50 protein-coding genes (2 of these 50 cut by a window edge) are annotated in these 57,151 nt (G+C 66.4%); 38 read left to right on the top strand and 12 right to left on the bottom strand.

Features of this window, described 5'->3' with window-relative positions:
- The 3 genes from ACIPG5_RS19145 to ACIPG5_RS19135 all read left to right on the top strand — a co-directional run.
- On the top strand, positions 1-703 hold part of the coding region annotated (locus tag ACIPG5_RS19145) for a DUF2345 domain-containing protein (protein WP_401377159.1) (this coding region is incomplete at its 5' end). The annotated region extends 731 nt beyond the left edge of the window; 703 of 1,434 annotated nt are visible.
- On the top strand, positions 700-2,520 hold the full coding sequence (locus tag ACIPG5_RS19140; protein WP_401377156.1) for a phosphatidylserine/phosphatidylglycerophosphate/cardiolipin synthase family protein: 1,821 nt from the start codon (positions 700-702) through the stop codon (positions 2,518-2,520). The genes ACIPG5_RS19145 and ACIPG5_RS19140, both read left to right, overlap by 4 nt.
- Complete coding sequence (locus tag ACIPG5_RS19135) at positions 2,520-3,776, top strand: sel1 repeat family protein (protein ID WP_401377153.1); 1,257 nt, start codon at positions 2,520-2,522, stop codon at positions 3,774-3,776. Before ACIPG5_RS19140 ends, ACIPG5_RS19135 begins: the two co-directional genes overlap by 1 nt.
- A gap of 70 nt (positions 3,777-3,846) precedes the next feature.
- On the opposite strand, the gene ACIPG5_RS19130 is transcribed toward ACIPG5_RS19135, so the two are convergent.
- A complete protein-coding gene (locus ACIPG5_RS19130) occupies positions 3,847-4,326 on the bottom strand; it encodes a GNAT family N-acetyltransferase (RefSeq protein WP_401377151.1) in 480 nt (159 codons plus the stop codon).
- Between the two features lie 125 nt (positions 4,327-4,451).
- On the opposite strand from ACIPG5_RS19130, the gene ACIPG5_RS19125 reads away from it, so the two are divergent.
- The 4 genes from ACIPG5_RS19125 to ACIPG5_RS19110 all read left to right on the top strand — a co-directional run bounded on the left by ACIPG5_RS19125 (position 4,452) and on the right by ACIPG5_RS19110 (position 7,879).
- Positions 4,452-5,078 (top strand): LysE family translocator, encoded by a 627-nt coding sequence (locus ACIPG5_RS19125; protein ID WP_286914367.1) that lies wholly within the window; start codon positions 4,452-4,454, stop codon positions 5,076-5,078.
- A gap of 24 nt (positions 5,079-5,102) precedes the next feature.
- Positions 5,103-6,002 carry an alpha/beta fold hydrolase gene (locus tag ACIPG5_RS19120; RefSeq protein WP_401377148.1) on the top strand — a complete coding sequence of 300 codons (900 nt, stop codon included), beginning with the start codon at positions 5,103-5,105 and terminating at the stop codon, positions 6,000-6,002.
- A 73-nt stretch (positions 6,003-6,075) separates the two neighbouring features.
- The gene (locus ACIPG5_RS19115; RefSeq protein WP_401377145.1) at positions 6,076-6,939 is read left to right on the top strand and encodes a pirin family protein; all 864 of its coding nucleotides are present in this window, start codon (positions 6,076-6,078) and stop codon (positions 6,937-6,939) included.
- Positions 6,940-6,946: 7 nt separating this feature from the next.
- Entirely contained in the window at positions 6,947-7,879 is a 933-nt protein-coding gene (locus ACIPG5_RS19110; protein ID WP_401377142.1) for a DNA-3-methyladenine glycosylase family protein, read from the top strand.
- Here the strand turns inward: ACIPG5_RS19110 and ACIPG5_RS19105 are convergent.
- Complete coding sequence (locus ACIPG5_RS19105) at positions 7,848-8,075, bottom strand: DUF6555 family protein (RefSeq protein ID WP_176517616.1); 228 nt, start codon at positions 8,073-8,075, stop codon at positions 7,848-7,850. The genes ACIPG5_RS19110 and ACIPG5_RS19105 overlap by 32 nt on opposite strands.
- A 289-nt stretch (positions 8,076-8,364) precedes the next feature.
- Between ACIPG5_RS19105 and ACIPG5_RS19100 the strand changes: the two genes are divergently transcribed.
- Positions 8,365-8,625, top strand: coding sequence for a DUF1652 domain-containing protein (locus tag ACIPG5_RS19100; RefSeq protein WP_176517617.1), 261 nt, complete (start codon positions 8,365-8,367; stop codon positions 8,623-8,625).
- Positions 8,626-8,642: 17 nt separating this feature from the next.
- Here the strand turns inward: ACIPG5_RS19100 and ACIPG5_RS19095 are convergent, their stop codons facing one another.
- Both ACIPG5_RS19095 and ACIPG5_RS19090 read right to left on the bottom strand, forming a co-directional pair.
- Positions 8,643-9,257, bottom strand: coding sequence for a Yip1 family protein (locus ACIPG5_RS19095; RefSeq protein WP_236237531.1), 615 nt, complete (start codon positions 9,255-9,257; stop codon positions 8,643-8,645).
- A gap of 86 nt (positions 9,258-9,343) precedes the next feature.
- Positions 9,344-9,631, bottom strand: coding sequence for a hypothetical protein (locus ACIPG5_RS19090; RefSeq protein ID WP_008091393.1), 288 nt, complete (start codon positions 9,629-9,631; stop codon positions 9,344-9,346).
- Between the two features lie 296 nt (positions 9,632-9,927).
- On the opposite strand from ACIPG5_RS19090, the gene mnxG reads away from it, so the two are divergent.
- The 20 genes from mnxG (at position 9,928) to ACIPG5_RS18990 (ending at position 32,655) form a co-directional block, all read left to right on the top strand.
- Positions 9,928-15,777 (top strand): manganese-oxidizing multicopper oxidase MnxG, encoded by a 5,850-nt coding sequence (mnxG, locus tag ACIPG5_RS19085; RefSeq protein WP_401377137.1) that lies wholly within the window; start codon positions 9,928-9,930, stop codon positions 15,775-15,777.
- A 21-nt stretch (positions 15,778-15,798) separates the two neighbouring features.
- Complete coding sequence (locus ACIPG5_RS19080; protein ID WP_401377135.1) at positions 15,799-17,781, top strand: cytochrome D1 domain-containing protein; 1,983 nt, start codon at positions 15,799-15,801, stop codon at positions 17,779-17,781.
- On the top strand, positions 17,778-18,437 hold the full coding sequence (locus tag ACIPG5_RS19075; protein WP_401377132.1) for an SCO family protein: 660 nt from the start codon (positions 17,778-17,780) through the stop codon (positions 18,435-18,437). Before ACIPG5_RS19080 ends, ACIPG5_RS19075 begins: the two co-directional genes overlap by 4 nt.
- The gene (locus tag ACIPG5_RS19070; protein WP_401377129.1) at positions 18,434-19,090 is read left to right on the top strand and encodes an SCO family protein; all 657 of its coding nucleotides are present in this window, start codon (positions 18,434-18,436) and stop codon (positions 19,088-19,090) included. Before ACIPG5_RS19075 ends, ACIPG5_RS19070 begins: the two co-directional genes overlap by 4 nt.
- Before the next feature lie 133 nt (positions 19,091-19,223).
- Positions 19,224-20,726 carry an ABC transporter substrate-binding protein gene (locus ACIPG5_RS19065; RefSeq protein WP_176518100.1) on the top strand — a complete coding sequence of 501 codons (1,503 nt, stop codon included), beginning with the start codon at positions 19,224-19,226 and terminating at the stop codon, positions 20,724-20,726.
- A 12-nt stretch (positions 20,727-20,738) separates the two neighbouring features.
- Entirely contained in the window at positions 20,739-21,380 is a 642-nt protein-coding gene (locus tag ACIPG5_RS19060) for a SurA N-terminal domain-containing protein (RefSeq protein WP_401377126.1), read from the top strand.
- Between the two features lie 237 nt (positions 21,381-21,617).
- The gene (locus ACIPG5_RS19055) at positions 21,618-22,151 is read left to right on the top strand and encodes a response regulator (RefSeq protein ID WP_176518096.1); all 534 of its coding nucleotides are present in this window, start codon (positions 21,618-21,620) and stop codon (positions 22,149-22,151) included.
- Positions 22,152-22,212: 61 nt separating this feature from the next.
- Positions 22,213-23,898, top strand: coding sequence for a GspE/PulE family protein (locus ACIPG5_RS19050; RefSeq protein ID WP_401377123.1), 1,686 nt, complete (start codon positions 22,213-22,215; stop codon positions 23,896-23,898).
- Positions 23,879-24,661, top strand: a complete 783-nt coding sequence (locus ACIPG5_RS19045; RefSeq protein ID WP_401377120.1) for a hypothetical protein — start codon at positions 23,879-23,881, stop codon at positions 24,659-24,661. The genes ACIPG5_RS19050 and ACIPG5_RS19045 overlap by 20 nt, the downstream gene beginning before the upstream one ends.
- Positions 24,661-25,203: a PilN domain-containing protein gene (locus tag ACIPG5_RS19040; protein WP_401377117.1), complete on the top strand. Its 543-nt coding sequence runs from the start codon at positions 24,661-24,663 to the stop codon at positions 25,201-25,203. Before ACIPG5_RS19045 ends, ACIPG5_RS19040 begins: the two co-directional genes overlap by 1 nt.
- Complete coding sequence (gene pilO, locus ACIPG5_RS19035; RefSeq protein WP_176518092.1) at positions 25,190-25,753, top strand: type 4a pilus biogenesis protein PilO; 564 nt, start codon at positions 25,190-25,192, stop codon at positions 25,751-25,753. The genes ACIPG5_RS19040 and pilO overlap by 14 nt, the downstream gene beginning before the upstream one ends.
- Entirely contained in the window at positions 25,753-26,262 is a 510-nt protein-coding gene (locus ACIPG5_RS19030) for a hypothetical protein (RefSeq protein WP_401377114.1), read from the top strand. The genes pilO and ACIPG5_RS19030 overlap by 1 nt, the downstream gene beginning before the upstream one ends.
- On the top strand, positions 26,259-28,133 hold the full coding sequence (locus tag ACIPG5_RS19025) for a secretin N-terminal domain-containing protein (RefSeq protein ID WP_176518090.1): 1,875 nt from the start codon (positions 26,259-26,261) through the stop codon (positions 28,131-28,133). The genes ACIPG5_RS19030 and ACIPG5_RS19025 overlap by 4 nt, the downstream gene beginning before the upstream one ends.
- Positions 28,130-28,603 carry a type II secretion system protein gene (locus tag ACIPG5_RS19020; protein ID WP_176518089.1) on the top strand — a complete coding sequence of 158 codons (474 nt, stop codon included), beginning with the start codon at positions 28,130-28,132 and terminating at the stop codon, positions 28,601-28,603. Before ACIPG5_RS19025 ends, ACIPG5_RS19020 begins: the two co-directional genes overlap by 4 nt.
- Positions 28,604-28,608: 5 nt before the next feature.
- Entirely contained in the window at positions 28,609-28,983 is a 375-nt protein-coding gene (locus tag ACIPG5_RS19015; protein WP_401377110.1) for a type II secretion system protein, read from the top strand.
- Positions 28,958-29,485 (top strand): type II secretion system protein, encoded by a 528-nt coding sequence (locus ACIPG5_RS19010; RefSeq protein WP_176518087.1) that lies wholly within the window; start codon positions 28,958-28,960, stop codon positions 29,483-29,485. Before ACIPG5_RS19015 ends, ACIPG5_RS19010 begins: the two co-directional genes overlap by 26 nt.
- Entirely contained in the window at positions 29,482-29,874 is a 393-nt protein-coding gene (csgE, locus tag ACIPG5_RS19005; protein ID WP_401377106.1) for a curli production assembly/transport protein CsgE, read from the top strand. Before ACIPG5_RS19010 ends, csgE begins: the two co-directional genes overlap by 4 nt.
- The gene (locus ACIPG5_RS19000; protein WP_401377103.1) at positions 29,871-30,284 is read left to right on the top strand and encodes a curli assembly protein CsgF; all 414 of its coding nucleotides are present in this window, start codon (positions 29,871-29,873) and stop codon (positions 30,282-30,284) included. Before csgE ends, ACIPG5_RS19000 begins: the two co-directional genes overlap by 4 nt.
- A gap of 33 nt (positions 30,285-30,317) precedes the next feature.
- Positions 30,318-31,169 (top strand): CsgG/HfaB family protein, encoded by an 852-nt coding sequence (locus ACIPG5_RS18995; RefSeq protein ID WP_401377100.1) that lies wholly within the window; start codon positions 30,318-30,320, stop codon positions 31,167-31,169.
- Between the two features lie 169 nt (positions 31,170-31,338).
- The gene (locus ACIPG5_RS18990; protein WP_176518175.1) at positions 31,339-32,655 is read left to right on the top strand and encodes a hypothetical protein; all 1,317 of its coding nucleotides are present in this window, start codon (positions 31,339-31,341) and stop codon (positions 32,653-32,655) included.
- 8 nt (positions 32,656-32,663) lie between these two features.
- Here ACIPG5_RS18990 and alkB read toward each other — a convergent pair whose 3' ends face one another.
- The 5 genes from alkB to ACIPG5_RS18965 all read right to left on the bottom strand — a co-directional run bounded on the left by alkB (position 32,664) and on the right by ACIPG5_RS18965 (position 39,011).
- On the bottom strand, positions 32,664-33,308 hold the full coding sequence (gene alkB / locus ACIPG5_RS18985; protein WP_176518177.1) for a DNA oxidative demethylase AlkB: 645 nt from the start codon (positions 33,306-33,308) through the stop codon (positions 32,664-32,666).
- 166 nt (positions 33,309-33,474) lie between these two features.
- Positions 33,475-34,920 carry a curlin gene (locus ACIPG5_RS18980; RefSeq protein ID WP_401377097.1) on the bottom strand — a complete coding sequence of 482 codons (1,446 nt, stop codon included), beginning with the start codon at positions 34,918-34,920 and terminating at the stop codon, positions 33,475-33,477.
- Positions 34,921-34,936: 16 nt separating this feature from the next.
- On the bottom strand, positions 34,937-35,407 hold the full coding sequence (locus ACIPG5_RS18975) for a curlin (RefSeq protein WP_176518173.1): 471 nt from the start codon (positions 35,405-35,407) through the stop codon (positions 34,937-34,939).
- Between the two features lie 14 nt (positions 35,408-35,421).
- On the bottom strand, positions 35,422-37,650 hold the full coding sequence (locus ACIPG5_RS18970; protein WP_401377094.1) for an Ig-like domain-containing protein: 2,229 nt from the start codon (positions 37,648-37,650) through the stop codon (positions 35,422-35,424).
- 32 nt (positions 37,651-37,682) lie between these two features.
- The gene (locus ACIPG5_RS18965) at positions 37,683-39,011 is read right to left on the bottom strand and encodes a hypothetical protein (protein ID WP_236193951.1); all 1,329 of its coding nucleotides are present in this window, start codon (positions 39,009-39,011) and stop codon (positions 37,683-37,685) included.
- Between the two features lie 607 nt (positions 39,012-39,618).
- Between ACIPG5_RS18965 and ACIPG5_RS18960 the strand changes: the two genes are divergently transcribed.
- From ACIPG5_RS18960 to ACIPG5_RS18940, 5 genes are all read left to right on the top strand, one after another.
- Complete coding sequence (locus ACIPG5_RS18960; RefSeq protein WP_401377169.1) at positions 39,619-39,864, top strand: hypothetical protein; 246 nt, start codon at positions 39,619-39,621, stop codon at positions 39,862-39,864.
- Between the two features lie 239 nt (positions 39,865-40,103).
- On the top strand, positions 40,104-42,014 hold the full coding sequence (locus tag ACIPG5_RS18955; protein WP_176511817.1) for a sigma-54-dependent Fis family transcriptional regulator: 1,911 nt from the start codon (positions 40,104-40,106) through the stop codon (positions 42,012-42,014).
- A 1-nt stretch (position 42,015) separates the two neighbouring features.
- Positions 42,016-43,749, top strand: coding sequence for an ABC transporter ATP-binding protein (locus ACIPG5_RS18950; protein ID WP_401377090.1), 1,734 nt, complete (start codon positions 42,016-42,018; stop codon positions 43,747-43,749).
- Positions 43,739-44,416 carry a S8/S53 family peptidase gene (locus ACIPG5_RS18945; protein ID WP_401377088.1) on the top strand — a complete coding sequence of 226 codons (678 nt, stop codon included), beginning with the start codon at positions 43,739-43,741 and terminating at the stop codon, positions 44,414-44,416. The genes ACIPG5_RS18950 and ACIPG5_RS18945 overlap by 11 nt, the downstream gene beginning before the upstream one ends.
- Positions 44,409-45,701, top strand: a complete 1,293-nt coding sequence (locus ACIPG5_RS18940; RefSeq protein ID WP_401377085.1) for an NAD(P)/FAD-dependent oxidoreductase — start codon at positions 44,409-44,411, stop codon at positions 45,699-45,701. Before ACIPG5_RS18945 ends, ACIPG5_RS18940 begins: the two co-directional genes overlap by 8 nt.
- Positions 45,702-45,813: 112 nt before the next feature.
- On the opposite strand, the gene ACIPG5_RS18935 is transcribed toward ACIPG5_RS18940, so the two are convergent.
- Positions 45,814-47,307, bottom strand: coding sequence for an aldehyde dehydrogenase family protein (locus ACIPG5_RS18935; RefSeq protein WP_401377083.1), 1,494 nt, complete (start codon positions 47,305-47,307; stop codon positions 45,814-45,816).
- Between the two features lie 463 nt (positions 47,308-47,770).
- Here ACIPG5_RS18935 and peaA point away from each other — a divergent pair, with 463 nt between their 5' ends.
- The 5 genes from peaA to ACIPG5_RS18910 all read left to right on the top strand — a co-directional run bounded on the left by peaA (position 47,771) and on the right by ACIPG5_RS18910 (position 54,093).
- On the top strand, positions 47,771-49,336 hold the full coding sequence (gene peaA, locus ACIPG5_RS18930; protein WP_401377080.1) for a quinohemoprotein amine dehydrogenase subunit alpha: 1,566 nt from the start codon (positions 47,771-47,773) through the stop codon (positions 49,334-49,336).
- 48 nt (positions 49,337-49,384) lie between these two features.
- Positions 49,385-50,815, top strand: a complete 1,431-nt coding sequence (peaB, locus tag ACIPG5_RS18925) for a quinohemoprotein amine dehydrogenase maturation protein (RefSeq protein WP_401377077.1) — start codon at positions 49,385-49,387, stop codon at positions 50,813-50,815.
- A gap of 1 nt (position 50,816) precedes the next feature.
- Complete coding sequence (qhpC, locus tag ACIPG5_RS18920) at positions 50,817-51,140, top strand: quinohemoprotein amine dehydrogenase subunit gamma (protein WP_176517541.1); 324 nt, start codon at positions 50,817-50,819, stop codon at positions 51,138-51,140.
- Positions 51,141-51,172: 32 nt separating this feature from the next.
- Positions 51,173-52,294, top strand: a complete 1,122-nt coding sequence (gene peaD / locus ACIPG5_RS18915) for a quinohemoprotein amine dehydrogenase subunit beta (RefSeq protein ID WP_236236260.1) — start codon at positions 51,173-51,175, stop codon at positions 52,292-52,294.
- Positions 52,295-52,419: 125 nt separating this feature from the next.
- On the top strand, positions 52,420-54,093 hold the full coding sequence (locus tag ACIPG5_RS18910; RefSeq protein ID WP_401377073.1) for a fatty acid CoA ligase family protein: 1,674 nt from the start codon (positions 52,420-52,422) through the stop codon (positions 54,091-54,093).
- A 128-nt stretch (positions 54,094-54,221) separates the two neighbouring features.
- On the opposite strand, the gene mobA is transcribed toward ACIPG5_RS18910, so the two are convergent.
- On the bottom strand, positions 54,222-54,797 hold the full coding sequence (gene mobA / locus ACIPG5_RS18905) for a molybdenum cofactor guanylyltransferase MobA (RefSeq protein ID WP_401377070.1): 576 nt from the start codon (positions 54,795-54,797) through the stop codon (positions 54,222-54,224).
- A 60-nt stretch (positions 54,798-54,857) separates the two neighbouring features.
- Positions 54,858-57,151, bottom strand: partial view of a multidrug efflux RND transporter permease subunit gene (locus ACIPG5_RS18900; RefSeq protein WP_401377067.1) — the 3' portion only. The gene runs 829 nt beyond the window's last position; the window shows 2,294 of its 3,123 coding nt (coding positions 830-3,123); the start codon falls outside the window, past its right edge; the stop codon is at positions 54,858-54,860.

Genomic DNA, 57,151 nt, shown 5'->3' with positions numbered 1-57,151 from the left:
AGCGGACCTGAGCGTAGTCAAGCGTCTGTTCGTCGGTGTCGGTAGGGGGCTGAGCCTGTTCGTGCGCAAGCTGGGAATCAAGCTGATCGCCAATCAGGGCCCGATAACCGTCCAGGCGCAGAACGACACCCTGGAGCTGTTGGCCCGCAATGGGCTGTCGATCACCAGCACCGAAGACGCAATCAGCATCACCGCCAAGAAGAAGATCACCCTCAATGCTGGAGGCAGTTACATCACCCTCGATGCCTGTTGCATCGAAGCGGGGACCGAGGGTGATTACAACGTCAAGTCGGCGCACTTCTATTACAGCGGCCCGGCGAGCATGAAGGCTGCGCATGCGGAGTATCCCAAGCGCCAGTCGCCACAGCGGATGACATTGAAGCTGCCACAAGTCCCCAACGCACCCTCGGCAACCTGGGCCGGCATGCCCTACACGCTGTTTGCAGATGGAGTCGTGCTGCAGCAGGGCGTGGTGGACGAAAGCGGTGCGCTGAAGGTGGACCACCAGGTAGTGACCCGCCAGTACAAGGTGCAATTCGCCAATAACGTCAGCCTGCGGATTCCCATACCGGACCAATACAGCAATGTGGAGCAAGGCCACTTGGCCAATCGTGGCCTGCGTCGTCACACCTCCATTGCTGACCCTATCGCCAATGCACGCAATGAGTACATCAAGCTGTTTGATCAGGAAGGCCAAGCATGAGTCAGAGCGTAACTGTCGTACCCCTCGCATTTCAGTACACCGATGAATGCACCTTCACGCCACCCTGGTTCGTCGAGGAAACGGACTACGACCCCGTACTCGCTCGTTACACCCCCTTGGTCAACGGTGAAGAAACCTTCCGTACCGTGCACCTGGCCATAGCCGCCGCGCAGAAGTCGATCGACATCATCTGCTGGGGCTTCCAACCTTCGATGTACCTGATCCGTGACGGCAGCGCCCCTTGCCTGGGCGAGCTGCTGCTGGCCAAGGCCCGCGAAGGGGTGCAGGTGCGCATCCTGGGCTGGGAGATGCCGTTCAACACGGCGGGCTTTGCGGGCGAGGCGAACCTGCCGGGCAAGGGGCTGTTGCGCCTCAAGGACCGCGCCATGCAGAGTTCGACCGAAACGCAGTACGCCTTTGACCGGGACTGGTTCAAGCTCTGCGAGGCCGCTGACCGCCAGGCGGCCAAACGTGTTGGCGGTGGCTTTCCGGTGTTCGTCAGCCGTGGCTTCAGCTGGCGTGAGCGTGCCGAAATTGCCTACCAGGTAAAGCGCCACGGGCTTGATCCGCACATCAGCACCAGCATGCGCCAAACCCTGAAACTGACGGCCACCCATCACCAGAAGAGTGTGCTGGTCGACTTTGAACTGCCCGACAGCGCTGTCGGCTTCGTCATGGGCCACAACTTTCTCGACGAGTATTGGGACACCGACAAGCACTCGGCGCTCAACCGCAGCGAGCACAGCAAACCCGCTCCGGACCGCGGCCCGCGTGGTGTGCGGCCACGTCAGGACATTTCGAGCCAGGTCAGTGGCCCGGTGCTTGAACATCTGCACGCCAACTTCGCCACGGCCTGGCACAAGGAAACGGGTGAAGACCTGCTAGTCAATCGGCAAGCGCATGCCGTGGCCCAGGCGTTGAACCTCAAATCGGGCAGCGGCCAGCGGTTGATGTGCCAATTGCTGCGAACTCAACCGCAGATGAGCATGAAGCGTGAGATCGAGGCGTTGTACCTGCAGGCCGTGAACAACGCCACCCAGTTCATCTACATCGAGAACCAGTACTTTCGCTGGCCGCCGTTGGCCGAGGCAATCAAGAAAGCCGCGCTGGACCAGACCGGCGGCGGGCGCGATCCCGGTGTGCACGGCGCCTTGCACTTGTTTGTGGTCACCAACGCCACCGACGACGGCATTGGTGCCGGGACGGTGAACACGCAGCGGATGATCGAAAGCCTGGGGCGGGCCGAGACCATCCCGCAGGTGACCAAACTGCGCCGGATCGAACAGGTCAGGAAGGCCGCGCCACCGCGGCCACGGCCTGACGGTCCGAATGACCAGGTGGGCCGGCGTGCCCAGGCGAAATGGCAGGCGGAACTCGATGAGCAGATCAAAGAGATAGAAGAAAGCACGGTGGCGCCGGAAGACATACCGGGGTTGAAAGTGCATCTGTGCTCGTTGGTGGCGCCAGATTCACCGGCAAAGCAGCCGTGGATGCCGGTGTATATCCATTCGAAGTTGATGATTGTGAACGATGTGTTCACCACGCATGGCTCGGCGAATATCAATACGCGGAGCATGCAGGTGGACAGTGAACTGAACATTGCGCACGAGTGGGCGAGTGAGACACAGAAGTTGAGGCGGCGGTTGTGGAAACTGCATACGAATGGGGAGGGGGTGCAGGATAATCCCAAGGAGGCGTTTGATGCGTGGAGGGAGTTGATTGATGAGAATAGGCGCTTTCAGATTAAGAAGGCAGTTCCGAAATGCTCGCTTGTAGAGTTCTTCTACGATAAACCAGTCCTCAAGGATTTGGATTGATGCGATCATTTTTGTTTCCATTTTTCATGTTGCTTACGGCTTGTAGTGTGAGCGAAATTTCAGTGCGTCATAAGGTTAAGCAAATGGACTCTCTTCATGGTGTTAAAGTGAGCGCAACTTCCAGGTGTTTGCACGAAACGTTTCCGCCTGTATCAAGTGATGCTGATATTCTATTTGGCTATGCGCGCTGGTTGCAGAGAAATAATCAGCTAAGACGAGACGTTGGTGTCAATGTTCAAGTTGAGCGACTTTATCGGATCAGTGCTGAGCATGATCATTATAAAGCGAACATCAATTTGCAAAATGGCGCGGTGCGAGGGCACTTTAAGCTGCGCGGCTGGGAGCACTTGAGATTCAGTGAGAAATTGATTGAGGCTAAAGTTGCTACGGGTTATTTGTTTGTTGCCTATTTTCTTGAGCAGGGTTCGGCCGGTCTGCAGCAAGACTCAGAAATGGCACTTCGATACTATCGAAGGGCTGCTGACGAAGGGAGTGCGCTAGCTCAATATTATGTTGCAGAAAAGCTTGAGTCGATTGACGCTTTGTCTCAGGTCGCAAACGAAATGTATCGCTGTGCTGCTGAACAGGGGCACGGCAAGGCTTCCGTTGCGTTAGGGATAATACTTAGAGAGGGGGGTAAGTACCGTGAAGCACTTGAAGTGCTTCAAATGGGAGTCGCGGGTGGTTATGAACATTCTGCGGGACGATTGGGGAATGCTTTTCGAGTCCAACCTGCACACAGTACGCGTTACTTTGGCCTGGACGAAGATATAGAGCGTGCCGACAGGTACAAAGCAATATGGAGCATCCTCGCAAACTATTCTTATGCCGATCCAAAAGTTCCTGAAATCAACGAAATCGTACCCCTCCCACCCGCAAAATTGCCACCGTGGGACGGGAAGCTGCAATGGCTGGAAGCACGCCTGGCAAACGTTCCACCAGAGAAACCTAGCGAAGCCCTTATTCAAAAATTGGCCAAGGAAAAACTGCTCGACCCGGCCACCGGCAAACCCCTGCCAGGCTCTCCCGCATTGAGCAAGGCCGACTTCCCAATCATGGTATGCGCCAGTGGCCAAGCCTGCCCAGAAAGTGGCTACTGGAAAGTGATGTACAGAGGGGGAGACCACATTCGGTATTTTAATGAGGGCGAAGTCATGCCGACTCATTTGATGGTCTGGACGCACCCTCGACCATGGCCGTTGCGAGATAAGCCCATGCAGCGGGAAATACACGTGGAGTGGGGGCTGCTTGGGTGAAAAGCAGCCCGGATGGACATCGCCCGTGGGTTGGCAAGTTCAAGCCGCCAGAGAAGCGAACCGGCGCTGTTCACCCCTGCGCAAACTGCCGCAGCTTCTCGCCATCGAGCCGATAGCGAATCCACTCATCCTGCGGCTCGGCCCCCAGCGACTGGTAGAAGCCAATCGCTGGCTCATTCCAGTCCAGCACGCTCCACTCCAGCCGCCCGCAGCCGTTTGCGACCGCTTCGCGGGCGATGTGCCGCAGCAATTCACGCCCAGCACCGCCGCCACGTTGCTCGGGCGTGATGTACAGGTCTTCCAGGTAGATGCCGTTGCGCCCCAGCCAGGTCGAGTAGCTGTAGAAGTACACGGCAAAGCCGATCGCCTGCCCGTCGCGCTCGCAGATCAGGCTGTGCACCGTGCTGCCGTCATCGAACAGGGTGCGCTCGATATCGGCGACGCTGGCGATCACTTCGTGGCGGGCGCGCTCGTACTCGGCCAGCTCGGTGATGAAGCCCAGAATCTGCGCGGCATCACTACGCACCGCAGGGCGGATGGTCAGGCTCATGCTTGGGTTCCTTGTGCTGCAGAGGTGGCGGTACAGTGATGTGTATCTGCGTAATTAACCATAACTGTACCGGTCGCAGGGCAGGGCGACTGCGCTAGTGTGACAGCACTCATAACGATACTGGAATGCCTGCCATGCTTGCCTCTGCCGACCTGCTCACGGCCTTCATGCTGTTTGCCTTCGTGTCCTCGATCACCCCGGGGCCCAACAACACCATGCTGCTGGCCTCGGGGGTGAACTTTGGCGTGCGCCGCTCGATCCCCCATGCCATGGGCATCAGCCTGGGTTTCATGGTCATGGTGCTGGCGGTCGGCCTGGGGCTGGGCGAGGTGTTCAAGGCGTGGCCGGTGCTGTACACCGTGCTGCGCTACGTGGGGGCGGCCTACCTGCTGTACCTGGCGTGGAAGATCGCCACCGCCGGGCCGCTGAGCGCCGAGTCGCCCAATGCGCGCAAGCCGATGGGCTTTTTCGGCGCGGCGGCGTTCCAGTGGGTCAACCCCAAGGCCTGGGTCATGGCGGTGGGGGCCATCACCACTTACACGCCGGCCCAGGGCTATGTGATGAACGTGATCGTCATCGCCGCGCTGTTCGCCCTGGTCAACCTGCCCAGTGTGGGCATCTGGGTGATGTTCGGCAGCGCATTGCGCAAGCTGCTGCAGAACCCGCGTTGGCTGATGCTGTTCAATGTCCTGATGGCCTTGCTGCTGGTGATTTCGCTTTATCCGCTGCTGTTTGTAGAATCGGCACCCTGATAGACCGCCGAGTACAGTAAACCGATGCAATTGATTCCCTGGTCCCACGACTGCTCCGAAGGCTTCACCCTGCGCGGCTGGCGCTCGGAGCCCAGTGGCAAGCCGTTGCTGCACTTCGTGCACGGCAACGGCTTCTGCTGCCTGGCCTACCTGCCGCTGCTGATGGACCTGGCCGAGCATTTCGACCTGTGGCTGTGCGACGTGCAAGGCCACGGCGACAGTGACCACGGCGGCGAGTTTCGCGGCTGGAACCGCACGGCGGCGCTGGCGCTGGAAGCGTTCGAAGGTGGCCGCGGCGAGTACGGCGACGTGCCCCGCCATGCCTTGGGGCACAGCTTTGGTGGCGTGCTCACCGGGCTGATGCTGGCCAGTGCACCGGGCCTGTTCGCGCGTGCCGTGCTGCTCGACCCGGTGCTGTTCAGCCGGCGCATGATCGGCACCATGGGCATCGCTGCGCGCCTGGGCCTGCACCGCAGCCATGCCCTGGCGCGCAAGGCCGCCAGCCGGCGCACGCACTGGCCCGACCGCGAGGCGGCGCTGGCGTCGCTGCAGGGCCGGGGGATTTTCAAGGGCTGGAGCGATGCCGCGCTGCATGCCTATGTCGAGCACGCCCTGGGCGATTGTGGCGAAGGCGTGGTGCTCAAGTGCCGGCCCAGCCGCGAGGTGGATATCTTCAGCTCGTTCCCGGCGCGCATGTGGGCGCAACTGGCCGCCATCGAAGTGCCGACCTTGGTGCTGTATGGCGCGCGCACCTATCCCTTCGTGCCGCGTTCGGTGCAACGCCTGGCTCGCATCAACCCGCAGGTGAGCGCCCGTGAAGTGGCCGGTGGGCACTGTTTCATGCAGGAAGACCCGGCCACGGCGGCGCAACAGGTGGTGGATTTCCTGCAAAACGGCTCAACTGTTCCACTTGTGGGACGATGAGTGCCATTTCAGCTGTCTACTGACAGATTGTGCGCACTGGTAAGGTTAACCCAGCCAAGAGAGGAGACTTCTCATGAAAAAGATTCTGGGTATCCACCACAGCCCGCATGCCCATTGGGTAGGCGACGGCTTCCCGGTGCGCAGCCTGTTCACCTACGACAACCTGGCCAGCCAGATCAGCCCGTTCTTGCTGCTGGACTACGCCGGCCCCCACACCTTCACCCCGACCAGTGCCCGGCGCGGCGTTGGCCAGCACCCGCACCGGGGTTTCGAGACCGTGACCATCGTCTACCAGGGCGAGCTGGAGCACCGCGACTCCACCGGCGCCGGCGGCCTGATCGGCCCGGGTGACGTGCAGTGGATGACCGCCGCCAACGGCATCATCCATGAAGAGTTCCATGCCCCGTCCTTCGCCAAGAGCGGTGGCACCCTGGAAATGGTGCAGTTGTGGGTCAACCTGCCGGCTCGCGACAAGCGTGCGGCAGCGGGCTACCAGACGCTGCTCGATGCGGATATTCCGGTCATCTCGCTGCAGGACGACGCGGGCAGCCTGCGCGTCATCGCTGGCAGCTATGCCGGCCAGCCGGGGCCTGCGCGCACCTTCACCGCGATGGACGTCTGGGACATGCGCCTGCGCGCCGGTGCCCAGCTGCAATTGCCGGTCGCCGCGGGGCGCAATGCCGCACTGGTGGTGCTCAACGGCAAGCTGCGGGTCAATGGCGAGCGTGATGCCGGCCCGGCGAGCCTGGTGCTGCTGGACCGGGCGGGCGAGGGTGTGGCCCTGCAGGTGCTGGAAGACACCAGCGTGCTGCTGCTCAGCGGCGAGCCGATCGATGAGCCCATCGTCGGTTACGGCCCGTTCGTGATGAACAGCCAGGCGGAGATCGCCGAGTCGTTCGACGATTTCCATGCCGGGCGTTTCGGGCAAATGGCATGATCGGCCGATGAGCCCCTTGCACGCGGTACGACGCATCAGCCGCAGCCACCTGCAGCACACGCTGTGGCTGCGCTACCGTGCGCCGTACCACTGGCCGTCGACCCTGGCCTTTTTGGCCGCCCGCTGTATCCCTGGCATCGAAACCTTCAACGAAGGCGTGTACCGGCGCACCCTGGTGGTCGCCGGTCGCCACGCCGTATTGGAAGCCAGGCCCGCACGCGGGCACCATCTATTGGTTCGCTTGACCGGCGTACCCAACGCCGCACTCCCAGGGCTGATCGCCCGCATCCGTCGGGTATTCGACCTGGACACCAACCCCGCACACATCGCCCAAGCCTTGAACACCGACCCGTTGCTGGCCCGTTTGCTAGCCGCGCGCCCCGGCCTGCGCGTGCCGCAGGGGTGGGACGCTTGCGAGCAGGCCATGCGCACGGTGCTGGGCCAGCAGATCAGCGTGGCGGGGGCGATGACCTTGGCCGGCCGCCTGGTGGCACGCCATGGCCAGGCGCTGCAGGTGCAGGTGGATGGTTTGACCCACATATTCCCCACCCTCGAAACGATCGCCAGCGCCCAGCTGGAAAACCTTGGCATGCCGCGCTCGCGGGCGGCCACGCTCGCCACCCTCGCCCGTGCGCTGCAGGCGCAACCCGGCCTGTTGCGCCCGGGGCAGCCGCTTGAAACCGTGCTGGGCAACCTCTGCCGCCTCAAGGGCATCGGCCCCTGGAGTGCCCACTACCTGGCCCTGCGCCAGGTCGGTGCGCCGGATGCATTGCCGTTGGGGGATGTGGCTCTGGTCAAGGCATTACGCCTGCACGAAGGCCCCGACGCCCAGCTTGGCGAACGCGCCCTGGCCTGGCGCCCCTGGCGGGCCTATGCCGCGCAGCACCTGTGGGCTTCGCTGGCCGACTTCAGCCCGACTGCCGCCAGCGCACGTCGCTGATGCCGAAGCGCTCGGCCATCGGCCGGCTGACCTTGCGCACCTTTTCATGGCTGTAGCGGCCAATGCGGCCCAGGCCGGCATCGCAACTGGCCCAGTGCCAGGCCTCGGCGTTGTCCATCTGCTCGGCACGGATGACGAAGGACTTGGGCTTGCCATGCAGCTGATAGTCGATCACGTAGAGTTTGGCGTCGATCATCGGGGAGTCAGCGTCCTGTGTGGCTTGAGCAATGGAGCCTCAGCGCCGGCAAAAAGTTTGCCCGTGCCCGCCCAATGGCGGTTCAGCGACCGCTGGTCGCCCCGTGCCATCATTGGACCGAACGGTCACCGCCTGTTGGGGTTCTTCCACTAAGGTGCTAGATGATCTCGCGCGCAACCATTGCCCAGGCGCATGGACGGCCGTTTGGGCATGCGCATTATCAATTGGCACCCTGCCTGCCAAAGGCGTACTCCAACAACAGGCCATCCAGTACAGAGAGGGTCGTACCATGTCGTTGATAGGCGTTTCGATGCTGGAAATGCGGCAAATGATCGAACAGGCCTGCCTGCCTGACCGCTGCGAAGTGAGCTGCACCGATGGCGTCAGCCTGACCATCCGGCTGGCCCAGGGGCAAAGCCTGGAGGAGGGCGTCGTCCTTACCGGGGTGTCGTTGCAAGGCCTCAACAGTTGCCGCGATGTGGTGAACCTTGTAGGGCAACTGCACGCCCTGCGGTCCACCCATCCTTCGCCGCTCAGGGCCATCGCCTGAGCGACGCCGTGCACCGGTCAGCCGAGGCTGGCCGGGCGCACGTATTCGGGCATCAGCCCGTTGCTCCAGAACAGGATCATCGACACCAGGATGGTCACCAGCAGCAACAGCCCCACCCCCCACACGCAGGTTGCGAACAGCATCGCCTGTTCCTTGCGCAGGCGTAAAAAGGTCTGCAGGCCGCCATACAGCAGCACGGTGGCATAGGCAGACGCGGCCGCCAGCACGATCAACGCCAGCCAGCGAATCGGCACCAGGCCGATCACCCCGGCGAAGAACCATGGCGTGGCGCAATAGGCGGCAAAACCGATGCACTGGTTCAGGCTCGGTTGCGTATCGAAGCCGCGTGACATCCAGCGGATCATCACCCCCATCAGCATCACCCCGACCACCGTGGTGGCATACAGCAGCGCCGCCAGTTGCGCCGCGCTGGCCATGCTCAGGCGCACGCGCTCCTCGGCAGCCAGGCTCCAGCCAAAAGTGGTGGTGCCGACGAACAGGCACAGCGCCGGGATCAGCGCCAGGGCCAGCAGGCGCGGCAGGTATTGCTGCGGGTGGTCTTCCTCGGCCCGGCGTATTTCCATCCAGGCATCTGAAGGGTGGGTGAAAAGCTTGAGCAACGGACTGTTCATGGCGTTCTCCACAAAGGCAGGGGCCTTTAGGTATGGAGGTACGCCATTTGCGCCAGGTTCAGCCCGGTTCGCCGCCGTTGATCGGCTTACTGCAGCTCCACCAGCAGGTTGAGGCCGCCATCGCCGCATTTGCCCTGGTCGCGAACCACCCCATGGTAGCTGCGGCCATCCCAGATGAACGCAACGCTATGGGCGCGCTCGACCTTGTCGGGCAGCGGCGGGCAAATGTGCAGGCGCAAGGCGGGGCGCCCTTGCAGGCTCAGGGCGGCAAGCTGGCATTGGCACTCCACGCTCTGGGCCACTGGGCCGAACAGGGTGTCGCGCACATAGTCGAGCTGCACGGGGGTGTTGGGCGCGCGGCCGGGCATTTTCATGGCTGCGGGGCGCTTCTGGCTAGGCGCTGAAAGAACATCGGCAAGGTCCTCGCAAGAGATACAGGTATCTCCTTTTTGAGGGCCGCGAGCAGCGGACGTTCAACTGGATTGACCGAGAATTTACCGCCCAGGCAAATGCCAATCCCTCTCATCCCCCGAATCGGGGAAAGCGGCTGGGGAATGCTCCCCAATTCGTTTTGCTTCCCTGCCTAACTCGCTGAATCAAATGCCTTTTTTATAATGGCATAGACCTTGCTGATCCTCTGCGCAGAGTTCCTGTGTCCTGGAGGTGCAGCATGTCGACCCTCTACCAACGCCCCGTCCTGACCACCCTCGTGCTGGCCGTGCTCGGCTGGCAGGCGACCTGCGAGGCGGCCGTGCAGTGCCAGCGCACCCTGGTGGCCAACGTGGTAGCCCTGGACCAGCCGCTGATGTTCAACCGCCTTGGCGCGCAAAACGCCAACGGCATGATGTTCGCCCTGCGTGAAGACGTGGTGGACGACAAGCAAGTACCGCTGAGCAAAGGCGGCGCCGCGGTGCCGGGTAAAGTCACCCTGCGCCCCGACAAGCGCCCGCGGCCGATCGTGCTGCGGGTTGCCGCCGGTGACTGCCTGACCGTCAACCTCACCAACCTGCTCGACTACCAGGCCAACCCCAACAAGCACGGGATGGAAGCCGAGGCGCCCGAGGGCGAAGAGGGCGCGCAAAACGACGTGCAAAACCCAGCAGGTGAAGGGCAGGTCGCCGACCAGCAAGTGGCCGAGCGCCTGGTGGGCTTCCAGGTCAATGGCCTGCAGGCGGTCAACAGCATCGCCGATATCTCCGCCAACACCGGGCGCAACGGCAACTTCCTGGTCAGCCCTGGCAGCACCCGCAGCTACACCCTCTATGCCGAGCGCGAAGGGGCGTTCGCCGCCACCAGCAAGGCCGCCACCTTTGGCGGCGAAGGCACCGCTGGCAACGTGTCAAACGGCCTGTTCGGGCAGGTGGTGGTGGTGCCCAAAGGTGGGCGCACCTACCGCAACACCTTGACCGAAGAGGAAATGCGCCTGGCCACCAGCGGCCGTACCGCCACCGGCCAGCCGGTGATCGACTACCAGGCGCGTTACCCGCAAGCCGAGCCCTGGATCAGCGAAGGCAAGGCCGGCAAGCCGATCATCGCCATGGTCGATGGCAACCAGATCCTCAACAGCGAAACCGATGCCATCGTCATGGGCCCCAACCCCGATGGCAGTTTCCCCAAGTCCACCTACCCGCTGGAAAACATCGGCAAGCGCAACCCGGCGCTGCCCAACCGCCTGGAAGCGTTCCGCGACTTTGCCGCGCAGTTCGCCGACGAAGTGGCCGGCACCCAGGCTTTCCCCGGTTACTGGGCGGACCCGGTGATGGGCCATGTGCTGGAGCCGGCCCGCGATTCGTTCATGATCAACTACGCCTCCGGTGGCATGGGCGCCGAGGTGGTGGCCAACCGGCTGGGGGTCGGGCCGATGCACGACTGTTTGTCGTGCGCCTATGAAGAGTTCTTCCTCAGCGCCCATACCGTGGGCGATATCGGCACCCTGGTGGATGTGCCGGCCAACGTTGGCCTGGAGCACATCCGCCCAGGCGAGGTGCCGCCGGCCAGCGCCACCGGGGTCAAGGCGAGCATGGCCTTGTACCCGGCGGAACCGGCCAACGTGCACCACAGCTACATTGGCGACTTCACCAAGTTTCGCAACACCCACAACGGCCACGAGCAGCACATCTTCCACCTGCACGGGCACCAGTGGTTGTTCAACCCCAATGACGACAACTCTGACTACATCGACGCCCAGGGCATCGGCGCGGGCGTTGGCTACACCTACGAAATCGCCAACGGCGGCTCGGGCAACCGCAACCGCGTGGCCGGCGACGCCATCTACCACTGCCACTTCTACCCGCACTTCGCCCAGGGCATGTGGGCCATGTGGCGGGTGCACGACGTGTTCGAGGAAGGCACCCGCCTGGAGGTCAGCGGGCAGGGCGCCAATGGCTTTCACAGCACCCCGTTCGCGCTGCGCAGCGGCAAGCCGGCCAACGGTGCCCGCGCGCTGCCCGACGGCGAGATCGTGGCCGGTACGCCGATTCCGGCGATCGTGCCGCTGCCAGGCAAGGCCATGGCGCCGATGCCCGGCAAAGTGGTGGTGGTGCCCAAGCTTGCGCCAACCCTGGTCGCCAGCCATGACGACGATGACCAGCAAGCAGAGGGTGACGACGACCCCGGCCATGAACCCGAAGGGCCCAAGGCCATCGGCTCACTGGCGTTGGTCGACCGCAGCGAGGCCAACCGCAACGCCGACGGCACCCTGAAGAACCCAGGCTACCCGTTCTGGATCGGCGGCATGGAAAGCAGCGTCGGCAACCGCCCGCCAACCCCGCCGCTGGACATGCTCGACCCGGCCCTGGCCCGGCAACTCAAAGACAGTGGCAAGGCGCTGTGGGCAAACCTTGACCCCAACCAGGTCGATGGCTGGGACGGCGGCCTCGGGCGCCACGCCCTGGACGGTGTGTCCGCCGGCGGCGAGGCCGTGGCCACCACCACCCAGCTGGATTTCTCCAAGGTGGTGCACAAGGCCAAGCCGATCTATCTGCCCGAAGAGGGCACCGATGTCGAGCAGGCCGCCATGCAGTTCCATGCCAAGGCCGAGCACCCCAGCTACGCGCTGATGCCCGGTGGCCAGCCGGTGGCCAAGGCGTTTCGCACCAACGGCGCGCTGCCCACCGCCGGGGCACCGTTCTACGAGCCGTGCATGGACGACCGCGGCAAGCGCCTGACCCAAACCTCGGGGGTGGGTGAATTCGTCAGCGGCGACACGCCAAATGGCATGAGTTTTCGCGGCGCTTCCACCTTCACCGCCGACCGCCCGCGCATCTACAAGGGCGCCAACATCCAGTTCGATGCGGTGTACAACAAGGTCGGCTACCACTTCCCGCAGGCGCGCATCATCGCCCTGTGGGAGGACGCCTGGCCGGTCATCACCAAGCAGCGCCCACCGGAGCCTCTGGTGATGCGCATGAACACCTTCGATTGCACCATGTACCAGCACACCAACCTGATCCCGTCGTTCTATGAAATGGACGACTACCAGGTGCGCACCCCAACCGACGTGATCGGCCAGCACATCCACCTGCCCAAGTGGGACTTGACCGCTGCCGACGGCTCGGCCAACGGCTGGAACTACGAAGACGGCATCCTCTCGCCCGGCAGCGTGGTCGAGCGCGTGCGCGCCATCCGCGCCTTCAACGCCTGCAGCGAAGGCGACAGCCGCGACGGCACCGCGGCCTGCCCGCAAGCCAAGCAGCACCCGTACTTCGGCCGCTTCGGCCGGGCCGACTGGCTCGGTGCGCGCACCGCCATGCAGCGCTGGTTCGCCGACCCGCTGATCAACGTGTACAACGTCGACCGTGGCCTGGGCACCATCTTCACCCACGACCACCTCGGCCCATCCACCCACCAGCAACTGGGCCTGTACGCCACCGTGCTGGCCGAGCCTGCCGGCTCCACCTGGTACCACGCCGAAACCGGCGAGCCGCTGTACAACCCGGCCATCCGCCAGGACGGCGGCCCGACCTCGTGGCAGGCGGTGATCGCCACGGGCGACCATGACGGCGACGGCAAGAACGACAGCTACCGCGAGTTCTTCCTGGAATACAGCGACTTCCAGCATGCCTATGAAGCCGGCGTGTACGTAGGCGCCGGCCCCGATGGCGTGCCCAACGCGCAGGCCTACCCGGCCACCGCCGACAGCTTCCGCTACGCCATCAACCCACCGGTGCGCGGCAAGGCGTCGAACCTGCTCGAGGCCATCGTCGAGGAGCGCGGCGGCCTCAACCCAGGCTGCCCGAGCCGGCCATGCCCGCAGGCGATCTCGGTCGATGACCCCGGCATGTTCGTCGTCAACTACCGCAACGAGCCGCTGGCCCTGCGCGTGTTCGACCCCAACAAGGTCGGCCCCGACGGCAAGCGCGGCATGCAGGCCGACGGCCTGGGCGGCGACCTCAGCTATGCCCTGCAGACCCGCACCGACCGCGCCATCCCGGCGATGAACCTGGCGCCCACGGCGATCACCTCGGCGGTCGGCCCCACCGGCGGCACCACGCTGTTCCCGCCGCACATCAACCAGGGCGGCAGCGAGCCGGGCGACCCGTTCACCCCGATGCTGCGCACCTACTCCGGCGACAACGTGCGCCTGCGCATGCACGCCGGCGGCCATGAAGAGGAGCACAACGTCACCCTGCATGGGGTCAAGTGGCTGCAAAACGGCACCGGCTTTGGCAACAGCTCCAACTCGGGCTGGAAGTCGTCGCAGATGATCGGCATCTCCGAGCAGCTGGGCTTCATGGCGCCGGTGTCGATGATCTCCAGTTCCGCGGCCACCAACGGCGACTACCTGTACTCGCTGGATGCGGCCCTGGAAGGCTACTGGAACGGCATCTGGGGCATCATGCGCAACTACACCGCGCAGCGCCCCGACCTCTACACGCTGCCCAACAACCCGCAGCCGGTGGCCATGCGCAACACCGTGAACTTCGACGGCATCTGCCCGAAAACCACGGCCAACCCCAACGGGGTCGGCACCCGCACCACGGTCAAGCGCAGCTACGAAGTGGTCGCGGCGCTGGCCAACGACATCCTCGAGAACCGCAACGGCGTCAGCATCACCGACCCGGCCGGCAACGGCCAGCATGTCGGCGGCCCGCTCAAGGCCAACGGCGGCACTTTGGTGTTCAACAACCGCCACACCCGTATCGCGCAGGTCAGCGGCGTCGACCCCGAGGACGGCGAAACCTTCACCCTCGGTGGCCACAGCGCGCCACTGCACGACCCGACCGCCGTGCTCTACGTGCGCAAGGCCGACCTCGACCCCAGCACCGGCAAGCTCAAGCCAGGGGTGCCGGTGGAGCCCTTGATCCTGCGCGCCAACGCCGGCGACTGCATCAGCATCACCCTGGAGAACCGCCTGCCGCTGCTGATGCCAGACCTGCCCAGCACCGCCGTGATGCACAACGTGGTCAAGCGTGACCGCTTCGACAGCCAAGGCGCCACCGCCTTTGCCAACAACCTGATGCGCCCCTCCAGCCACGTGGGCCTGCACGCGCAACTGCTGGCCTACGACATCACCAAGTCCGACGGCGCCAACGTCGGCCTCAACCCGGTGCAGACCGTACCGCCCCGGGCCGGCAACAGCGGCGCCTACCCAAGCAAGGTGTACCAGTACTACGCCGGGCACCTGGAGCGTGAAGGCAAGCCGGCCCTGCAACTGGGCCGCACGGTGGACAACATCAACACCACGGCCATCGAGTTCGGCGGCCTCAACCTGACCCCGTCGGACTTCATCAAGCAACCGCAAAAAGGCCTGGTGGGCGCCATGAGCATCCTGCCGCAGACCGCCACCTGGGCCGAAGACACCGCCAGCCGCGCCCAGGCCACGGTGAAGGTCGCAGGCCAGCCCGACTACCGCGACTTCGTCACCGTCTGGCAGCGGGCGCTGAACATGCGCTGGGCCGATGGCCGCCCGGTGGAGGGCATCAACACCGAAGGCAACGGCGCGGCAGCCGACCCGCAGGACAACGGCAACATGGCCGTCAACTACAAGACCGAGCCGCTGTGGCTGCGCTTTGGCATGGCCCCGGATTCGCCGTTCGGCCACGCCGATGGCCTGGGCTTTGCCGACATTCCCAATGCCCACATGGCCTACGCCAACGCCCTGGTCGGCGGCGACCCGCTGACCCCGGTGCTGTACGCCAAGCCGGGCCAGCCGGTGCGCAACCACATCGTCATGCCCAGTGGTGGCAGCCGCGGCATGACCTACCAGCTCGATGGCCACCTGTGGCCGCTGCACAACTTCCTGGCCGAGAAGAATGACCTCGACGGCTACCCCATGAACCTGCCAGGCATCGGCTCGGTGCGCTTTGGCAACAACCCGATGGCCATGTACATCGGCGCCCAGGAGAGCGTGCTGCCGGCAGCGCACTTCAGCTTCATGCTGCCAAGCGCCGGGGGCGTCAACGCCGTGCCGGGCGACTACCTGTTCCGCGACTATGCCGCCTACGGCAACCTCTCGGGGCTGTGGGGGATCTTGCGGGTGACCAATGACGCGCCGCCGGCAACGGCCCCGGCGCAGTAAGCAAGAGGGGGCGCACGTGCAATGAACATCAAGAAGATCCGCCCGGCGTATCTTGGGTTGGCATTGGCCAGCGGCCTGATCGGCCTGGGCGTGGCCTATGAAAAGCTCTGGTGCGACCCCCGCGAGCTGCTGCAGGACAATGCCGACCCGCAGGGGCTGCACCGGCTCAGCCGCGACGGCGTGACCGTGGAGTTCGAGGCGCGGCCGCTGGCCGGCGGCGAGCTGCGCGAGGGCACGTTCGCCAACATTCGCTTCAAGCTCAGCGACCAGAGCAGCGGCCAGCCGCTGTCGGGCATGGCGCCGGGGGCGTGGATCGACCCGGCGCAGTCGGCCCCGGTGGAGGCCAGCCGCGAGCAGAGCTGCAAGGCGCGCGTTGCGCTGTTTCTCAAAAGCAGCATCGGCGCACGGCCGCTGCTGGACCTGAACAGCTACTTCCTGCTGGTGCTGAACAAGGACGCCAGCCTCACCGTGATCGACCCGACCGTGTCGGTGGGCGGGGTGACCAGCACCCTGGCCCGCATCGACCTGCCTGGGCGGCCCATGGACTGGGTGGCCACCGGCGACGACAAGCAGGTGTTCGTGTCGGTCCCCGAACGCGGCAACGTCGTGGTGATCGACACCGAAACCTTCACCCGCGTGGCCAGCCTGGATGCCGGCGAGCAGCCGCTGCGCGTGGCCCTGCAGCCGGACCAGCGCCGGCTGTGGGTCGGCAACAACAGCCAGGACCCGGCCAAAGGCGGGGTGACGGTGATCGACGTGCCCAGCCGCAGCACCCTGAAAAGCTTCGCCACCGGCTCCGGGCACCACGAGATCGCCTTCAGCGCCGACTCGCGCTATGCCTTCGTCAGCAACCGCGACGGCGGCACCCTGAGCATCATCGACATTGCCCAAATGCGCCTGGCCAAGACCCTGGAGGTAGGCCCGCACCCGCTGGCCGTGGCCTATTCGGCGCTGTCCCAGGCGGTGTACGTCAGCGATGGCGAGGAGGGCACCGTGCGCGTATACGATGCCCGCAGCCACCAGCTGCGCCACACGGTCAAGGCCGAGCAGGGCCTGGGGCCGATGCGTTTTAGCAGCGACGGGCGCTTTGGCATCGTGCTCAATACCCTGGAAAACCAGGCGCTGGTGATCGACGCCAGCACCGACCAGTTGATCCACCGCATCCCGGTCGCCGCCGAGCCGTACCAGCTGACCTTCACCAAGGGCTATGCCTACGTGCGCGGCCTGGCCTCCTCGAAGGTCAGCATGATCAACCTGGGCAGCCTGGGCCAAGGCCGCCAGCCGATCGTCCAGGGCTTCGAGGCCGGCCCCGCGGCGCCGCGCCAGGCCGGTGACCTGCCGCTGGCCCAGGGCTTGTCGGTGTCGCGTGACGACAACTCGGTGTTCGTGGTCAACCCGGTGGACAACACCACCTACTTCTACGCCGAAGGCATGAACGCGCCGATGTCCGGCTACAACAACCGCGGCCACCAGGCCCGCGCGGCGCTGGTCATCGACCGCAGCCTGCGCGAGCTGGCGCCCGGGGTGTACGGCTCGACGGTGAAGATGCCGGCAGCCGGCACCTTCGATGTGGCCTTTCTGCTCAATCAGCCACAGATCATCCATTGCTTCAGCACCCAGGTGGCGGCGGCGCCCGACGCCAGCAGGCGCAAGGGCGCGCATGCCGAGTTCATCGGCCTGGACCAGCCGTTGGCGCAGAACCGTGCGTTCACCGCCACGGTGCGCATCGTCGGTGACGACGGCCGCCCGCGCCAGGGCCTGAACGACCTGACCCTGCGCTACTTCCTGGCGCCGTCGTCGATGCCGCGCAACCTGCCGCTCAGCGAAGTGGGCGAGGGCGTGTACCAGGTTTGGTTGACGCTGCCCGAGCCCGGCGCCTGGTACCTGCACGTGCAGTCGCCCTCGCTCGGGCGCACGTTCGCCGAAGAAAACTACACCAGCCTGCGGGTGTTGCCAGCCGCAGCCGCTACCGCTTCCCAGAACGACGTGAGGGCTGTGCGATGAACGCCAAGCATTCCTGCAAGCTGCTGCTCCTGAGCCTGGCCCTGGCCAGCCACTTCGCCCTGGCCCATGCCGGCCACGCGCATGATGGCGCAGGCGAGCCACCGCCGGCGGCCCGCCAGGAAAAGGCCAGCGTGCGCTTTGCCGATGTCTCGCTGCTCAACCAGGACGGCATGCCGGTGCGCCTGGAACACGACCTGGTCGGCGAGCACCTGGTGGTCATGGGCTTCATCTACACCAGCTGCACCACGGTGTGCCCGGTGGTGTCGTCGATCATGGGCAAGGTCCAGCAGCAGCTGGGCGGGCGGGTGGGAGAGCAGGTGCAGCTGGTGTCGATCAGCGTCGACCCGCAACGTGACGACGCCAAGCGCCTGCAGCAGTACGCCAAGGCCTTCCAGCACGGCCCCGGCTGGAGCTGGCTGACCGGCACGCCCTACGCCGTGAGCGAAACCCTCAAGGGCCTGGGCAGCTTCAGCGCCGACCTCAGCCAGCACCCGCCGCTGATCCTCGTCGGCGACGGGCGCAGCGGCCACTGGACGCGCTTCTACGGCTTCACCGACCCGGCGGTGCTGGTCGAAGAAATCAACCGCCTCAGCGCCCGCCGGGTGCATGCCAAGAGCACAGCCATCGCCGAACACCAACAAGAGGTGCAACCATGAGCAGCCACTCCTCGGCCCAGGCGGGCATGCGCAGCTTCGATTGGCTGGTGCTGGCCGGTTGCCTGTGGATCATGGCGTCGGTCGCCATGGCCCACGACGGCCACGCACCCAACCCGCAGCCGGCACCGCCTACGATGACCAGCGGCGGCGGCACCCGCGATGCGCAGGCCTGGTTCACCGACACCGTGCTCGAGGACCAGGACGGGCGCGCGCTGCGCTTCTACAGCGACGTGCTCAAGGGCAAGGTGGTGATGCTCAATGTGATCTTCACCCACTGCACCGACGCCTGCCCGCTGATTACCCGCAAATTGCGCGACGTGCGCGAGGCCATGGGGCCGGATCTGGCCCGCCAGGTGACCTTCGTCTCGATCAGCAGCGACCCGCTCAACGACACCCCGGCAGCGCTCAAGGCCTTTGCCGCCAAGCAGGGCGTGGACAATGCCAACTGGCTGTTCCTGACCGGTGAGAAGGCCAACGTCGATCTGGTGCTGGGGCGCATCGGCCAGTTCCTGCCAAGCCCTGAGCAGCATTCGACGCAGTTGATTGCCGGTGATGTGGCAGGCAAGCGCTGGAGCAAGATCCGCCCGGATGCGCCGCCCGTTGCCATTGCCCAGCGCCTGCAGCTGCTGGCCCAACCTTTGGCAGGGCGGTAACCCTCATGAAGGCCACCGGCCCCTTCGCGGGCAAAGTGCCTGTCTACAGGGTGATAACTTTGTGGGAGCGGGCTTGCCCCGCGAAGAGGCCGGCATGAACCCAGCAGCCATCAGAATCATCAACGCCATCGCCATGCTCATCGGCCTCTGCCTCTGCGGGCCCACCCCAGCCCTGGACCTCACCCCCCAGGAGCAAGCCGGCAAACGCCTCTACCGCGAGGGCGCATCGAGCAGCGACGCCCAACTCACCGCCCGCGTCGGCGCCAGCGCCATGAGCGTCCCCGCCAGCGTGCTGCCCTGCGCCAGCTGCCATGGCCGCGACGGGCGCGGCCGCACCGAAGGCGGCGTGCGCCCGCCGAGCCTCGACTGGCAGCGCCTGGCCCTGGGCCAAGGCGCCCGGCAAGCCAACGGCCGCAGCTACCCGGCCTATGCCGAGGCGAGCCTTGCGCGCGCCATCGAGCAGGGCATCGACCCGGCCGGCAACCGCCTGGACCCGGCCATGCCGCGCTTCGAGCTGACCCTGGCCGACCAGCGCAACCTCACCGCCTACCTCAAACGCCTGGGCGATGAGCGCGACCCGGGCGTGGAGGAGGGCGTGCTGCGCCTGGGCACCTTGCTCCCCGGCAGTGGCCCGCTGGCCGAGGCTGGCCAGGTGATCCACGCCGTGCTCGAAGATGGCGTGAGGCAACTCAACCAGCAGGGCGGCATCAACGGGCGGCGCCTGCAGCTCGTGGTGCTGGACCCCGGCCAAGCCCCGGCCACTGCCGAGCGTGCCCTGCAGCGCTTGCTGGACGAAGAGCAGGTCTTTGCCCTGGTGGCACCGCTGGCGCCGCAGCTCGATGAACGCCTGGCCGCCCTGCTCGAACAGGCAGGCGTGCCGCTGGTTGGCAGTACCCCGCGCAGCGGCGGCAGCGGGCAAATTTTCGACCCCTTGCCCAGCCTTGCCAGCCAGCTGCTCAGCGTGGCCAGCCACGCCCGCACCCACCTGGGCCTGCCCACCGATGGCGTGCGGGTGGTCTACGCCGGCGCAGACCAGGCCGCACTGGCCGAGCAGGTGCGCACGCGCCTGCAGCAACAAGGCTGGTCGCCCGCGCCGGTACACGCGTTCACCGGCCAGGCCGTGGCGGGCGAGGGCATCGTCTTCCTTGGCCGCGCCCAGGCCTTCGCCGAGCTTGCCACGGCGTTGCAGGCGGCAGGGCGCGATCCTTACCTGTTCGCGGCCTCCAGCCAGGTGGCCGGGGCCGTGGCCACGCTGCCGGCGCAATGGTCGCAGCGGGTGTTTCTGGCCTATCCCTTCGTGCCAAGCGACTGGACCGCCCAGGGCCTGGCGACACTGGCCGGCCTGCAGCAGCGCCAGGGCCTCGACCCGCGCCAGGCATCATTGCAGGTCAACACCCTGTGCGCCTTGCGCCTGCTCAGCGAGGCCCTCAAGCAGATCGGCCGCGACGCCAGCCGCGAGCGCCTGGTCGCGGCCCTGGAAGGCCTGCACGATGTCGACACCGGCCTGACTCCGGCGTTGGGCTTCGGCCCCGGCCGGCGCCAGGGCATGAGTGGCGCGCACGTGGTTGCAGTGAGCCTGCCCGGGCCACGCTTCACCGCCGTCGCCGCGTACCGGCCTGTAGCGGACACCCCTTGAGCGGAGGTCACCATGCGTACCTTGTTGCTGTGCCTGTTGCTGACCATCACCACCGCGGGCTGGGCCGATGTGCCGGCGGCGCGGGTCAATGGCGTGGACATCGGCGTGCTGCGCCTGGAGCGCTACTTCAGCGAATACCTGCAGGCCCAGGGCCGCGCGCTGAGCAGCATTCGCAACCCAACCCTGTACAAGCGCCTGCGCGACCAGGCCCTGGCCGAGCTGATCGACAAGGAGCTGCTGTGGCAGGAAGCCCAGCGCCGCGGCATCGTGGTCAGCCAGGCGCAGGTGGCGGCGCACATGGCTGAACTGCAGGCCGCCTTCGCCAGCCCGGCGCTCTTCGAGCAGCGGCTGGCGGACGCCGGTTTCGACCGGGCTGGCTACGCACGCTACCTGCACCACGAACTCGCCGCGCAGCAGGTGTATGCCCAGCTCAGCGCGGTCGAAGAACCCAGCCAGGGCGAGGTAGAGGCGTTCTACCAGGCCAATCGACAAATGCTGCAGCACGTGCAGAACCAAAGTGATAAGCCGCAAGTCATACCGGAACAGGGCCTGCTGTTGGCCAGGGACGCGCTCGTGGCGCAACGGCAGGCCCAACAGCGCCAAGCCGTGCGCCAACGTTTGCGGCAATCGGCTACAGTGGAAATCGCCGACTGAGTACCCCGATGACGTTGCCCCAATGCTGGGGAATAATGGCTTGGCAAAGTGCCATCAGGTTCCCCGGAAGTGGGGGACCGAGGGCTCTGCTGATTTGGCGGCACTGGGGCATACCAGCAAGATCAATGACTTACGGTGGTGCAACATGACTATTCACGCCTGGCACGAAGCCTGCTCAAGCCTGTACAAGGGCGTACTTCGCAGACCGGGGAACCGGGCAGTATTGGGGAGTCGACCTTGGTGAACACAGTTTTGGTAGTCGATGACGAACAGACCCTCGCGCAGAACCTGCAAGCGTACCTGCAGGCGCAAGGCCTGGATGTTCATGTTGCCCACGACGGTGCCAGTGGCATTGGCCTGGCCGAGCGCCTGGCACCGCAAGTGATCGTGCTGGATTACCGCTTGCCCGACATGGAGGGGTTTCAGGTCCTGGAGACCGTGCGCCAGAACAGGCAGTGCCATTTCGTGCTGATTACCGCCCACCCGACCGTCGAGGTCCGCGAGCGGGCCGCCGAACTGGGAGTGACCCACGTCCTGTTCAAGCCGTTCCCGTTGGCGGAACTGGCCCGCGCGATCCTCGACCTGGTGGGCATAGAGCGCCGGCGCAGGGCCACTGACGATTCAGCCCAAGGGTATGTCGAACGACGCCACAACAGGAACGAGTCGTTCCCCTTGCAGTTGTACGATGGCAGCTGGGTGCTGGCCGACCGCCGCCGTAATGGCGCCAAGCCCCCAGGACCTGACGACGACCAACTGCTCACCGGGGAATAGCGGCGCCCGCAGCCCTGCCTGAGCCAGCCTGCGACGCGCCCCCTGAGCGGAGTCGCAGGCCATGTCCCAGGTACCCGATCACAGCGCTTGGCCCCCCGCAGCCTTCCCCCGCGAGCTGCTCAACCAGGCCCGCCTGCAAGCCGGCGACGAGCGCCTGCTCGACTGCCTGCAACGCCTGGCCGCCGAAAACCCCGACTGCTTCCTGCGCCGCCTCGGCCTGACCCTGCATTACCCGGTGCTCGACAGCCAGGCCCTGCTGGCCAGCACCCCGCGCTTCGACAAGGTCAGCCTGGCCCAGTGCCTGAAGCGCGAATTCGTATTGCTCGAGCAAGAGGGTGAACTGATCGGCGTGTTCGCCGACCCCTTCGACCACGCCCGCCTGGCCTGGATCGACGACACCCTGCAAGGCGCGCCGCTGTACCTGGCCCACGCCGCCGACCTGGCCACTTTGCTCGCCCGCCACGAAGAGAGCTTTCACGCCGTCGATGCGCTGGACCCCGACGCCGAGGCCAGCCAGGAAGCCGGCCCCCTGCAACGGCTGTCGCTGACCAGCATCAGCGAAGACCAGAGCAAGGTGGTCAAGCTGGTCAACTCGACCCTCTACGACGCCCTCAAGCAGCACGCCAGCGACATCCACCTGGGCATGACCGGCCAGGGCCTGACCATCAAGTACCGCATCGACGGCGTGCTCAACGGCGCCGGCAAAGCCAGCGGCAGCGCCTTCGCCGACCAGGTGATCTCGCGCATCAAAGTGATGGCCGAGCTGGACATCGGCGAGAAGCGCGTGCCCCAGGACGGGCGTTTCAAGGTTGCCATCGGTGAGCGCCAGATCGACTTTCGCGTGTCGATCATGCCCAGCATCTTCGGTGAGGACGCCGTGCTGCGGGTGCTCGACAAACAGGACCTGTCCGACCGCGTCAGCGGCGTGCAGCTGCAGGCCCTGGGGTTTGCCGAGCAAACCCTGCGCGCCCTGCGCCGCCTGGCCGCCGAGCCCTACGGCATGATCCTGGTCACCGGCCCCACCGGCAGCGGCAAGACCACCACCCTGTACGCCATGATCAGCGAGATCAACCACGGCGTGGACAAGATCATCACCATCGAAGACCCGGTCGAATACCAGTTGCCGGGCGTGCTGCAGATCCCGGTCAACGAGAAGAAGGGCCTGACCTTCGCCCGCGGCCTGCGCTCGATCCTGCGCCACGACCCGGACAAGATCCTGGTGGGCGAAATCCGCGACCCGGACACCGCGCAGATCGCCGTGCAGTCGGCGCTTACCGGCCACCTGGTGTTCACCACCATCCACGCCAACAACGTGTTCGACGTGATCGGCCGCTTCAGCCAGATGCAGGTCGACCCCTACAGCTTCGTCTCCGCGCTCAACGCGGTGCTGGCCCAGCGCCTGATCCGCCTGGCCTGCCCGCACTGCTGCACGCCTTGCCAGGTGGATGACCAGACCCTGGCCGCCTCGGGCCTGGCCCGCGAAACGGTGGCCGGCTGGCGCTTCGTGCGCGCCCAGGGCTGCGGCCAGTGCCGGGGCAGCGGCTACCGCGGGCGCAGCGCCATCGCCGAACTGCTGCACCTGGACGACGACCTGCGGCAGATGATCGTCGAACGCCGGCCGCTGGCGCAGATCAAGGCGCTGGCCTGCCAGCGCGGCCTGCGCCTGCTGCGCGCCTCTGCCCTGGACCTGGTCCGCGAGGGCCGTACCACCCTTGAGGAGATCAACCGTGTCACATTTATCGCCTGATCGCTTTTGCGCCGTGCTCGGCGCCGAGGGTGTCGGCCTGGGCCGCTGGCATGCCAACCAACAGCAGTGGCTGGGCAGCCGCGCCTTCAGCGGCGACGCCGCGCAACCGGCCTGGCAGGCCGCCCTGCAGGCGCTGGCCGCGCTGCTGGCCGAACACGCCGTGCGCGGTGCGCGCTTGCAGGTGCTGCTGTCGGCCCGCTTCAGCCGCTTCTGCCTGGTACCCTGGAGCGATGCCATCGGCACCGCCAGCGAGCTGGAAGGCTACGCCAGGGCTTGCTTCGAGCACCTCTACGGGCAGCCGCTGGATGACTGGCGCATCGTCCTGTCGCCCGAGCCTGCCGGCGCTGCGCGCATTGCCACGGCGCTGCCCCAGGCACTGCTGCAAGGGCTGCAGGCGCTGGGCCTGGCAAGCCGCCTGCAGCTGCGCTCGGTGCAGCCCTACCTGATGGCCGCCTACAACCGCTGCGCGGCGCAGCTGGGGCAGGGCGACTTCCTCTTCGTGCTGGCCGAACCGCGCCGCAGCGTGCTGCTGCTGGCGGCCGGCGGCGCCTGGCAGCAGGTGCTGGCGCAAGGCTGCGCCGATAACGACCAGGCGCTGCAGGCGTTGATCGAGCGCACCTGCGAGCTGTACGGCGCGCACCTGCCGCGGGTGTACCTGCATGCCGCCGGGCGCGGCGAGGTGTCGCAACTGGCGGCGGTGCCGCTGTGCCAACCGGCCAGCCACAGCGACCCGCTGTGCGCCATGTGGCAGGCGGTGGCGTGATGCGCCGCCTCGAGCTGGAATTCCAGCCCCGGCGCAGCAGCCCGCTGGCCTGGTCGCTGCTGGCCCTGGGCGTGGCGGTGGTCGCCGTGCTGGTGCTGCTGCAACAGCAGCTGCAGGCCGAGCAGGTGGAGCTGGAGGCCCGGGTGCACGGCATGGAGCTGCAACTGGGCCGCCGCCCGGCCACCGCCGCGCCGCAGAACAGCGCCGCCAGCCGCGAGCAGGCCGAACGCCTGGCGCAGATGCGCAGCGTTTCGCAGCAGCTGCAGCGGCCCTGGCAGCAACTGTTCGCCATGCTCGAAGCGCAGCCGCAGGAAGATGTCGCGCTGCTTTCGCTGACCCCGGATGCGCGCAAGGGCCAGGTACGCATCAGCGCCGAGGCGCGCAACCTGGAGGCGATGCTGCATTACCACCAGCGCCTGGAACAGAGCGCCGAGCTCAGCGATGTGTCGCTGCTCAACCACGAGGTGGTGGCGGGCCAGGCCGAGCATCCGGTGCGTTTCAACCTCACCGCCACCTGGGAGATCGGCCATGGGCGCCCCTGACGCGTTTAACCGCCTGATCGTCGAAGAGCAGCTGCGTCGGCTCGGCCCGGTGGCCCTGGCGGCCGCCGCCGTGGCGCTGCTGGCACTGGGCGTGGCGCTGGCGGGCGTACTGCCGCAGTGGCAGGCGCTGCGCGAACTGAAGGCCAGCGCGGCGGATGCCGCTGTGCAGTTGGAAAGGGTCCGGCGTGGGGAAGTGAAGCTTGCCGTGAAACCCGAGCAGCAGGCGCTGGACAGCCTGCGCCAGCAGCTGCCGGGCCAGCCCGAGGCGAGCGAGTTGATCGAGCGCCTGTATCACCTGGCCAGCGCCGAGCGCATCAGCCTGGCCCGCGGTGAATATGCCCTGGGCATCGATCCCAAGACCCAGCTGGCGCGCTACCAGATCGTGCTGCCGGTGCGCGGCAGCTACCCGCAGATTCGTGGTTTTCTCAAGGGCCTGATCGGCCAGCTGCCGACCTTGGTGCTCGAAGACCTCGAGCTGCAGCGCAAACGCATTGGCGACAGCGAGCTCAATGGGCGCCTGCGCATGACCCTTTACCTGTCGAGGTCGTGATGAACACTCAGCGTGCGGTGCTGTGGGTGGGGTTTCTGGGGCTTGCCGGGGCGCTGGCCTGGGCGCCGGGGCACTGGTTTGGCGAACAGGGCGAGGTGGCGCCGATCGCCGGCAAGCCAACTGCCACAGGTTCCGTGGCGCCCTTGGCCACTGTGGGAGCCGGCTTGCCGGCGATGAGGCCAGCACAGCCCTCCCGCGACCTGTTCCCCCGCCAGCAATGGACCCCCGTGCAAACCCTGGCCAGCGTCAGCGAACAACCTGTGCTCGCAACCCCGGTGGCGGTCGCGGCCCCCACCGCCCCAGCCCTGCCGTTCCAGTTCGTCGGCCGCCTGGGCGAGCGCGACGACCTGCAGGTGTTCTTGCAGAACGGCGAAAAACTCTACGTCGTGCGCCAAGGCGACGTGATCGATGCCACCTACCGCCTGGACCGGGTTTCGGCCAACGAGCTGGACCTGGTCTACCTGCCGTTGCACCAGTCGCAGACACTGTCTGTGGGGAGCGCACCATGAAGCCATCGAAGTTGCTCAAGCCTGCTCCGTTCATGCTCCTGGCGCTGTGCGTGGCCATTGCCGGCTGCGGCTCGAGCGGGGTGCGCAAGGACAGCCAGGCACTGCTCAAGGAAGGCCAGTACGAGGCCGGCATCGCCCGCCTGGAAGAGGCCCTGCGCGACGACCCGCGCGACACCGAACTGAACATCGCCCTGGCCCACAGCCGCCAGGAAGCGGTCGAGGCGCTGATCACCCAGGCCGACAGCGACCGCGCCCGCCATGACTTCGCCGGCGCGCGCATCGGCTATGGCCGCGTGCTCACCTTCGAACCCAACAACCGCCGCGCCATGGAAGGCATCCGCCAGCTCGAGCTGATGCGCACCCTCGACGACCGCGTGGCCCTGGGCCAGGCGGCCCTGCGCCAGGGCGACCTGTTCGGTGCCGAGCGCTACATGCGCGAAGTGCTGCGCCTGGACCCGCAAAACCAGAAGGGCATCATGCTGCGCAGCGACATCGAGAACGTCCAGGCGCGCACCGCGCAGCCGTTCCCGCAACTGCGCAGCAAGCTGGAGCGCCCGGTCACCCTGGAGTTTCGCGACGCCGCGCTGAAGACCATCTTCGAGGTGCTGGCCCAGGTCGCCGGCATCAACTTCATCTTCGACAAGGACCTGCGCCCGGACATGAAGGCCACTATCTTCGTGCGCGACGTGCGCATCGAGGACGCCGTGGCGCTGCTGCTGGAGCAGAACCAGCTGCGCCAGAAGATCGTCAACGACAACACCCTGCTGGTGTATCCCGACTCGCCGCAGAAGACCAAGGACTACCAGGAACTGGTCATGCGCACCTTCTACCTGACCAGCATCGACGCCAATACCGCGCTGAACATGGTCAAGACCATGCTCAAGACCCGCGACGTGTTCGTCGACGAACGCCTCAACACCATGACCATGCGCGACACCCCCGACGCCGTGCGCATGGCCGAGAAGCTGCTGCAGTCCCAGGACCAGTCCAACCCCGAAGTGGTGCTGGAAGTGGAGGTGATGGAGGTGGCCCGCTCGCGCATCCTCGACCTCGGCCTGCAGTGGCCCAACACCTTCGGCGTGCTGACCGATGACGGCAACCCGGTCAGCGTGCTCGACCAGCTGCGAGGCATCAACTCCAGCCGCATCAGCATCGCGCCGGCGCCGCAAGCCAAGATCAATGCCTCGGACAAGGACATCAACACCCTGGCAAGCCCGGTGATCCGCGTGAGCAACCGCGAGCAGGCGCGCATCCACATCGGCCAGCGGGTGCCGATCATCAGCGCCACCTCGGTGCCTTCGACGCAAGGGCCGGTGATCACCGAGAGCGTCACCTACCTGGACGTGGGCCTGAAGCTCGAAGTGCAGCCCACCGTGCACCTGAACAACGAAGTGGCGATCAAGGTGGCGCTGGAAGTCAGCAACGCCACGCCGCTGGAGCCGACCCGCCAGGGCACCATCCCGGTGCAGGTCGACACCCGCAACGCCCAGACCAGCCTGCGCCTGCACGACGGCGAAACCCAGGTGCTGGCGGGCCTGGTGCGCAACGACAAGACCTCCAGCGGCAACAAGATCCCGGGCCTGGGCGATATCCCAGGGCTGGGCCGGCTGTTCGGCAGCAACCGCGACGACATGAGCAAGAGCGAGCTGGTGCTGGCGATCACCCCGCGCATCGTGCGCAACCTGCCGTACCAGAGCCCGTCGGACATGGAGTTCGCCACCGGCACCGAGTCGAGCATGCAGGTGCGCCAGCTGGCCCAGCCGGCGCCGGCCAATGCGCTGCCAGCCGATGCGCCCAGCGATGAATCGAGCGCCCCGGTGATCGACAGCCAGATGGCGGTGGTGCCGGCCACCCGGAGCCCACGGCCATGAACCGCCGCGCCCGGGGCTTCAGCCTGATCGAGGTGGTGCTGACCCTGGCCCTGCTCGGGCTGCTCGCCAGCATGGCCGCGCCGCTGACCGAGACCGTGGTGCGCCGGGGCAAGGAGCAGCAGCTGCGCGAGGCGCTGTACCAGATCCGCGATGCCATCGACGCCTACAAGCGTGCCTTCGATGCCGGCTATATCGACAAGCGCCTGGATGCCAGCGGCTACCCGCCGAACCTGCAGGTGCTGGTCGATGGCGTGCGCGATGTGCGCAGTGCCAAGGGCGCCAAGTTCTACTTCCTGCGGCGCATCCCCCACGACCCGCTGCTGGCGGCCAAGGGTGACGACGACGGCGGCTGGGGCCTGCGCACCTACGCGAGCAGCGCGGACAACCCGCGTGAAGGCGAGGATGTCTTCGATGTGTACTCCAAGGCCCGTGGCAAAGGCCTGAACAACATCCCCTACGGGCAATGGTGACGGCCATGAAACGCAGCCGCGGCTTCACCCTGATCGAACTGCTGGTGGTGATGGCGATCATCGCCACGCTGATGACCATCGCCATGCCGCGCTACTTCAACAGCCTGCAGAGCGCCCGCGAAGCCACCCTGCGCCAGAGCCTGGCGGTGCTGCGCGAGGCGCTCGACCACTACTACGGCGACACCGGCCACTACCCGGACTCGCTGGAGCAGCTGGTGGAGCAGCGCTACCTGCGCAACACCCCGATCGACCCGATCACCGAACGCAGCGACGCCTGGCGCCTGGTGCCACCGCCCGAAGGCGTGGCGGGCGGGGTGGCCGATATCAAGAGTGGTGCCACAGGGAGGGCGCGTGATGGCAGCCTCTTCGCTCAATGGTAAGGCCTGCGCCGGTTTCACCTACCTGGGTGTACTGCTGCTGATCGCGGCCAGCTCGATGGCCCTGGCCGCCAGCGGCGCGCTGTGGTCCAGCGTTGCCCAGCGCGAGCACGAGCGCCAGCTGCTGTGGGTGGGCGGCCAGTATGCCCAGGCCCTACGCAGCTACTACCGCGCCTCGCCAGGCCTGGCCCAATACCCCCAGGCGCTGGCCGAGCTGCTCGAAGACAACCGCTTCCCGCAGGCCCGGCGCCACTTGCGCAGGCTCTACCCGGACCCGATCACCGGCAGCGACGACTGGGGCCTGTTGCATTCGATCGACGGGCGTATCACCGGCGTGCACAGCCGCTCGGACGCCACCCCGTTCAAGCGCAGCGGCTTCGACAGCCAGTGGGCCGGGTTCGAAGGGCTGGAGCACTACAGCGACTGGCAGTTCGTGGCCGAACAGGCGTTCAACGAAAGCGCCGCCGGCGCGCAAACCCATGGCGGCCCGGGAGGCAAACCATGAAAGGGCTCAACCTGTTGTGCCTGGGCCTGCTGCTGGCCTGCGGCGTGGCGCAGGCCGATGCCGAGGACGAGATGAAAGGCTTCATCGTCGACAACACCATCTCGCACATCGGCCACGACTTTTACTACTACTTCGCCGACCGCCTGCGCGCCACCAGCCGCCTGGATTTCAACCTGGTGGTGCGCGAGCGCCCGGATGCGCGCTGGGGCAGCCTGGTCACGGTGGAGTTCGACCGTGACGTGCTGTACCGGCGCTTTCTGCCACCCAATGTCACCCAATTGAAAGAACAGGCCATCGCGGCCGCCGACCTGGTGCGCCAGGAGGTGATACAGCGCAAGCTGCAGCGCCTGCTGCAGGACACCACCGACCTGGAGAGGGACGAGCTATGAACCCGCGCACCCTGCACTGCATCGCGGCAGGCCTTGTGGCCTGCGCCTGCACCACCCAGGCCACCGAGCTTGTGTACACCCCGGTCAACCCGGCGTTCGGTGGCAACCCGCTCAATGGCACCTGGCTGCTGAACAACGCCCAGGCGCAGAACGACTACGACGACCCGGACCTCAAGGACCGCGCCTCGTCGCTGTCCGGCACCACGGCCCTGGAGCGCTTCAGCAACCAGCTGGAGTCGCGGATGCTGTCGCAGCTGCTGGACAACATCAGCAATGGGCGCACCGGCAGCATGGCCACCGATTCGTTCCTGATCGACGTGATCGACGACTCCGGGGCCTTGAGCATCAAGGTCACCGACCGCGCCACCGGCGAAATCTCGGTCATCGAGGTCAGCGGCCTGAACCCCTGAGAGGGAAGGGCTTCATGTTGGGGAGAGAACACCATGAAACGTCTGCTGAGCACGCTGCTGATCGTCACCGCCCTGGGCCTGCAAAGTGGCTGCAGCCTGCGCGAACCCATGTCGGCCGAACAGGACTCGGAAACCCCGACCCTGACCCCACGCGCCTCGACCTACTACGACCTGATCAACATGCCGCGCCCCAAGGGCCGGCTGATGGCGGTGGTGTATGGCTTTCGCGACCAGACCGGGCAATACAAGCCCACCCCGGCCAGCTCGTTTTCCACCAGCGTCACCCAAGGGGCGGCGAGCATGCTGATGGACGCCCTGAGTGCCAGCGGCTGGTTCGTGGTGCTGGAGCGCGAGGGCCTGCAGAACCTGCTGACCGAGCGCAAGATCATCCGCGCCTCGCAGAAAAAGCCTGACGTGGCAGAAAACATCCTGGCCGAGTTGCCACCGCTGCAGGCGGCCAACCTGATGCTCGAGGGCGGCATCATCGCCTACGACACCAACGTGCGCAGCGGCGGGGAAGGCGCGCGCTACCTGGGCATCGACATCGCCCGCGAGTACCGGGTCGACCAGGTGACGGTGAACCTGCGCGCGGTGGACGTGCGCACCGGGCAGGTGCTGGCCAACGTGATGACCAGCAAGACCATCTACTCGGTGGGGCGCAGCGCGGGGGTGTTCAAGTTCATCGAGTTCAAGAAGCTGCTGGAGGCCGAGGTGGGCTACACCACCAACGAACCGGCGCAGCTGTGCGTGCTGTCGGCGATCGAGGCCGCGGTGGGGCACCTGCTGGCGCAAGGGATCGAGCGGCGCTTGTGGCAGGTGGCCGGGGATGCGGGGGAGGGCAAGGCGGGGGTGGACAAGTACCTGAGCCAGTATCAGCAGCAGTGAGGGGAGGCGTGGAGGGGACGACGTTGGTTCGGGGGTGGGTTTTAGATCGGCTTGCCGGCGATTGGGCCCGTAGTTTCAGCACAGCCTCCTATCATTTCTGCCAGTAGCAGCAACCTGATGCGGATGAATTAATGGGCTGACATTCCACGGATGACAAAGGAAATCCGTCATGAGACACCTGGCCCGCCCGATCGCCGCACTCTTGATTGCCTTTTCGACCCCACCACTGCTGGCCGCAGACGCAACACGCATGCTCAACGAGCGGGCGAAGGCAGCAGTGGATCAACTCAACACCTGGTACAACAGCACCACCGATGATTGCGGTGGCCCGGACAAACCTGGCTACTTGTGCAGCGGCATCGCGCTGCGCACAACCACCAGCAGTGTCGGCTTCCTGCCTTGGGAGCCCAGCGACAGCCAGATAGAAAAGGGCAGCGTGGCGTTTTCCTGGGCGCGTCGTGACAGCAACTTCGGCAAGCCTTTCGGCAACCAGAATGGGCTGCTGCTGTACCCACCTCAGTACGCCCCGCCCGGCAGCCTTGCCCACCTGAGTATGCTGTGCACCTTTCCCATCAATGCCAACACCAACCAACGCCCGACTTTGCAGGGCTGTGGCCCGATCAGAGGCTTCGAGGAAACCACCGACACCTGCCAGGCCCTGGCTGTGAACACGGCGCAGCAGTGGTTGGACAAGTATCCGCAGGCCAGCAACTACCGGGTGTGCGGGTGGGATCTGCGGCACACGCCAGCGGCGTCGGCCGCGGCGTTCAACACTGCACTCAAGGTCCGCCAGGGCCTGCCCGATGCGCATTGGTCGATCAACAACGAAGTGTTGCTGTCGGTGTGGGAAAAGGGCCAAGGGGGTGCACTGCCGGTGCATTCGTTCTTCTACGTGCAAGGCGAGCGCGAAGCGCTGGCCAAGGCCCAGTACGACCAGATTCGCTACCAGCAGCTCTACGAGCAATTGATCCCGGTGGTGAGCGTGCAGTTTCCGGCAGACAAGGCGGGCAGCATGGCCTTCAGCTATGCCGAACAGGACCAGGCCGTGGGCCGGCCGACGCCTACGCCGCACATTGATTTCGAAGACGTGGCGCCTGGGCACTACGCGCGTTTGGTCGCCCACGGCGTCGAGTTTCAGCTCGATCGGCAGACCCGAGGCGTCAGCGACAAACCGCACGAAGGCAGCAAGGGCCTGATCAAGGGGCATCACCTGGAAGCGGACTCCTCGATCAAGCTGGTGCTCGAAGGCCCCGGGCGTCGGCTGGTCACCTTCGCGTGGGGTTGCAACAGCTATTGCGCCGTTCAGACGACAATCGCAGGTGAGTACGAAGACTTGTCGGAAGAGGGGCCGGGGGCCATGCACTACGGCACCAAGGAGCTGATCATCGACGGGCCGGAGGTGTTGACGTTGACGGTGGACACCGAGGAGGACGATGCCTTGTTGGTGTTCGACAACCTCATCGTGCAGAAACTGCCTGAGAAGTGAGGGTGAAATTACCCCGCCTTGCGCAAGGTCAGGTTGATGCGTCGTTCGCCCATGCGCGGGTGGGTTCCTGGCTTGACCGGCAGCACGCCATGAAAACGCAGCCGATCTTCGCCGCCCCAGACCAGCACATCGCCATGGCTCAACGGTATGCGCTGGGTGCGGTCCGAGCGCTCGAGCCCACCGAACAGGAACACCGCCGGCAGGCCCAGTGATATAGACACGATCGGCTGGCCGAAATCCGCTTCGTCGCGGTCCTGGTGCAGGCTCAGGCGGGTGCCGGGCAGGTAGTGGTTGACCAGGCAGGCATCGGGTACGAAACCGTCGAAGCCGGCGGCTGCGGCTGCGCGGGCAGCCAGGTCGAGCAGTATCGGCGGCAGGGCGGGCCAGGGTTGGCCGCTGACGGGGTCGGTGGGGCTGTAGCGATAGCCCTTGGCATCACTGACCCAGCCCAGCGCGCCGCAGTTGGTCAGCGCCACGGCCATGTTCAGGCCGCCTGGGGTCTGCATGTGGCGCCAAGGCGCGGCGCGCAGGACCGGGCGCAGGGCATCGAGTATGGGCTCGATCTCGGCCAGGGCGAAACCGGGCAGCAGCACGGTGTGGCTGGCCAGGCGTTGCGGCTGGGGGCCGAACAGGTCGAGGTCGGACTGGATCATGGTGGCGGCGCTGGCGTTGGGTCGGGCCATTGTAGCGCTGTTGGCCTGGCTGGCCTATCGCCGGCAAGCCGGCGCCCACAGGTACTGCGCAGGTATCGAAGACCCAGGCATGAAAAAGGAACCGCGACGCCAGGGAGAGGCGGCGCCGCGGTCCAAGGGGGAGCGTTCAGCGCTGGGTGGCAGTGGCCATGTTGGCGTTGCCCATCTGGCTGATGGTGGCGCTCTGGTTGGCACCGGCCTGGTCGACGAAGGCCTGGTTGCCGGTGCCGCCCTGGGTCACGTAGGCGACGTTGGCGCTGTCGGCCTGCTTGATGGTCGCGCTGTTGCCACTGCCGTAGAGCTGGTTGGTGTAGCTCTGGTTGGCATAGCCGGACTGGTCCAGGGTGATGGTGTTGCTGCTGCCGTTGGAGGCACCGAAGGCGTAGTTGTCGGTGCCGCGCTGGTCGGCGACGAGGATGTTGTCACTGCCGTTCTGCTCGAAATACAGCTCGTTGTTGCTGTCGGCCTGCTTGGTCTGCATCGAGTTGTTGCTGCCTTTCTGGTTCAGCGTGGCCTGTTGGTAGGCGCCGTTCTGGGTCAGGTTGACGCCGTTGCCGGTGCCTTTCTGGTTGATCACGGCGCTCTGGTTGTTGCCGAACTGGCCCCCGAGCTTCTCACCCTTCCAGTTGCTGGCCATCACCTTGTTGCCGGTACCCTGGGTGGTTACGGTCAGGTGCTGGTTGTCGCCGGTCTGGTAGGTGAAGTGCAGGTTGCCGGTGCCGCTCTGGGAAATGCTGGTGGTGGCGTTGTTGGTCTCGAACTGGTCCGACCAGCTGGCGTTGGACTTGCCTTGCTGATACAGGCTGGCGGCGTTGCCCTGGCCGAAGCTCTGGTCGATGTAGGCTTCGTTGAGCTGGCCGGCCTGGCTGACGCTGGCGTGGCTGCCTTGTTGGTTGTCCTGCCAGACTTCTGCCGAATGGCCGGTGCCTTGCTGGTCGATGATGAGCATGCCCCCGGTGCCGTCGCGCTGGTCCCCATAGGCCCAGTTTTCCTTGCCCTGCTGGTAGATCTCGATGTGGCCGTCGTTATGGGTCATGTGCTCGGCGGCGGCGTAGTTGTCCTGGCCGCCCTGGGTGATCTGGCTCTGGTTGTTGCTGCCGCCGAACAGCTGCTCGACGAAGGCTTCGTTGCGCTGGCCGTTCTGCTGGGTGTTGGCCTGGCTGCCGAGCTGGCTGTCCTGCCACAGGGTCGAGCGGTTCTCGCCGCCTTGCTGGATCTGCAGCGCCTGGTTGTTCTCGCCCAGCGACTGGCTGCTGAAGGCATCGTTGTAGCTGCCTGCGGCCTGCTGGTTGATGTGGCTGGCGTTCTCGAACAGTTGCTCGGCGTAGCCTGCGTTGAAGGCGCCGGTGGCGCTCTGGTCGATGTAGCTGGTGCTGTTTTCCTGCACCGCCAGGTGGTTGTGGCCCTTGCCGGCCTGGTCCTGAGTGGCGGCAGCGAAAGGCGCGACCGTCTGCTTGACCTCGGCGATGTTCTGGTTGCCGCTTTGCGTCTGGTTCGAGGTGCTGTCGTCGGCCATCACCTGGCCGGCCACGGCCAGGACGATAGCGGCACTTAAGGGAGCGAGCTTGAACATGGTGGTGCCTCCAGGTCTATCGGTATTGGGTGATCTGAACATGCTGGCCATTGCCAGCCTGGGTCACGGAACTGCTCAGGCCCGAGCCGGCCTGCACGATGCTGGCGCTGTTGTCGTTGCCGACCTGCTCGATGCTGGCGCTGTTGCCGGTGCCGCTCTGGCGGATCGACGCGCTGTTGCCATAGCCCTGTTGGCTGATGCTGGCCATCAGGTCAGTGCCTTCTTGCAGGATGTACGCCTCCTGCGCGCCCCCGGCCTGGACGATGCGGCCCAGCAGGGCCTGGCCGTTCTGGTCGAGGGCGGCGCGGTTGCTTGCGCCTTGCTGCTCGATCAGCGCCGCCTGGCCGGCGCCGGCCGGCAGCAGGCGGATGATCAGTGGCTCGCCCAGGTCGCTGCCAGGTGCAAGGTCGGCGTTGTCCATCAGGTCGTCGGCCTGGGCCTGGCCGGCCAGGGCCAGGCACAGCAGCAATGGGTACAGGCGGTTCATGGCGTTCTGCCTCCTTACTGCACGGTCACATCGACGGTGCGGTTGGTGCCCTGGCTGGTGGTGATGGTCGCCCGTGGGTTGGCCGTCGGCACCAGCGTGGTGCTGTTGCTGAGCGTCAGGCGCCAGCGGCCGGTGACCGGCACCGTGGTGGTACCCAGCACCTGGTTGCCGGTGGTGGTGGTGACACGCACGGTGATGGTGTTGCCGGTGGTCACCGAGGAGGTGCCGCTGATGTCCCAGTTGTAGCGGTCATTCGAGCGGGCCAGCACGGTGGCGGCGGTCACCGTGAAGGTTTCGGCGGCTGGGCGCGGCTGCACGTTGACGGTGACCGTTGTGCTGGCGGACAGCGCCCCCAGCGAATCACGCGCGCGGTAGGTGAAGGTGGTGGTGAACGCCGTGGTGACGTTGTTCGGTGGCGTGTAGGTGATGAGGGTGCCGTTGCTGGCCACGGTGCCGCGGCCGGCAGGCGGTTGGGTGAAGTTGGCCACCGCCAGCGGCAGGTTGCCTTCCGGGTCGGTGTCGTTGGCCAGCACGTCGATGGGCAGGGCCACGCCCAGGGTGGTCACGCTTTCCGGGTTGGCGGTCGGCGCCTGGTTGGGCGCGACGTTGATGGTCACGTTGGCCGGTTCCGACTTGAGGCCCTTGGCGTCCATGGCGCGATAGCTGAAGCTGGCCACCAGCGGTTGCGTGGCACCGGCCGGTGGGGTGTAGGTCACCGCGGTGCTGCCATTGAGCACCACGCCACCGAGGCCCGTGCCTGGCTGGGTCAGGTCGGTGATGCTCAGCGGTACGTTGCCGTCCGGGTCGCTGTCGTTGCTCAGCAGGTTCAGGGTCAGCGGCACGCCGACACTGGTGCTGCCAACATCGGCCTGGGCCAGCGGCGGCTTGTTGGCGCCCTCCACGGGGGCCGTGCCGACCACCACCACCGGCTCCACATCGCTGCCGCCATGGGAGGACTTGACCGTGACGCTGGCCGGCGGCTGGTTGAGGTCATTGACCGTCAAGCTCTGCAGGTTGCCGGACTTGGACAGGCGGCCATAGCCCTGGGCGAGCAGGTCGGGTTGCACCACTTCGTCGCTGGAGCTCGCTTCGATGACCAGCCGTTTGTTGGCCCATTCGTAGCGCGCGGTGCTGACCTTGACCACGTCGGTCAACTTGCTCGATACCGCGGTGGGCTGGGTGGTGGTGCCGTTGCTGGCGGTGACTACCACCACCGCCGGCAACGGGTCGGTGCTCAGCCGCTGGTTGAAGAACAGCCCGCTGTTGTCGCTGCTCAGGTTGAACTCGCACGGTGCGGGCGGGGAGCCGACCAGTGCCAGCCCATTGCGCAGGCACAGGGTGGCGCTGTTCGGCGCCTTGGCGAAGACTTCCACCCGGGTGCCTTGGCCATTGCGCGAGTAGGTGGCCCGCTCCAGGGACACTGGGGTGGGGGTGCGCGCGTCGAGCACCTTGCCGGAGAGCGTGAACAGGTTGGTTCGGATGGTGCCCGCAGGGCCCTTGATTTCCACGAAGTTGGTGCCGAACGGGCTGCCAAGCACCGCCTCCGTGCGGTTCGGGTCGCCGATGAAGGTATCGACCACGCCGGTGTCCGGGTTGAGCTCGGTGTACAGGGGGCCGACACGGCGCAGGAACGGCCCGATCGCGCCGCTGAGTGACCCGCTGAAGTTGCCCGGGGCGCCGATGCCGACATCGCGGGTGATGTTGATCGCCCGCCGCCCAGGGCTGGTGACTTCGACCCGCTCGACCCCGTAAGGGTGAGTGATGGTGTAGGTGCCGGCGGTGGGCACCGACACGCGGATGCGGATGCGGGCGAAGCTCTGCTGGTCGCCGTTCACCGGGTTCTCGGCGGCGAAGGCCGCTTCCACGCCGGCCACGTAGGCGTCCAGCTCGTAGCCGCTGTTGCCCACTGCCGGGATGGTGGCCTCGGCCAAAAACCAGAACATCTCTGGCGGCCAGTTGTCGGGGAATACCAACGGCAGGGCGTCATCGTAGATGCCCGGTTCCGGCAGCAGGGTGCACATGTAGGACGGCGCCCCCGGTGCCCCCGCCACCCGCGAGCTGGTGGCACGTGAGCGGCACAGCTCCAGCGCCAGGCCAGAGGCGTCCATGTACCACATCGGGTAGCCGCCGGTGGCGAAGGTGTAGGGCCCCGGAGCGACCTGAGTCAGCGCGGCCCAAGCCGAGCTGGTGACGGTAAGGGTAAAACCGGCGGCGAACAGCGCACGGCGCGGCCAAGTGTTCATGCTGCCTCCTTGAAGGCTGAGCCTTTGTCTGTTCATGGCACCAGCACCACGTCTTCGCTGTCGCTGCCGCCGGCGGCGCTGGTGACCTGCACCTTGGCCGGGGGCAGCGGGGACAACTTGGCGATCAACGTTCTCACCGCGCCGTCACCCTCCAGGGGCCCGATCGCGGTGCCGTTGCCGGTGCTGGCGGTGAGGGCGGGGGGGGACGTTTCGTCACTGCTGCTGGCCACCAAGGTCAGCTCGCCTTTGCTCAGGCTGTATTCGGCGCGGCTGATGGTGACAAGGTCAGTCAGCGCCAGGCTTGCCGTGGTGACCGTGCTGGTTGGGATCGCCACGCTGTTGTCGGCGCTGATCAGCAGGTTGCTGCCGGGCGCCGGGTTGAGCGTTGACTGGGCGTACCAGGTGCCGGTGCCGTTGGCTTCGTTCAGGGCCAGGCTGGGCGTCTGGCTGGTGAGGGTGGCGCTGGCCGGTGGCGGCGGTGCCAGCACGAACATGTCCTGCTGGGCGCGCAGGTCGCCGTTCTCCGCGTGGCGCGAATAGGTGCTGCGCTGGGGGATCAACGGCGTTGGCCGGGCCACCGTGGAGAGCTTGCCGGAAATGGCGAACAGCTCGGTGCGCAGGTCGATGCCGTTGGGGCCCTCGATACGCACGTAGTTGGTGTTGAACGGGCTGCCGGTTGCACGCTCATCCAGGTTCGGGTCGCCGATGAAGCGCTCGCTGCCCTCGGTGTAGGGCCCGTTGACGCTGCGCAGGAACGGCCCGACATCACCCTTGAGGGCACCGCTGAAATCGCCGGCACCGGCGATGCCGATGTCGCGGGTCATGTTGATCGCCCGGCGCCCGGCGGCGGCCACCTCGAACACTTCCACGCCGTAGGGGTGGGTGATGACATAGGTGCCGGCGGTGGGTACGTCGACGCGGATGCGCACCCGGGCGAAGCTTTGCTGGTCGCCTTGCTTGGGCTCTTCGGCGGCGAACGCCGCCTCGATGGCGGTGCCGTAGCTCAGGTCGATGCCACGGGCGGCATCGACGATGGCGGCGTCGGCGGTGAACCAGAAGGCTTCATCCGGGAAGTTCTTGGGGAAGGCGATGGGCTTGGTGTCGTCGAACACCCCGGGGGTGGGCAGCAGGGTGCACATGTAGGACGGCGCGCCCGGCGCACCGGCTACCCGTGAGCTCACGGCCTTGCTCAGGCACAGGTCGAGGGTGCGACCGTGGCTGTCCTGGTACCAGGCGGGGAAGTTGCCGTTGGCGAGGTTGGGGGCGCCGCTGTCGACTGCGTACAGCGCAGCCTGAGCGGGGAGCTGGAGCAGGCTGGCGAGGATCGCCACAGCCAGCGGGGTGGGGAGCGGTCGGTGCATGAGTCGATTCCTCCTGCAAACGGGCCCATGGACTTGGGGCGTCTGGGAGGGGAGCGGCAACAGCCGTGCCAGGTTGTTGAAATGGGCCGGCGCGGGCTCTGGGGCGGGGGTCTTGCGTTCGTGGCCGGGCAGTCAGGGGGGGAGGGGCATGGGGGCAGTCACCCAGCATTGGGGGAGGTTGGTGGGATGGCAGCGCTGACCCTGCGCGAGCCGGTACAACAGAAGTGTTACTGCGCGCAGTCTCGGCTTGAAACCCTTCCCTGGCACCGGTAGTCTTTGCCCGCTGCTGTCAATCCAGCAGCCGGGTTTGGTAGCCCGCGATCAATCAAGGCGCACAAGCGCCCGCTCTGCGATACAGTTGGCGCTTTTTTGTGCCCGACTGTTTCGTTTTATGGCGGCTGTGCGTAGGGCGCCTCCGTGCGCGCCGGTTTCCTTGATTCCCGGTCTACCAACCTCCGTACAGCCGTCACCACTTCGTTTGGTAGCGATTTGTGGCGGCTCCAGTGAATCAAGGAGCAACACAATGACAAAAGGCTTACCGGATCCTCCTGCCCGCGCCGTTACGGCATCCTCCAGTTTCTCGACCTGCGAATGCAGCCACCCGCCGCTGTTTGCCGTGCGCCCGGGCGTGGACTATGAAGACGCGCTGGTGCACCTGTCGACACTGCTCAAGGGGGCTTTTGCGACCAATCTCAAGGCCCTGGAGCTGGCCACGGGCACTTGTCGCGATCTGCTGCTGAGCAATGACCATGGGCTGGACTCGGCCAAGGCCGTGGTGGAAGCGTTGCTCGATGGGGTGGAAATGCAGCAGCAGGCCGAACGGGAAAGTGCGCCGAAGATGCGAGGTGTTTGAGGGGCGTTAGTGGCACGCGTGATTTCGAGCACCGCAACGGCGCTCGAAATCTGCCCGAACTGCACTTCCAATCCGCAATCATTGGCCCTTTGCCAACCATCGCGTTCTCCCTTTACGTAAACGTAACCTTATGCCACCTTCTACCGCAGCCTGATGACGGTCAGGAATTTCTCCCGCACACTGCGGAAAATTCCCAAGCCCGTCCCCCGCCACCTTGCGGGGCACAGCCGGAGTAGAAAATGGCGCGACAACTCATAACAAACGCCCAAGACCCGCTGCACGAATCCCGCCAGGCCCGCCTGAAGCTGGCCAGTGAAGGCGAGCTGCCGCTGGGCATGCTGCGCGACGAAATCGACGCCTCCTGGCGCCGCAGCCTGGGCCATGGCCTGGACTGCCTGCAAGGCGAGCAGGTGGGCCTGGGCCTGGAGCAGGGGCATGACCTGCGCATGCTCCTGGAGCGCAACCGCCTGCTGGTCGACGCCGTTACCCCCGAGTTGGACTACCTGGTCGCACGCCAAGGCAAGGCGGGGATCATCATCCTTGGCGACGCCCAAGCCAACGTGCTGGCCATCGAAGGCCAGACCCACGTGCTCAGCCGCGAGGGCCTGCGCGACCTGCACCCGGGCAGCTGCTGGAGCGAGTCGCTGCGCGGCACCAATGCCATCGGCACGGCGGTGGTCGAAGGCCGGCCGACGCTGATCAACTGCGGCGAACACTACCTGGACCGCCTCAGCCCGTTCTCCTGCACCTCCGTGCCGCTGCGCGACCCGCACGGCGAGGTGATCGGTGTGCTCGACATCACCCGCGAAGGGGTGATGGCGCAACCGCAGGACAGCCTGACCACGCTGATGCTGGCAGCCGGCAACATCGAAAGCCGGCTGTTCGGCCTGTGCCACCCGGAGCATCTGGTGCTGGCCTTCCACAGCCGCACGCAGTACCTCAACAGTGCCTGGCAGGGGCTGCTGGCGCTGAGCCTGGACGGTGAAGTGCTGGCCGCCAACGACAACGCCTGCCAGCTGCTGCAGGTGCCACGCCATGAGCTGCTGGGCCGGCGCAGCAGCGACCTGCTGGGCGAGCGTTCGCCCGCCTTCATCGCGCGCCTGTGGCAGGGCGGGGTGAGCAGCGTGCAGACGGCCAAGGGCGAGTTCTACTTCCGCGCCTTGCAGCTACCGCGCCATGCGCGGGTCAATGGCAGCGCGCCCGCCAGCAAGCCGGCGCCGGGCAAGCCGTCGCCCGCGCTCGAAGCGCTGGCCGGTGGCGACCCGCGCCTGGCGCGCAACCTGCGCATGGCCCGCCAGGGGCTGGGCAATGGCCTGCCGGTGCTGCTGCTGGGCGAGACCGGTACCGGCAAGGAAGTGGTCGCCCGCGCCTTGCATCAGGCCAGCCCGCGTGCCGACAAGCCTTTTGTGGCCGTCAACTGCGCGGCCATCCCCGAAGGGCTGATCGAGTCCGAACTGTTCGGCTACCGCGAAGGTGCCTTCACCGGCTCGCGCCGCGGCGGCATGGTCGGGCGCCTGATGCAGGCCCACGGCGGCACGCTGTTCCTCGATGAAATCGGCGACATGCCGCTGGCCCTGCAGGCGCGCCTGCTGCGCGTGCTGCAGGAGCGGCGGGTGGCGCCCTTGGGCGCGGGCGACGAGCAGGACATCGACGTGGCGCTGATCTGCGCCACCCACCGCGACCTGAAGCGCCTGGTGCAGGACCAGCATTTTCGTGAAGACCTCTACTACCGGGTCAACGGCGTGTCGCTGCGCCTGCCGGCACTGCGTGAGCGCGACGACCTGGCAGCGATCATCGAAGGTCTGCTGGACAAGGCCGGGGCCAAGGGCGTGAGCCTCGACCCGGCGCTGGCCGGTTTGCTCGAAGGCTTCGACTGGCCGGGCAACATCCGCCAGCTGGAAATGGTGGTGCGCACGGCGCTGGCCATGCGCGAGGACGGCGAGCAGTTGCTGACCCTGGACCACCTCACCGATTGCCTGCTCGACGAACTGGCCAGCGGCGGTGCGCCCTCCGGCAGCTTGAAGGACAGCGAACTGGAGCTGATTCGCAACGCCCTGGCGCGCCATCAGGGCAATGTCTCGGCGGCCGCCGAGGCGCTGGGCATCAGCCGGGCGACCTTGTACCGCAAACTCAAACAGTTGCGGGGCTGACATGGGCGGCTTGTTCTCAAGGCTTATGGAGTCCAGCGACCCTGTGCTGATGCGCCAGGCCCTGGCCTGGCTGTATGGTTTCGTGCGCCCGCAGCGGCGTGCCATCGGCGTGTTGCTGGGCCTGTCGCTGGGCGCCTCGCTGCTGGCCCTGGCGCAACCCTGGCTGGTCAAGACGCTGATCGACGAAGGCCTGCTGGCCAAGGATTACCAGACCCTCTGGCACATGGCGGCGATCATGATCGGCGCCGGGCTGCTCGGCACCGTGCTGGCCGGGGTCAACCGCTACCTGCACACGCGGTTGTCCGGGCGCATTCTGTTCGCCCTGCGTGACGACCTGTACCGCCACCTGCAACGGCTGTCGCCGACCTTCTATGGGCGCCGGCGCACTGGCGACATCCTGTCGCGGCTCGATGGCGACGTTGCCGAGATCCAGCGGTTCGCCGTGGATTCGCTGTTTTCGGCGGTGTCGGCGGTGATCGGCCTGGTGGGCGCGGTGGCGCTGATGCTGATGCTGTCGTGGCAGCTGTCGCTGCTGCTGGCGCTGCTGATTCCCCTCGAGGTGCTGTGGCTGCGCTGGATGCGGCGCAAGGTCGAGCGCGAAGTGCGCAGCCTGCGTGAGCGTTCGGCGGATGTGTCCTCGTTCCTGGTCGAGACGCTGCCGGCGATGAAGTTCATCCAGGCCGCCGGCCAGCAAGGCCGGGAAGCCGGGCGCCTGGACCAGCTGGGCCAGGGCTACATGCGCCAGCTGCTCAAGGTGCAGGTCACCGAATTCTTCACCCAGGCGATCCCCGGCACGCTGACCTCGTGGTGCCGCGCCTGCGCGTTCCTGGTGGGCGGCTGGTGGGTGATTCAGGGTACCTGGCAGCTGGGCGCGCTGATTGCGTTCTCCACCTACATGGGTATGGCCGTGGGCCCGGTACAGAGCCTGTTGGGGCTGTATGTGGCGGTGCAGCGCATGGCGGTGAGCCTGGGCCGGGTGATGGAGCTGAAACAGGAAGCCGTGGCCGTGCACGAGGCGGCGGTGCCGCGGCCGATGCCGCAAGGGCCGGGCGAGCTGCGCCTGGAGGCGCTGCGCTTTGCCCATGACGGGCGCCAGGGTGCGGTGCTGGACAACGTCGACGCCTGCCTGCCCGGGGGCCTCAAGGTCGCCATCAGCGGCGCCTCGGGCGTTGGCAAGTCGACCCTGATCGACCTGCTGCAGCGCTTCTACGACCCCGATGACGGGCGCATCCTGCTCGACGGCGTGGACCTGCGCGAGCTCGACCTGGCCGCCGTGCGCCAGCGCATCGCGGTGGTCAGCCAGGACATCGTGCTGTTTCGCGGCACCCTGGCGCAGAACCTCGCCTACGGCGCGCCCCAGGCCAGCCGCGAAGCGCTGGAACAGGTGGTGCGCCTGGCGCACCTGGAAGGCCTGGTGGCCAGCCTGCCGCTGGGCCTCGATGGCCTGCTCGGCGAGCGCGGCCAGCAGCTTTCCGGTGGCCAGAAGCAACGCATCGCCATCGCCCGCGCAGTGCTCCAGGCGCCGTCGATCCTGGTGCTGGACGAAGCCACCTCGGCGGTGGACGAAGCCACCGAGCGCGAGGTGATCGCCGCCATCGACGAACTGTTCGCCGGGCGCACGCGCATCCTCATCAGCCACCGCGCTTCGACCTTGGCCGATGCCGACCTGCACCTGAATCTGCAGGGCGGGCAACTGCGGGTATTGCCCCAGGAGGCCCTCAAGCATGGCCACTGAAGTACGCCTGGGGGTGGTCGACAGCGGCTGCACGCCGGCCCAGGCCGAGCGCCTGGGCGCCGCACGCCGCTTCTGGCTGGAAGACGGCGTGCTGCGTGAAGGCGAACTGCAACCCGACCGCCTGGGCCATGGCAGCGCTGTGCTGGCGCGCCTGCAGGGGGAGGCGGGCAGGGTGCCGGTGCTGCTGGCCCAGGTGTTCGGCGAACAGGGCAGCACCAGTGCCTTGCAGGTAGCCGCTGGCATGCTGTGGCTGGCCGAGCAGGGGGCGACCTTGATCAACCTGAGCCTCGGGCTGCAGCAGGACCGCCCGGCGCTGCGCCAGGCCTGCGCCGAAGTGCAGGCCGCAGGCGTGCTGCTGTGCGCATCCAGCCCTGCCCAGGGCGCGGCGGTCTACCCGGCCAGCTACCCGGGGGTGATACGCATCACCGGTGACGCCCGCTGCGCGCCGGGCCAGTGGTCGTGGCTGGGCAGCGCCCAGGCCGATTTCGGCGGGCACGTCGGTGAACGGCGCATGGCCGGTGCCAGCCTGGGCTGCGCGGCGGTGGCGGGGCGAATGGCTGCCCTGCTGCAGCAACAGCCCGGGCTGGGCCGCCAGCAGCTGCTCGCCTGGCTGCAGGCCCACGCCAGTTTCACCGGCCCCGAGCGGCGCAGGGCAGGCGATGCCTGAGCCGCGCATTCTGGTGCTGGGCGCAGGCCCCGCGGGCGCCGCTACCGCGCTTGGCCTGCGCCGCCTGGGCTACCCGGTCACCGTGGTCAGCGACTGGCGGCGCTTCGCCGCGCTCGAAGGGGTTTCCCAGCGGGTGCTGGAGGGCCTGCGCAACGCTGGCCTTGGCGGCGCCCTGGCAGAGGCGGCGATGCCGGCAACCCGCGAGGTGCGCTGGAATGGCCAGCACCTGCAACAGAACCAGGAGTTTCTGCTCGACCGCCAATGCTTCGACCGAGCCCTGCGCCTGGACCTCGAGCGGGCAGGGGTGCAGGTGGTCGAAGGGCGCGTGCGCGAAGTCACGCACAAGGGCGTGCATTGCGTCGGCCTGGACGACGGGCAGGTGCTGCACGCTGAATTTCTGGTCGAAGCACGAGGCCGCCAGGCGCCGCTGGCGGCCGACCGTTTGCGCGGGCCGGAAACGGTCAGCCTGCTGAACCTCTGGCAGGGTGAACCCGGGGCGCCGGCGTCGGCGGTGCAGAGCCTGGACGAGGGCTGGGCGTGGATGGCCCGGCGCGCCGATGGCCGTTGCTACTGGCAGATCACCCTGGATGCCGGCGGCTTGCCGGGCAAGGCCGCATTGCCCGAGTACTGCGCCGAGCGCCGCCGGGGTTCGGCGCTGGTGGCCGAACTGTTCGGTGCGCAGGCCTTCGCGCCTGCCCAGGTGCATGCGCGCAGCAGCACGGCGATCCTTGCGGGTGACTGCGTGGGGGACGACTGGATCCGCGTGGGGGATGCCGCCATGGCGGTTGACCCCTTGTCGGGGAATGGGATTTTCCAGTCGCTGTCGTCGGCCTTGCAGGCGCCTGTGGTGGTCAACACCTTGTTGCGCAGGCCTGAGCGGGCGGCGTTGGCCAAGCGCTTTCACCAGCAGCGGGTGGAGCAGTTGTTTTTGCGCTTTGCTCGCATCGGGCGGAATTTTTATGGGCAGGAACAGGCGCGTGCTGGGCTTTTGTTCTGGGCCAGGCGCCAGGGCTGGCCGGATGCGCAGCCGCTGCACCTGGCGGCGGATTGGGCGGCGGTGCGGGTAGAGACGCGGCCTGTGTTGCGTGATGGGTTTGTGGATGAGGCCGAAGTGGTGGTGACGGCGGATCAGCCGTTGGGGATCTGGCATCTGCAGGGGGTGGAGCTGGCGCCGGTGGTGCGTGGGCTGCGGGGTGGGCTGGGGGTTGAGCACGTGCTCAAGGGCTTGGCCTTGGCGCAGCAGGGGATGGTGCGGCGGTGGCTGGTGGAGCAGGGGTGCAGTTGATGTTCTGTTGGCTGTTCTGGCCCTATCGCCGGCAAGCCGGCTCCCACAGGGATAGCGCAGGGCTCACTGTGGGAGCCGGCTTGCCGGCGATAGGGCCGCTACAGACCCGCGATCAAAGCTTGATCAACACCGACTTAAGCTCGGTGTAGTGCTCGATCGCCGCCGCGCCCATCTCACGCCCCACCCCAGACATCTTGTAGCCGCCAAACGGCAATGCCGGGTCCAGCGCGCTGTGGCAGTTGACCCACACCGACCCCGACTTGATCCGCGGAATCATCCGGTGCACCGCCGCCAGGTCGTTGGACCAGATGCTCGCCCCCAGCCCATAGGGGTTGTCGTTGGCCATGCCGATTACCTCGTCGAGGTCATCGAACGGCATCGCCACCAGCACCGGGCCGAAGATTTCTTCCTGCACCAGGCGGTGGCGCTGGTCGACGTCGACGATCACCGTCGGCTTGACGAAATAGCCTGGGCCGAAGCCTTCGCCACCACAGGCAATGGTCGCGCCCAGCTCGCGGCCCAGCTCGATATAGCCGGTGACTCGGTCCTGCTGCTTGGCCGAGATCAGCGGCCCCATCTGCACCGCCGGGTCCAGGCCGCTGCCCAGTTTCATGCCATTGGCGATGCCGGCGATGTCGGCCACCACGTTGTCGAAATGCTTGCGGTGCACATACAGCCGCGAGCCGGCGCAACACACCTGGCCCTGGTTGAAGAAGATCGCCGTGGCGGCGCCGGCGGCGGCCTGCTGCAGGTCGGCGTCGGGCATGACGATGGTCGGTGACTTGCCGCCCAGCTCGAGGGTGACGCGGGTCATGTTGTCCATGGCCGCCTTGCCGATCAGCTTGCCCACCTCGGTGGAGCCGGTGAAGGTCAGCTTGTCCACGCCGGGGTGGCGGCTCAGCGCTGCGCCGGCATTCAGGCCAGTGCCGGTGATCACGTTGAGCACCCCGGCCGGGTAGCCGGCTTCGTCCACCAGCTCGGCGAGCTTGAGTGCGGTCAGCGGGGTTTCGTCGGCCGGCTTGAGGACCATGGTGCAGCCGGTGGCCAGGGCCGGGCCGAGCTTCCAGCAGGCCAGCAGCAGCGGGAAGTTCCAGGCGACGATGGCGCCCACCACGCCCACCGCTTCGCGGCGCACGAAGCCATGGAACTGGTCGTTGGGCATCAACGGCATCGACGCCTCGACGGTGCTACCTTCGATCTTGGTGGCCCAACCGGCCATGTAGCGCAAGAAATCGATCGCCAGCTGCACGTCCATGACCTTGGCCACGGCAGCGCTCTTGCCGTTGTTCAGGCATTCCAGCTCCGCCAGCTGCTGCGCGTCGCGCTCCATCAAGTCGGCCAGGCGCCACAGCAGGTTCTGCCGCTCGCGCGGGCGCATGCGGCTCCACGGCGAGTCGTCGAAGGCCTGGCGCGCGGCGCGCACGGCGCGGTCGACATCCTCGGCCTCGGCAGCCGGCACTTCGCCGAGGATGTCGCCGGTGGCCGGGTTGCGGAACGACAGGGTGCGGCCGCGGGTGGCGTCCTGCCACTCGGCGCCGATGCGCATCTTCAGCTTGCGATCGAGGAAGGCGCGGGTGGCGGGCAGGATGGGCAGTTCGGAAAGCATGGGGCGGTGCCTCTTGTCATTGGATGTGCCCGGGGCTGGCGCAATGGCCGTGCCAAGATCGTGCATCGGGCGCAAAGGCCTGTGCTGCCTTGGCTTTGCTCGTGTGCAAGGGCGCGATTGCGTGGTTGCGCTGTTGCACTTTGAGACGGTGTGAGACGGTGGATGAAACAGTGCCTGTGAGGCCCTATCGCCGGCAAGCCGGCTCCCACAGGTAGGTAGGAGCCGGCTTGCCGGCGATGGCCTGCGCAGCAGGCCCTGTCTCAACCTGATACACCCTGTCGCGAATTGGCACGGTCCTACTCGCCCATGGCGGCCACCCGGTAACCCCCAAAACCCCTCAAGAGCCTGAAATACAACGACTTCCCAGCATCTGGCACAGTTTCTGTATCACAACTGTCACATGCACACCTGCTGTACCCAAGCGTGCGAAAACCATAAGAACAACAACCGTGGAGGTCTGACCTTGAAGACGACTCGACTCCGGCGGCATGCGGGCAAACTGGCGCTTGTCGCCGCCGCACTGCTGGGCACCCAGGCCATGGCGGCCGAACAGGGCCCGAGCCTGTTGCAGAACAAGTGCATGGGGTGCCACATCCCCGAAGGCAACGACACCTACAGCCGCATCAGCCACCAGCGCAAGACACCCGAAGGCTGGCTGATGAGCATCGCCCGCATGCAGGTCATGCACGGCCTGCAGATCAGCGACGACGACCGCCGCACCCTGGTCAAGTACCTGGCCGACAAGCAGGGCCTGGCGCCGAGCGAAACCGATGGCGTGCGCTACGCCATGGAGCGCCGCCTCAACACCGTCGAGCATTTCGACAGCATGCTCAGCGAAACCTGCGGGCGTTGCCACTCCGGTGCCCGCGTTGCCCTGCAGCGCCGCCCGGCGCAGGAATGGGAGCACCTGGTCAACTTCCACCTCGGCCAGTGGCCGTCGCTGGAGTACCAGGCCCAGGCGCGCGATCGCGATTGGCTGGAAATTGCCCTGAAACAGGTGGTGCCGGAACTGGCCAAGCGCTTCCCGCTGCAAAGCCCGGCCTGGGAGCAATGGCAGCAAGCCAAGCCCAAGGCCGATAGCCTGCCGGGCCAGTGGGCCTTCAGCGGCCACATGCTGGCCAAGGGCGACGTGCGCGGCGTGATGACCGTCAGCCCCGACCAGGGCGATACCTTCAAGGTCGAGGTCAAGGGCAGCTACGCCGACGGCACGCCGTTCAACGGCAGCGGCTCGGCGATCCTCTACAACGGCTACGAGTGGCGCGGCAACGTCAAGGTCGGCGAGGCCAACCTGCGCCAGGTGTTCGCAGCGCTCGATGGCGAGATGAAAGGCCGCATGTTCGAGGCCGACCACGATGAGCGCGGCCTGGACTTCACCGCTGTGAAGGAAGGCAAGGCGCGCCTGCTGGCGGTGCAACCGGCGTTCATCAAGGCCGGTGGCGAAAGCGAAATCAGCCTGGTCGGCACCGGCCTTGACGGCAAGCCGGACCTGGGCGCGGGCGTGGAAGTGACCGAAGTGCTGGAGCAGACCCCGACCCTGGTGCGGGTCAAGGCGCGCGCCGCGGCCGATGCCAAGCCGGGCCAGCGTGAAATCGCCGTGGGCGCGCTCAAGGGCGTCAACCTGGCGGTGTACGACAAGGTCGAGGAAGTGAAGGTGGTGCCGGCGTTCTCCATCGCCCGCATCGGCGAAAACGGCGCTTCGGTGCCCAAGGTGCAGGGCCGCTTCGAGGCCGAGGCCTGGGGCAAGGATGCCAGCGGCCAGCCGCTGCGCATCGGCTACCTGCCGGCCACCTGGAAGGTCGAGCCGTTCAACGAGCGTGCGGCCGAGGACGAAGACGTCAAGTTCGCAGGCCAAATGCAGGCCGACGGCGTGTTCGTGCCAGGCGGCGCCGGCCCGAACCCGGCGCGCAAGATGATGACCAACAACGCCGGCAACCTGAAGGTGGTCGCGACCTTGGCTGACGGCGGCCAGACGGGCGAGGGGCACTTGATCGTCACCGTTCAGCGCTGGAACAGCCCGCCCTTGCCATAAGGGCTGGTTGCCAAGCTTGTTCAACGGATCGATTACGCGGAGGTCGCCATGGGCGCACTACTGAACCTGGTCGAGCGCAACCTGCACGAAGTGCAGGTCGACGCCGACCGCATGCTGTTCCATATCCCCAGCAGCTCGCTGTTCGCCACTGACGCGGTGACCGGCAGCATCATCGACACCCTGCGCCAGCAAGGCTGCAGCGCCGAGGAGCTGACCCAGCGCCTCGGCCAGCAGTTCGCCGGCCAGGACATCCAGGAAACCCTGCGTGAGCTGATCGCCCTGGAGCTGGTCAGCGACGGCTCGCCACTGACGCCGGAAATTGCCCTCAGGCAAGTCGAGCGCACCGCGCTCAACACCGTGGTGCTCAACGTCAACACCGGCTGCAACCTGAGCTGCACCTACTGCTACAAGGAAGACCTGGACAAACCCTCGGCCGGCAAGAAAATGAGCACCGCCACCGCCGAAGCCTCGGTGGAGATGCTGCTCAAGGAATCGCCCGACGAGCAGCGCTACAGCGTGGTGTTCTTCGGCGGCGAGCCGCTGTCCAACCGGCCGCTGATCGAGCACATGGTGGCCTACTGCGAGCGGCGTTTCGCCGAGGCGGGCAAGCAGGTGGAATTCATCATGACCACCAATGCCACGCTGCTCAGCGAAGAGATCGTCGACTGGCTCAACGCCCACCGCTTCGGCCTGTCGGTGAGCATCGACGGGCCCAAGACCGTGCACGATCGCAACCGCATCACCGTGGGCGGGCAGGGCACCTATGACGTGGTGCGGCGCAAGGCCGACATGCTGCTGTCGCGCTACACCAGCCGCCCGGTGGGCGCGCGGGTGACCCTGACCCGCGGCATCACCGATGTCGAGACCATCTGGAACCACCTGTTCAACGAGATGGGCTTTGCCGAAGTCGGCTTTGCCCCGGTGACGTCTGGCGATATGTCCGACTTCAACCTCAGCGGCGACGAGCTCATCGAGGTGTTCGCCAACATGAAGGCCCTGGGCCGGCGTTACCTGGAAGCGGCACTGGAGCACCGCAACATCGGGTTTTCCAACCTGCACCAGCTGATCACCGACATCCACGAGGGCCACAAGAAGGCCCTGCCGTGCGGCGCCGGGCTGAAGATGCTGGCGGTGGACCATGAAGGCGAGCTGAACCTGTGCCACCGCTTCACCGGCTCCAGCCTGCCGACCTTTGGCAACGTGCACCAGGGCGTCAAGCAGGCGCAGCTCAACGATTTTCTGTCCCAGCGCCTGGACCGCAGCAACACCGGCTGCGACAGCTGCCGCATCCGCAACCTGTGCTCCGGTGGCTGCTACCACGAGAGCTACGCGCGCTACGGCGACCCACAGCACCCGACCTACCACTATTGCGAGCTGATGCGCGACTGGGTCGACTTCGGCATCGAGGTCTACAGCCGCATCATGGCCGCCAACCCGGCCTTCATCGATCGCTACATCACCCCGCGAAAGGCCCACTGACATGAAGCACTTGAAGCCCCTGAACAACAAGGCGCGCATCCTGGAGCAGGCCGCCGCCGAAGACCGCGTCGAAGAAGTCATGGCCATGAGCGCCGTGGCCGGCTGCACCGCCACCACCGACCCGGGTTGGGAAGTGGACGCCTTTGGCGGCGTCAGCTCGCTGTGCCAGCCGATGGAAGCCGACCTGTACGGCTGCTCCGACCCTTGCTGGTGGCCGGCCCAGGTGCCGGACATGATGAGCACCTACCAGGACTGGAACGCCCAGGCCACCAACTCCCAGGAAGACTGGCGCAACCTCGGCACCGTGTTCCCGAAAGACAAGTGACCGGCCCGACAAGAAAAACAAGGGGAAACCGCATGAATGCTGGACGCTGCGCGCAACTCGCGCTCACCATCGCCGCCACGGCCTGTGCCTGGGCGGTGCAGGCCGACGACGCAGGCAAGGCCCTGAAGGCCGGCCAGGAATACCTGGTGACCACCAACTACCCGAACAACCTGCACCTGGTCGATGTGGCCAGCGACACGCTCTACAAGAGCTGCCCGCTGCCCGGCAAGTTCGGCCCCGGCACCGCGATGATGGCGCCGGACAACCACACCGCCTACGTGCTCAACAACCATTACGCCGACATCTACGGCGTGGACCTGGACACCTGCAAGACCACCTTCCACGCCAACCTGTCGAGCGTGCCCGGTGAAGTCGGCAAGTCGATGTACTCGTTCGCCATCAGCCCCGATGGCAAGGAGATCTACGCCACGGTCAACCCGACCCAGCAGCTCAACGACCACTACGTGGTCAAGCCGCCGCGCCTGGAGGTGTTCAACAGCGCCGACGGCGTCGATGCCAAGCCCGTGCGCACCTTCCCGATGCCGCGCCAGGTGTACCTGATGCGCGCCGCCGACGATGGCAGCCTGTTCTTCGCCGGGCCCGACATGTACAAGATGGACGTGAAAACCGGCAAGTACGAAGTGGCCCTGCCGCTGCGCAACTGGCACCGCCAAGGCTACAGCGCCCCGGACGTGCTGTACTTCTGGCCGCACCAGAGCCCGCGCCACGAGTTCTCGATGCTCTACACCATCGCCAAGTTCAAGGACGAGAAACAGGACCCGAACACCGCCGAGCTGCTGTACGGCTACCTGAGCGTCGACCTCAAGACCGGCAAGACCCACACCCAGGAGTTCGCCGACCTGACCGAGCTGTACTTCACCGGCCTGCGCTCGCCCAAGGACCCCAACCAGATCTACGGCGTGCTCAACCGCCTGGCCAAGTACGACATCAAGCAGCGCAAGCTGATCAAGGCGGCTAACCTGGAGCACACCTACTACTGCGTGACCTTCGACAAGAAGGGCGACAAGTTGTACCTGGGCGGTACCTTCAACGACCTGGCGGTGTTCGACCCCGACACGCTGGAGAAGGTGAAGAACATCAAGCTGCCCGGTGGCGACATGTCCACCACCACGCCGCAGGTGTTCGTCCGCTAGTTCGGTGTTGCCTCTATCGCCGGCAAGCCGGCTCCCACAGGAGGGCTCACAGCGCCCGGTGTGGGAGCCGGCTTGCCGGCGATAGGGCCGGTTAATCCACTACAAGAACAACAAGGCGATCGCCCATGACCCAGCCCAGCTACACCCAGGGCAACCAGGACAAAGCCCTGCTCAGCCACTGCATCGGCGACGCCTTCGACGCCACCGTCGCCCGCTTCCCCGACCGCGAAGCCCTGGTGGTGCGCCACCAGGCGCTGCGCTACACCTGGCAGCAACTGGCCGAAGCCGTCGACCAGCATGCCCGCGCCCTGATCGCCCTGGGCGTGCAGCCGGGCGACCGCTTGGGCATCTGGGCGCCCAACTGCGCCGAGTGGTGCATCACCCAGTTCGCCAGCGCCAAGGTCGGCGCGATCCTGGTCAACATCAACCCGGCCTACCGCAGCAGCGAACTGGACTACGCCCTCGGCCAGTCGGGCTGTCGCTGGGTGATCTGCGCCGATGCCTTCAAGAGCTCCGACTACCACGCCATGCTCCTGAGCCTGGTCCCGGGCCTAGCGCAAGGGCAGCCCGGCGCGCTGATCTGTGCGCGCTTTCCCGAGCTGCGCGGGGTGGTCAGCCTGGCCGTGGCGCCGCCGCCTGGTTTTCTCGCCTGGCACGAGCTGCAGGCGCGCGCGGCGTCGGTCAGCCGCCAGGCCCTGGCCGAGCGCCAGGCGCAATTGCGCTGCGACGACCCGATCAACATCCAGTACACCTCCGGCACCACCGGCTTTCCCAAGGGCGCCACGCTCAGCCACAGCAACATCCTCAACAACGGCTACATGGTCGGCGAGAGCCTGGGCCTGACCGAGCACGATCGCCTGGTGGTACCGGTGCCGCTGTATCACTGCTTCGGCATGGTCATGGCCAACCTCGGCTGCATGACCCACGGCAGCACCCTGATCTACCCCAACGATGCCTTCGACCCGCTAGCCACCTTGCGCGCCGTGGCCGAAGAAAAGGCCACGGCGCTGTACGGCGTGCCGACCATGTTCATCGCCGAACTCGACCACCCGCAACGCGGCGAATTCGACCTGTCGAGCCTGCGCACCGGGATCATGGCCGGCGCCACCTGCCCGATCGAGGTGATGCGCCGGGTGATCGACGAGATGCACATGGCCGAGGTGCAGATCGCCTACGGCATGACCGAAACCAGCCCGGTGTCGCTGCAGACCGGCGCCAATGACGACCTCGAGCGCCGCGTGACCAGCGTGGGCCGCACCCAGCCGCGGCTGGAAAGCAAGGTGGTCGATGGCGACGGCCACTGCGTGCCGCGCGGCGAGATTGGCGAGCTGTGCACCCGCGGCTACAGCGTGATGCTGGGCTACTGGAACAACCCCAACGCCACGGCCGAGAGCATCGATGGCGAAGGCTGGATGCACACCGGCGACCTGGCGGTGATGGACGAGCAGGGCTATGTGCGCATTGTCGGGCGCAGCAAGGACATGATCATCCGCGGTGGCGAGAACATCTATCCGCGTGAGCTGGAGGAGTTTTTCTTCACCCACCCGGCGGTGGCCGACGTGCAGGTGATCGGCGTGCCGTGCAGCAAGTATGGCGAGGAGATCGTGGCGTGGGTGCGTTTGCATCCTGGGCAGGTGGCCAGCGAGGACGAGCTGCGCGAGTGGGCGAGGGCGCGGATTGCGCATTTCAAGGTGCCCAGGTACTTCCGCTTTGTCGACGAGTTCCCGATGACGGTGACCGGCAAGGTGCAGAAGTTCAGGATGCGCGAGATCAGCGTCGAGGAATTATCAGTGGGTTGATGGGCTGTACCTGATGGCCCTATCGCCGGCAAGCCGGCTCCCACAAAAGGGCTCACATCGCCCTGTGTGGGCGCCCTCCTGTGGGAGCCGGCTTGCCGGCGATAGGGCCAGTACAGCCACCCCACCACTCAGCCCTGCAGCAAATCCGGGCTGTTGAAATTGCTCAACCGAGCATCCCCCTCGGCACATTCCAGCCCCTGTACCGCCTCCAGCAGCAGCGCCTTCTGCAAGCTTCGCTCACCCGCCGCCCAGGCCTGCTCCAGCGCCGGCAACAGCCTGCGCGGCAGCACGCTGAACATCGGCTGCCAATACCCACCCTGGCGCACCATGGCCGCACAATCATGGGCCACCGCCAGGCGCAGCAAGCCCTCGATCAACGCCCGGTCAATCAACGGCGCATCGCAGGCCAGCACCACCACCCACGCATGCCGCGCCGCCGCCAAGCCTGCGATCACCCCCGCCAATGGGCCAGGAAAGTCCGCTTCGGCATCGCCCACCAACTGATCGGCAAAGGGCCGATAGAGCGCCTGGTTACGGTTGCAGGAGATCACCACATCGTCGCTGAGCGGCCGCACCACCCGCTGCACATGCGCCACCAGCGGCTCGCCGCGCCATGCCAGCAGCCCTTTGTCACGGCCGCCCATGCGCTGGCCACGGCCACCGGCGAGGATGAGGATGGAGCAGGGGGGGAGTGCGTCAGTCATGAAAAAGGGTCCCGGGCGTCAATGCCCGGAACCCTCTCATTCAACGCAAGGCTTGTCCAGTCAGGCTTGGCGGGTTTCTGCCTGCTCGGCAGAGGCCGCTTTACGCCCGGCCAAGCGCATCACCACCACGAAGAACACCGGCACGAACACGATCGCCAGGGTGGCGCTGAGCATGCCGCCGATCACCCCGGTGCCGATCGCCTGCTGGCTGGCCGAGCTTGCGCCGGTGGCGATGGCCAGCGGCACCACGCCGAGGATGAACGCCAGCGAGGTCATCACGATCGGCCGCAAGCGCAGGCGGGCGGCCTGCACGGCCGCATCGACGGCGTCCACGCCCTGGTCCACCAGGCCCTTGGCGAACTCGATGATGAGGATGGCGTTCTTCGCCGACAGGCCGATCAGGGTGATCAGCCCGACCTTGAAGAACACATCGTTGGGCATGCCGCGCAAGGTCACGGCCAGCACCGCGCCAAGCACGCCCAGCGGCACCACCAGCAGCACGGCGGTGGGGATCGACCAGCTTTCGTACAGCGCCGCCAGGCACAGGAACACCACCAGCAGCGACAAGGCCATCAACAGCGGGGCCTGGCTGCCGGAGAGGCGCTCCTGCAGCGACAGGCCGGTCCATTCCAGGCCGGCGCCGGCCGGCAACTGGGCGACCAGGCGCTCCACCTCGGCCATGGCCTCGCCAGAGCTGTAGCCGGCGGCCGGCTCGCCGGAAATCGACACCGCCGGGTAGCCGTTGTAGCGGGTCAGCTGCACCGGGCCGCTGACCCACTTGGCCTGGACGAACGCGCCCAGCGGCACCATCTTGCCGCTGCTGTTGCGCACATGGATCTTCAGCAGGTCTTCGACCTGGCTGCGCTGGTCGCCTTCGGCCTGCACCACCACCCGCTGCATGCGGCCCTGGTTGGGGAAGTCGTTGACGTAGTTGGAGCCCACGGCGGTGTCCAGCACCGCGCCGATGTCGGCGAACGAGATGCCCAGCGCGTTGGCCTGGCGACGGTCGATTTCCAGCTGCACCTGCGGGCTTTCGGCCAGCGAGGCTTCGCGCACGTTGACCAGCACCTTGCTCTTGCGCGCACCCTCCAGCAACTCGTCACGCGCCGCCATCAGCTCGGCATGGCCCATGCCGCCACGGTCTTGCAGGCGGAACTCGAAGCCGGTGGACTCGCCCAGGCCGTCGATCGGCGGCGGCAGCACCGAGAACGCCACGGCATCGCGAATTTGCGAAAACGCAGCGCTGGCCCGGTCGGCAATCGACTGGGCGCTGTCGTCGGCGCCGCGTTCGGACCAGTCCTTCAAGGTGGTGAAGGTCAGCGCCGCGTTCTGCCCGCTGCCGGAGAAGCTGAAGCCGAGGATCACCGTGGTGTTGCCCACGCCCGCTTCCGCGGCGTTGTGCGCCTCGATCTGCGCGGCCACCTGCTCGGTGCGCATGCGGCTGGCACCCGGCGGCAGCTGGATGTCGGTGATGGTATAGCCCTGGTCCTCGGTGGGCAGGAAGGCCGTGGGCAACTGGCTGAAGCCGTAGCCCAGCACCGCCAGCAGCACGCCGTACACCAGCAGGTAGCGCCCGCTGCGCTTGAGCGCCTGGACCACCCAGCGCTCGTAGCCCTTGCTCATCGACTCGAAGCGCCGGTTGAACCAGCCGAAGAAGCCTTTGCGCTCATGGTGCTCGCCCTTGGCCAGGGGCTTGAGCAAGGTGGCGCACAGGGCAGGGGTCAGGCTCAGGGCGAGGAACGCCGAGAACAGGATCGACACCGCCATCGACAGCGAGAACTGCTGGTAGATGACGCCCACCGAGCCCTTCATGAAGGCCATCGGCAGGAACACCGCCACCAGCACCAGGGTGATGCCGACGATGGCACCGCTGATCTGGCCCATGGCCTTGCGGGTCGCCTCCTTGGGCGGCAGGCCTTCCTCGGCCATGATCCGCTCGACGTTCTCCACCACCACGATGGCATCGTCCACCAGGATACCGATGGCCAGCACCATGCCGAACAAGGTCAGCACGTTGACCGAGAAGCCCAGCGCCAGCATCACCGCGAAGGTGCCCATCAGCGCCACCGGCACCACCAGGGTCGGGATCAGCGTGTAGCGCAGGTTCTGCAGGAACAGGAACATCACCGCGAACACCAGCAGCATGGCCTCGAACAGGGTGTTGATGACCTGCTGGATCGACACCTTGACGAACGGCGAGGTGTCGTAGGGGATGTCGTACTTCACCCCTTCGGGGAAGTAGCGCGACAGCTCCTGCATCTTCGCCCGCACCAGGGTGGCGGTTTCCATGGCGTTGGCGCCCGGCGCCAGCTGCACGCTGAAGGCGCTGGCCGGCTTGCCGTTCAGGCGGGTGC

This window comes from Pseudomonas sp. NPDC087029 (genome assembly GCF_044745345.1).
Taxonomy (GTDB): Bacteria; Pseudomonadota; Gammaproteobacteria; order Pseudomonadales; family Pseudomonadaceae; genus Aquipseudomonas; species Aquipseudomonas faucium.
Note: the sequence above shows the minus strand (reverse complement) of the source record. Positions and strands in the feature narration are given on the sequence as shown.

Bases quoted from the DNA above. Each gene is read 5' to 3' on its own strand.
- ACIPG5_RS19140 (WP_401377156.1), top strand. From the start codon at position 700: ATGAGTCAGAGCGTAACTGTCGTACCCCTCGCATTTCAGTACACCGAT.
- ACIPG5_RS19135 (WP_401377153.1), top strand. From the start codon at position 2,520: ATGCGATCATTTTTGTTTCCATTTTTCATGTTGCTTACGGCTTGTAGT.
- ACIPG5_RS19130 (WP_401377151.1), bottom strand. From the start codon at position 4,326: ATGAGCCTGACCATCCGCCCTGCGGTGCGTAGTGATGCCGCGCAGATT.
- ACIPG5_RS19125 (WP_286914367.1), top strand. From the start codon at position 4,452: ATGCCTGCCATGCTTGCCTCTGCCGACCTGCTCACGGCCTTCATGCTG.
- ACIPG5_RS19120 (WP_401377148.1), top strand. From the start codon at position 5,103: ATGCAATTGATTCCCTGGTCCCACGACTGCTCCGAAGGCTTCACCCTG.
- ACIPG5_RS19115 (WP_401377145.1), top strand. From the start codon at position 6,076: ATGAAAAAGATTCTGGGTATCCACCACAGCCCGCATGCCCATTGGGTA.
- ACIPG5_RS19110 (WP_401377142.1), top strand. From the start codon at position 6,947: ATGAGCCCCTTGCACGCGGTACGACGCATCAGCCGCAGCCACCTGCAG.
- ACIPG5_RS19105 (WP_176517616.1), bottom strand. From the start codon at position 8,075: ATGATCGACGCCAAACTCTACGTGATCGACTATCAGCTGCATGGCAAG.
- ACIPG5_RS19100 (WP_176517617.1), top strand. From the start codon at position 8,365: ATGTCGTTGATAGGCGTTTCGATGCTGGAAATGCGGCAAATGATCGAA.
- ACIPG5_RS19095 (WP_236237531.1), bottom strand. From the start codon at position 9,257: ATGAACAGTCCGTTGCTCAAGCTTTTCACCCACCCTTCAGATGCCTGG.
- ACIPG5_RS19090 (WP_008091393.1), bottom strand. From the start codon at position 9,631: ATGAAAATGCCCGGCCGCGCGCCCAACACCCCCGTGCAGCTCGACTAT.
- mnxG (WP_401377137.1), top strand. From the start codon at position 9,928: ATGTCGACCCTCTACCAACGCCCCGTCCTGACCACCCTCGTGCTGGCC.
- ACIPG5_RS19080 (WP_401377135.1), top strand. From the start codon at position 15,799: ATGAACATCAAGAAGATCCGCCCGGCGTATCTTGGGTTGGCATTGGCC.
- ACIPG5_RS19075 (WP_401377132.1), top strand. From the start codon at position 17,778: ATGAACGCCAAGCATTCCTGCAAGCTGCTGCTCCTGAGCCTGGCCCTG.
- ACIPG5_RS19070 (WP_401377129.1), top strand. From the start codon at position 18,434: ATGAGCAGCCACTCCTCGGCCCAGGCGGGCATGCGCAGCTTCGATTGG.
- ACIPG5_RS19065 (WP_176518100.1), top strand. From the start codon at position 19,224: ATGCTCATCGGCCTCTGCCTCTGCGGGCCCACCCCAGCCCTGGACCTC.
- ACIPG5_RS19060 (WP_401377126.1), top strand. From the start codon at position 20,739: ATGCGTACCTTGTTGCTGTGCCTGTTGCTGACCATCACCACCGCGGGC.
- ACIPG5_RS19050 (WP_401377123.1), top strand. From the start codon at position 22,213: ATGTCCCAGGTACCCGATCACAGCGCTTGGCCCCCCGCAGCCTTCCCC.
- ACIPG5_RS19040 (WP_401377117.1), top strand. From the start codon at position 24,661: ATGCGCCGCCTCGAGCTGGAATTCCAGCCCCGGCGCAGCAGCCCGCTG.
- pilO (WP_176518092.1), top strand. From the start codon at position 25,190: ATGGGCGCCCCTGACGCGTTTAACCGCCTGATCGTCGAAGAGCAGCTG.
- ACIPG5_RS19030 (WP_401377114.1), top strand. From the start codon at position 25,753: ATGAACACTCAGCGTGCGGTGCTGTGGGTGGGGTTTCTGGGGCTTGCC.
- ACIPG5_RS19025 (WP_176518090.1), top strand. From the start codon at position 26,259: ATGAAGCCATCGAAGTTGCTCAAGCCTGCTCCGTTCATGCTCCTGGCG.
- ACIPG5_RS19020 (WP_176518089.1), top strand. From the start codon at position 28,130: ATGAACCGCCGCGCCCGGGGCTTCAGCCTGATCGAGGTGGTGCTGACC.
- ACIPG5_RS19015 (WP_401377110.1), top strand. From the start codon at position 28,609: ATGAAACGCAGCCGCGGCTTCACCCTGATCGAACTGCTGGTGGTGATG.
- ACIPG5_RS19010 (WP_176518087.1), top strand. From the start codon at position 28,958: ATGGCAGCCTCTTCGCTCAATGGTAAGGCCTGCGCCGGTTTCACCTAC.
- csgE (WP_401377106.1), top strand. From the start codon at position 29,482: ATGAAAGGGCTCAACCTGTTGTGCCTGGGCCTGCTGCTGGCCTGCGGC.
- ACIPG5_RS19000 (WP_401377103.1), top strand. From the start codon at position 29,871: ATGAACCCGCGCACCCTGCACTGCATCGCGGCAGGCCTTGTGGCCTGC.
- ACIPG5_RS18995 (WP_401377100.1), top strand. From the start codon at position 30,318: ATGAAACGTCTGCTGAGCACGCTGCTGATCGTCACCGCCCTGGGCCTG.
- ACIPG5_RS18990 (WP_176518175.1), top strand. From the start codon at position 31,339: ATGAGACACCTGGCCCGCCCGATCGCCGCACTCTTGATTGCCTTTTCG.
- alkB (WP_176518177.1), bottom strand. From the start codon at position 33,308: ATGATCCAGTCCGACCTCGACCTGTTCGGCCCCCAGCCGCAACGCCTG.
- ACIPG5_RS18980 (WP_401377097.1), bottom strand. From the start codon at position 34,920: ATGTTCAAGCTCGCTCCCTTAAGTGCCGCTATCGTCCTGGCCGTGGCC.
- ACIPG5_RS18975 (WP_176518173.1), bottom strand. From the start codon at position 35,407: ATGAACCGCCTGTACCCATTGCTGCTGTGCCTGGCCCTGGCCGGCCAG.
- ACIPG5_RS18970 (WP_401377094.1), bottom strand. From the start codon at position 37,650: ATGAACACTTGGCCGCGCCGTGCGCTGTTCGCCGCCGGTTTTACCCTT.
- ACIPG5_RS18965 (WP_236193951.1), bottom strand. From the start codon at position 39,011: ATGCACCGACCGCTCCCCACCCCGCTGGCTGTGGCGATCCTCGCCAGC.
- ACIPG5_RS18955 (WP_176511817.1), top strand. From the start codon at position 40,104: ATGGCGCGACAACTCATAACAAACGCCCAAGACCCGCTGCACGAATCC.
- ACIPG5_RS18950 (WP_401377090.1), top strand. From the start codon at position 42,016: ATGGGCGGCTTGTTCTCAAGGCTTATGGAGTCCAGCGACCCTGTGCTG.
- ACIPG5_RS18945 (WP_401377088.1), top strand. From the start codon at position 43,739: ATGGCCACTGAAGTACGCCTGGGGGTGGTCGACAGCGGCTGCACGCCG.
- ACIPG5_RS18940 (WP_401377085.1), top strand. From the start codon at position 44,409: ATGCCTGAGCCGCGCATTCTGGTGCTGGGCGCAGGCCCCGCGGGCGCC.
- ACIPG5_RS18935 (WP_401377083.1), bottom strand. From the start codon at position 47,307: ATGCTTTCCGAACTGCCCATCCTGCCCGCCACCCGCGCCTTCCTCGAT.
- peaB (WP_401377077.1), top strand. From the start codon at position 49,385: ATGGGCGCACTACTGAACCTGGTCGAGCGCAACCTGCACGAAGTGCAG.
- qhpC (WP_176517541.1), top strand. From the start codon at position 50,817: ATGAAGCACTTGAAGCCCCTGAACAACAAGGCGCGCATCCTGGAGCAG.
- peaD (WP_236236260.1), top strand. From the start codon at position 51,173: ATGAATGCTGGACGCTGCGCGCAACTCGCGCTCACCATCGCCGCCACG.
- ACIPG5_RS18910 (WP_401377073.1), top strand. From the start codon at position 52,420: ATGACCCAGCCCAGCTACACCCAGGGCAACCAGGACAAAGCCCTGCTC.
- mobA (WP_401377070.1), bottom strand. From the start codon at position 54,797: ATGACTGACGCACTCCCCCCCTGCTCCATCCTCATCCTCGCCGGTGGC.